Annotated in this window: 60 protein-coding genes and 3 pseudogenes (1 of these 63 cut by a window edge); 26 read left to right on the top strand and 37 right to left on the bottom strand. The window is 60.6% G+C overall.

Annotation, left to right across the window (positions count from 1 at the left end; all coding sequences use genetic code 11):
* Positions 1-99, bottom strand: the 5' end (the start) of a protein-coding gene (locus tag BM416_RS17755) for a MurR/RpiR family transcriptional regulator (RefSeq protein WP_169898656.1). The gene continues 762 nt to the left of window position 1, outside the view; the window shows 99 of its 861 coding nt (coding positions 1-99); its start codon is at positions 97-99; its stop codon lies off the left edge, out of view.
* A 219-nt stretch (positions 100-318) separates the two neighbouring features.
* Here BM416_RS17755 and zwf point away from each other — a divergent pair, with 219 nt between their 5' ends.
* From zwf to BM416_RS17740, 3 genes are read left to right on the top strand one after another with little or no spacing between them, the layout of a single operon-like run.
* Positions 319-1,785 carry a glucose-6-phosphate dehydrogenase gene (gene zwf / locus BM416_RS17750; protein ID WP_027605596.1) on the top strand — a complete coding sequence of 489 codons (1,467 nt, stop codon included), beginning with the start codon at positions 319-321 and terminating at the stop codon, positions 1,783-1,785.
* Entirely contained in the window at positions 1,772-2,485 is a 714-nt protein-coding gene (gene pgl / locus BM416_RS17745) for a 6-phosphogluconolactonase (protein WP_092488914.1), read from the top strand. The genes zwf and pgl overlap by 14 nt, the downstream gene beginning before the upstream one ends.
* Positions 2,486-2,502: 17 nt before the next feature.
* A complete protein-coding gene (locus BM416_RS17740; protein ID WP_026067364.1) occupies positions 2,503-3,168 on the top strand; it encodes a bifunctional 4-hydroxy-2-oxoglutarate aldolase/2-dehydro-3-deoxy-phosphogluconate aldolase in 666 nt (221 codons plus the stop codon).
* 101 nt (positions 3,169-3,269) lie between these two features.
* Here BM416_RS17740 and BM416_RS17735 read toward each other — a convergent pair whose 3' ends face one another.
* Both BM416_RS17735 and BM416_RS17730 read right to left on the bottom strand, forming a co-directional pair.
* Entirely contained in the window at positions 3,270-4,445 is a 1,176-nt protein-coding gene (locus BM416_RS17735) for an aminotransferase class V-fold PLP-dependent enzyme (protein ID WP_092488913.1), read from the bottom strand.
* A gap of 10 nt (positions 4,446-4,455) precedes the next feature.
* A complete protein-coding gene (locus BM416_RS17730) occupies positions 4,456-4,692 on the bottom strand; it encodes a DUF3820 family protein (protein WP_017139191.1) in 237 nt (78 codons plus the stop codon).
* 207 nt (positions 4,693-4,899) lie between these two features.
* Between BM416_RS17730 and BM416_RS17725 the strand changes: the two genes are divergently transcribed.
* Complete coding sequence (locus BM416_RS17725; RefSeq protein ID WP_010208206.1) at positions 4,900-5,367, top strand: ferritin-like domain-containing protein; 468 nt, start codon at positions 4,900-4,902, stop codon at positions 5,365-5,367.
* Between the two features lie 137 nt (positions 5,368-5,504).
* Here BM416_RS17725 and BM416_RS17720 read toward each other — a convergent pair whose 3' ends face one another.
* Positions 5,505-5,975 (bottom strand): MaoC family dehydratase, encoded by a 471-nt coding sequence (locus BM416_RS17720; RefSeq protein WP_024077080.1) that lies wholly within the window; start codon positions 5,973-5,975, stop codon positions 5,505-5,507.
* 57 nt (positions 5,976-6,032) lie between these two features.
* A complete protein-coding gene (locus BM416_RS17715; protein WP_092488912.1) occupies positions 6,033-6,977 on the bottom strand; it encodes an alpha/beta hydrolase in 945 nt (314 codons plus the stop codon).
* A 223-nt stretch (positions 6,978-7,200) separates the two neighbouring features.
* On the opposite strand from BM416_RS17715, the gene fadD2 reads away from it, so the two are divergent.
* Complete coding sequence (gene fadD2 / locus BM416_RS17710; protein ID WP_092488911.1) at positions 7,201-8,889, top strand: long-chain-fatty-acid--CoA ligase FadD2; 1,689 nt, start codon at positions 7,201-7,203, stop codon at positions 8,887-8,889.
* 385 nt (positions 8,890-9,274) lie between these two features.
* On the top strand, positions 9,275-10,966 hold the full coding sequence (fadD1, locus tag BM416_RS17705; RefSeq protein ID WP_092488910.1) for a long-chain-fatty-acid--CoA ligase FadD1: 1,692 nt from the start codon (positions 9,275-9,277) through the stop codon (positions 10,964-10,966).
* Positions 10,967-11,021: 55 nt separating this feature from the next.
* Here fadD1 and BM416_RS17700 read toward each other — a convergent pair whose 3' ends face one another.
* Complete coding sequence (locus BM416_RS17700; RefSeq protein ID WP_027605603.1) at positions 11,022-11,399, bottom strand: hypothetical protein; 378 nt, start codon at positions 11,397-11,399, stop codon at positions 11,022-11,024.
* 201 nt (positions 11,400-11,600) lie between these two features.
* Here BM416_RS17700 and BM416_RS17695 point away from each other — a divergent pair, with 201 nt between their 5' ends.
* The 3 genes from BM416_RS17695 (at position 11,601) to def (ending at position 13,447) form a co-directional block, all read left to right on the top strand.
* Positions 11,601-11,786: a CsbD family protein gene (locus tag BM416_RS17695; RefSeq protein ID WP_092488909.1), complete on the top strand. Its 186-nt coding sequence runs from the start codon at positions 11,601-11,603 to the stop codon at positions 11,784-11,786.
* A 167-nt stretch (positions 11,787-11,953) separates the two neighbouring features.
* Complete coding sequence (locus tag BM416_RS17690; protein ID WP_092488908.1) at positions 11,954-12,904, top strand: YihY/virulence factor BrkB family protein; 951 nt, start codon at positions 11,954-11,956, stop codon at positions 12,902-12,904.
* A gap of 3 nt (positions 12,905-12,907) precedes the next feature.
* The gene (gene def, locus BM416_RS17685; protein ID WP_027605605.1) at positions 12,908-13,447 is read left to right on the top strand and encodes a peptide deformylase; all 540 of its coding nucleotides are present in this window, start codon (positions 12,908-12,910) and stop codon (positions 13,445-13,447) included.
* 38 nt (positions 13,448-13,485) lie between these two features.
* On the opposite strand, the gene BM416_RS17680 is transcribed toward def, so the two are convergent.
* From BM416_RS17680 to BM416_RS17650, 7 genes are all read right to left on the bottom strand, one after another.
* Complete coding sequence (locus BM416_RS17680) at positions 13,486-14,304, bottom strand: class I SAM-dependent methyltransferase (protein ID WP_092488975.1); 819 nt, start codon at positions 14,302-14,304, stop codon at positions 13,486-13,488.
* A gap of 60 nt (positions 14,305-14,364) precedes the next feature.
* Positions 14,365-14,802: a GNAT family N-acetyltransferase gene (locus BM416_RS17675; protein WP_092488907.1), complete on the bottom strand. Its 438-nt coding sequence runs from the start codon at positions 14,800-14,802 to the stop codon at positions 14,365-14,367.
* A 287-nt stretch (positions 14,803-15,089) separates the two neighbouring features.
* Entirely contained in the window at positions 15,090-15,590 is a 501-nt protein-coding gene (locus BM416_RS17670; RefSeq protein ID WP_092488906.1) for a hypothetical protein, read from the bottom strand.
* A gap of 133 nt (positions 15,591-15,723) precedes the next feature.
* Positions 15,724-17,133, bottom strand: a complete 1,410-nt coding sequence (locus BM416_RS17665; RefSeq protein WP_092488905.1) for an MFS transporter — start codon at positions 17,131-17,133, stop codon at positions 15,724-15,726.
* Between the two features lie 12 nt (positions 17,134-17,145).
* Positions 17,146-17,883: an NAD-dependent epimerase/dehydratase family protein gene (locus tag BM416_RS17660; protein ID WP_092488904.1), complete on the bottom strand. Its 738-nt coding sequence runs from the start codon at positions 17,881-17,883 to the stop codon at positions 17,146-17,148.
* 10 nt (positions 17,884-17,893) lie between these two features.
* Positions 17,894-18,526, bottom strand: a complete 633-nt coding sequence (locus tag BM416_RS17655; RefSeq protein ID WP_027605611.1) for a glutathione S-transferase family protein — start codon at positions 18,524-18,526, stop codon at positions 17,894-17,896.
* Between the two features lie 89 nt (positions 18,527-18,615).
* Complete coding sequence (locus tag BM416_RS17650; protein ID WP_175539082.1) at positions 18,616-19,647, bottom strand: HTH-type transcriptional regulator GntR; 1,032 nt, start codon at positions 19,645-19,647, stop codon at positions 18,616-18,618.
* 212 nt (positions 19,648-19,859) lie between these two features.
* Here BM416_RS17650 and BM416_RS17645 point away from each other — a divergent pair, with 212 nt between their 5' ends.
* Both BM416_RS17645 and BM416_RS17640 read left to right on the top strand, forming a co-directional pair.
* Positions 19,860-20,393: a gluconokinase gene (locus BM416_RS17645; protein ID WP_027605613.1), complete on the top strand. Its 534-nt coding sequence runs from the start codon at positions 19,860-19,862 to the stop codon at positions 20,391-20,393.
* 84 nt (positions 20,394-20,477) lie between these two features.
* Positions 20,478-21,830, top strand: a complete 1,353-nt coding sequence (locus tag BM416_RS17640; protein ID WP_092488902.1) for a GntP family permease — start codon at positions 20,478-20,480, stop codon at positions 21,828-21,830.
* 95 nt (positions 21,831-21,925) lie between these two features.
* On the opposite strand, the gene alaC is transcribed toward BM416_RS17640, so the two are convergent.
* The gene (gene alaC, locus BM416_RS17635) at positions 21,926-23,137 is read right to left on the bottom strand and encodes an alanine transaminase (protein ID WP_092488901.1); all 1,212 of its coding nucleotides are present in this window, start codon (positions 23,135-23,137) and stop codon (positions 21,926-21,928) included.
* A 196-nt stretch (positions 23,138-23,333) separates the two neighbouring features.
* Between alaC and BM416_RS17630 the strand changes: the two genes are divergently transcribed.
* Complete coding sequence (locus tag BM416_RS17630) at positions 23,334-23,813, top strand: GyrI-like domain-containing protein (RefSeq protein WP_092488900.1); 480 nt, start codon at positions 23,334-23,336, stop codon at positions 23,811-23,813.
* Between the two features lie 41 nt (positions 23,814-23,854).
* Here the strand turns inward: BM416_RS17630 and BM416_RS17625 are convergent, their stop codons facing one another.
* The 3 genes from BM416_RS17625 to BM416_RS17615 are packed head-to-tail and all read right to left on the bottom strand — an operon-like array spanning position 23,855 to position 25,867.
* Positions 23,855-25,063, bottom strand: coding sequence for a type II toxin-antitoxin system HipA family toxin (locus BM416_RS17625; RefSeq protein WP_092488899.1), 1,209 nt, complete (start codon positions 25,061-25,063; stop codon positions 23,855-23,857).
* On the bottom strand, positions 25,056-25,310 hold the full coding sequence (locus BM416_RS17620) for a helix-turn-helix domain-containing protein (RefSeq protein WP_092488898.1): 255 nt from the start codon (positions 25,308-25,310) through the stop codon (positions 25,056-25,058). Before BM416_RS17620 ends, BM416_RS17625 begins: the two co-directional genes overlap by 8 nt.
* Positions 25,311-25,357: 47 nt before the next feature.
* Positions 25,358-25,867: a GNAT family N-acetyltransferase gene (locus BM416_RS17615; RefSeq protein WP_092488897.1), complete on the bottom strand. Its 510-nt coding sequence runs from the start codon at positions 25,865-25,867 to the stop codon at positions 25,358-25,360.
* 145 nt (positions 25,868-26,012) lie between these two features.
* On the opposite strand from BM416_RS17615, the gene BM416_RS17610 reads away from it, so the two are divergent.
* The 4 genes from BM416_RS17610 to BM416_RS17595 are packed head-to-tail and all read left to right on the top strand — an operon-like array spanning position 26,013 to position 28,553.
* A complete protein-coding gene (locus tag BM416_RS17610) occupies positions 26,013-26,432 on the top strand; it encodes a YybH family protein (RefSeq protein WP_065925269.1) in 420 nt (139 codons plus the stop codon).
* Positions 26,433-26,474: 42 nt separating this feature from the next.
* Positions 26,475-26,819 (top strand): YciI family protein, encoded by a 345-nt coding sequence (locus BM416_RS17605; RefSeq protein ID WP_092488896.1) that lies wholly within the window; start codon positions 26,475-26,477, stop codon positions 26,817-26,819.
* Between the two features lie 34 nt (positions 26,820-26,853).
* A complete protein-coding gene (locus BM416_RS17600; RefSeq protein WP_092488895.1) occupies positions 26,854-27,333 on the top strand; it encodes an SRPBCC family protein in 480 nt (159 codons plus the stop codon).
* Entirely contained in the window at positions 27,330-28,553 is a 1,224-nt protein-coding gene (locus tag BM416_RS17595; RefSeq protein ID WP_092488894.1) for an RNA polymerase sigma factor, read from the top strand. Before BM416_RS17600 ends, BM416_RS17595 begins: the two co-directional genes overlap by 4 nt.
* Before the next feature lie 124 nt (positions 28,554-28,677).
* Here BM416_RS17595 and BM416_RS17590 read toward each other — a convergent pair whose 3' ends face one another.
* Complete coding sequence (locus BM416_RS17590; RefSeq protein ID WP_065925265.1) at positions 28,678-29,532, bottom strand: LysR family transcriptional regulator; 855 nt, start codon at positions 29,530-29,532, stop codon at positions 28,678-28,680.
* Positions 29,533-29,620: 88 nt separating this feature from the next.
* On the opposite strand from BM416_RS17590, the gene BM416_RS17585 reads away from it, so the two are divergent.
* On the top strand, positions 29,621-30,133 hold the full coding sequence (locus BM416_RS17585) for a multidrug/biocide efflux PACE transporter (protein ID WP_092488893.1): 513 nt from the start codon (positions 29,621-29,623) through the stop codon (positions 30,131-30,133).
* On the opposite strand, the gene BM416_RS17580 is transcribed toward BM416_RS17585, so the two are convergent.
* A complete protein-coding gene (locus BM416_RS17580) occupies positions 30,032-30,790 on the bottom strand; it encodes an SDR family NAD(P)-dependent oxidoreductase (RefSeq protein ID WP_092488892.1) in 759 nt (252 codons plus the stop codon). The two genes, BM416_RS17585 and BM416_RS17580, sit on opposite strands and share 102 nt — an antisense overlap.
* Positions 30,791-30,897: 107 nt before the next feature.
* On the opposite strand from BM416_RS17580, the gene BM416_RS17575 reads away from it, so the two are divergent.
* Positions 30,898-31,794, top strand: coding sequence for a LysR family transcriptional regulator (locus BM416_RS17575; RefSeq protein ID WP_092488891.1), 897 nt, complete (start codon positions 30,898-30,900; stop codon positions 31,792-31,794).
* Here BM416_RS17575 and BM416_RS17570 read toward each other — a convergent pair.
* Positions 31,791-32,708: a LysR family transcriptional regulator gene (locus tag BM416_RS17570; RefSeq protein WP_092488890.1), complete on the bottom strand. Its 918-nt coding sequence runs from the start codon at positions 32,706-32,708 to the stop codon at positions 31,791-31,793. The two genes, BM416_RS17575 and BM416_RS17570, sit on opposite strands and share 4 nt — an antisense overlap.
* A gap of 105 nt (positions 32,709-32,813) precedes the next feature.
* Between BM416_RS17570 and BM416_RS17565 the strand changes: the two genes are divergently transcribed.
* From BM416_RS17565 to BM416_RS17555, 3 genes are read left to right on the top strand one after another with little or no spacing between them, the layout of a single operon-like run.
* A complete protein-coding gene (locus BM416_RS17565) occupies positions 32,814-33,569 on the top strand; it encodes a 5-oxoprolinase subunit PxpA (RefSeq protein WP_027605627.1) in 756 nt (251 codons plus the stop codon).
* A gap of 59 nt (positions 33,570-33,628) precedes the next feature.
* Positions 33,629-34,507, top strand: coding sequence for a 5-oxoprolinase subunit B family protein (locus BM416_RS17560; RefSeq protein ID WP_074847505.1), 879 nt, complete (start codon positions 33,629-33,631; stop codon positions 34,505-34,507).
* On the top strand, positions 34,504-35,478 hold the full coding sequence (locus BM416_RS17555; RefSeq protein ID WP_092488889.1) for a 5-oxoprolinase subunit C family protein: 975 nt from the start codon (positions 34,504-34,506) through the stop codon (positions 35,476-35,478). Before BM416_RS17560 ends, BM416_RS17555 begins: the two co-directional genes overlap by 4 nt.
* Positions 35,479-35,541: 63 nt before the next feature.
* On the opposite strand, the gene BM416_RS17550 is transcribed toward BM416_RS17555, so the two are convergent.
* The 4 genes from BM416_RS17550 to BM416_RS17535 all read right to left on the bottom strand — a co-directional run bounded on the left by BM416_RS17550 (position 35,542) and on the right by BM416_RS17535 (position 40,024).
* Positions 35,542-37,158: an inorganic phosphate transporter gene (locus BM416_RS17550; RefSeq protein ID WP_065925286.1), complete on the bottom strand. Its 1,617-nt coding sequence runs from the start codon at positions 37,156-37,158 to the stop codon at positions 35,542-35,544.
* Between the two features lie 164 nt (positions 37,159-37,322).
* Positions 37,323-38,342 (bottom strand): transporter, encoded by a 1,020-nt coding sequence (locus BM416_RS17545; protein ID WP_027605631.1) that lies wholly within the window; start codon positions 38,340-38,342, stop codon positions 37,323-37,325.
* A 148-nt stretch (positions 38,343-38,490) separates the two neighbouring features.
* On the bottom strand, positions 38,491-38,796 hold the full coding sequence (locus tag BM416_RS17540; RefSeq protein WP_027605632.1) for a PepSY domain-containing protein: 306 nt from the start codon (positions 38,794-38,796) through the stop codon (positions 38,491-38,493).
* A gap of 100 nt (positions 38,797-38,896) precedes the next feature.
* Positions 38,897-40,024 carry a glycerophosphodiester phosphodiesterase family protein gene (locus BM416_RS17535; RefSeq protein WP_092488888.1) on the bottom strand — a complete coding sequence of 376 codons (1,128 nt, stop codon included), beginning with the start codon at positions 40,022-40,024 and terminating at the stop codon, positions 38,897-38,899.
* Between the two features lie 232 nt (positions 40,025-40,256).
* Between BM416_RS17535 and BM416_RS17530 the strand changes: the two genes are divergently transcribed.
* Complete coding sequence (locus tag BM416_RS17530; RefSeq protein ID WP_065925256.1) at positions 40,257-40,580, top strand: DUF2025 family protein; 324 nt, start codon at positions 40,257-40,259, stop codon at positions 40,578-40,580.
* A gap of 271 nt (positions 40,581-40,851) precedes the next feature.
* On the opposite strand, the gene BM416_RS17525 is transcribed toward BM416_RS17530, so the two are convergent.
* A complete protein-coding gene (locus tag BM416_RS17525; RefSeq protein WP_027605635.1) occupies positions 40,852-41,175 on the bottom strand; it encodes an antibiotic biosynthesis monooxygenase family protein in 324 nt (107 codons plus the stop codon).
* Positions 41,172-41,879 carry a CTP synthase C-terminal region-related (seleno)protein gene (locus BM416_RS17520; RefSeq protein WP_175539080.1) on the bottom strand — a complete coding sequence of 236 codons (708 nt, stop codon included), beginning with the start codon at positions 41,877-41,879 and terminating at the stop codon, positions 41,172-41,174. Before BM416_RS17520 ends, BM416_RS17525 begins: the two co-directional genes overlap by 4 nt.
* Before the next feature lie 80 nt (positions 41,880-41,959).
* Between BM416_RS17520 and BM416_RS17515 the strand changes: the two genes are divergently transcribed.
* The gene (locus BM416_RS17515; RefSeq protein WP_092488886.1) at positions 41,960-42,841 is read left to right on the top strand and encodes a LysR family transcriptional regulator; all 882 of its coding nucleotides are present in this window, start codon (positions 41,960-41,962) and stop codon (positions 42,839-42,841) included.
* Between the two features lie 32 nt (positions 42,842-42,873).
* On the opposite strand, the gene BM416_RS17510 is transcribed toward BM416_RS17515, so the two are convergent.
* From BM416_RS17510 to BM416_RS17495, 5 genes and pseudogenes are all read right to left on the bottom strand, one after another.
* Positions 42,874-43,395, bottom strand: a complete 522-nt coding sequence (locus BM416_RS17510; protein ID WP_092488885.1) for a DUF1003 domain-containing protein — start codon at positions 43,393-43,395, stop codon at positions 42,874-42,876.
* 84 nt (positions 43,396-43,479) lie between these two features.
* Positions 43,480-43,917: pseudogene (locus BM416_RS31210) on the bottom strand (methyl-accepting chemotaxis protein); the annotation flags it as partial.
* 111 nt (positions 43,918-44,028) lie between these two features.
* Positions 44,029-44,799: pseudogene (locus tag BM416_RS31205) on the bottom strand (PAS domain-containing protein); the annotation flags it as partial.
* Positions 44,800-45,062: 263 nt separating this feature from the next.
* Complete coding sequence (locus BM416_RS17500) at positions 45,063-46,121, bottom strand: diguanylate cyclase (protein ID WP_092488883.1); 1,059 nt, start codon at positions 46,119-46,121, stop codon at positions 45,063-45,065.
* Between the two features lie 190 nt (positions 46,122-46,311).
* Positions 46,312-46,938, bottom strand: coding sequence for a TetR/AcrR family transcriptional regulator (locus tag BM416_RS17495; protein ID WP_092488882.1), 627 nt, complete (start codon positions 46,936-46,938; stop codon positions 46,312-46,314).
* 123 nt (positions 46,939-47,061) lie between these two features.
* Between BM416_RS17495 and BM416_RS17490 the strand changes: the two genes are divergently transcribed.
* The 3 genes from BM416_RS17490 to BM416_RS17480 all read left to right on the top strand — a co-directional run bounded on the left by BM416_RS17490 (position 47,062) and on the right by BM416_RS17480 (position 49,764).
* Positions 47,062-48,120: an MBL fold metallo-hydrolase gene (locus BM416_RS17490; RefSeq protein ID WP_092488881.1), complete on the top strand. Its 1,059-nt coding sequence runs from the start codon at positions 47,062-47,064 to the stop codon at positions 48,118-48,120.
* Positions 48,121-48,459: 339 nt separating this feature from the next.
* The gene (locus BM416_RS17485) at positions 48,460-48,975 is read left to right on the top strand and encodes a hypothetical protein (protein WP_092488880.1); all 516 of its coding nucleotides are present in this window, start codon (positions 48,460-48,462) and stop codon (positions 48,973-48,975) included.
* Positions 48,976-49,206: 231 nt separating this feature from the next.
* A complete protein-coding gene (locus BM416_RS17480) occupies positions 49,207-49,764 on the top strand; it encodes an AAA family ATPase (protein WP_092488879.1) in 558 nt (185 codons plus the stop codon).
* On the opposite strand, the gene BM416_RS17475 is transcribed toward BM416_RS17480, so the two are convergent.
* The 6 genes and pseudogenes from BM416_RS17475 to BM416_RS17445 all read right to left on the bottom strand — a co-directional run.
* Positions 49,694-50,074 (bottom strand): helix-turn-helix domain-containing protein, encoded by a 381-nt coding sequence (locus BM416_RS17475; protein ID WP_092488878.1) that lies wholly within the window; start codon positions 50,072-50,074, stop codon positions 49,694-49,696. The genes BM416_RS17480 and BM416_RS17475 overlap by 71 nt on opposite strands.
* Before the next feature lie 94 nt (positions 50,075-50,168).
* Positions 50,169-51,116: a hypothetical protein gene (locus tag BM416_RS17470; protein ID WP_092488877.1), complete on the bottom strand. Its 948-nt coding sequence runs from the start codon at positions 51,114-51,116 to the stop codon at positions 50,169-50,171.
* 486 nt (positions 51,117-51,602) lie between these two features.
* Complete coding sequence (locus BM416_RS17460; RefSeq protein WP_043293519.1) at positions 51,603-52,250, bottom strand: HAD-IB family hydrolase; 648 nt, start codon at positions 52,248-52,250, stop codon at positions 51,603-51,605.
* 73 nt (positions 52,251-52,323) lie between these two features.
* Positions 52,324-52,500: pseudogene (locus BM416_RS17455) on the bottom strand (HNH endonuclease); the annotation flags it as partial.
* Positions 52,501-53,010, bottom strand: coding sequence for a hypothetical protein (locus BM416_RS17450; RefSeq protein ID WP_092488876.1), 510 nt, complete (start codon positions 53,008-53,010; stop codon positions 52,501-52,503).
* A 76-nt stretch (positions 53,011-53,086) separates the two neighbouring features.
* Positions 53,087-53,974, bottom strand: an 888-nt coding sequence (locus tag BM416_RS17445; protein ID WP_092488875.1) for a ribonucleotide-diphosphate reductase subunit beta, incomplete at its 5' end; no start/stop codon positions are given.

Genomic DNA, 53,974 nt, shown 5'->3' with positions numbered 1-53,974 from the left:
CGCCTGCTGCGGGTTGAGCAGGATGACCTCGGCCACTTTTTTCTCAGCCTTGTTCAATTCTTCGAGGCGGTTCCGGATCTGTTCCAGAAGATTTCGCACGCGGTCCATTCAGTCTTTCCTTCGGGCGACGATGCAAATAAAGGGTGGCAACCAATCGACGAGTGGCCTTTTGCGGTGGCCTATCCTACTGAGGGTAGCTGAACACCACCACTCGGAATGCGTATTTCCGGAAAATGTTGTGGTTATTACTACATTTTTCCTTGAGTGATGCCTTGAAAAAAGGTATTTGTAGCTTAACTTGATAAAAGAACAAACATCATGCCTTCGATAACCGTAGAACCCTGCACCTTTGCCCTGTTTGGCGCCTTGGGTGATCTGGCGCTGCGCAAGTTATTTCCTGCTCTCTATCAACTCGATGGCGCCGGGCTGCTGCACGACGATACCCGTATCCTGGCCCTGGCCCGGGAAGCCGGTTCCGAGCAGCAACACCTGGCCCATATCGAAAAAGAATTGCGTAAATACGTCGGCAAGGAACTGGACGAGAGCATCGCCCAGCGCTTCCTGGCGCGCCTGACCTATGTCCACGTCGACTTCATGAAGGCCGATGACTACGTGGCCCTGGCGGAAAAGGCCGGCACCGAGCAACGCCTGATTGCCTACTTCGCCACGCCTGCGGCGGTGTACGGTGCGATCTGCGAGAACCTGTCCAAGGTCGGCCTGGCGGAAAACACCCGCGTCGTGCTGGAGAAACCCATCGGTTCGGACCTGGAATCCTCGCGCAAGGTCAACGACGCCGTGGCGCAGTTCTTCCCGGAAAACCGCACCTACCGTATCGACCACTACCTGGGCAAAGAGACCGTCCAGAACCTGATCGCCCTGCGTTTCGCCAACAGCCTGTTCGAAACCCAGTGGAACCAGAACTACATTTCCCATGTGGAAATCACCGTGGCCGAGCAGGTCGGCATCGAAGGCCGTTGGGGCTATTTCGACAAGGCCGGCCAGTTGCGCGACATGATCCAGAACCACCTGCTGCAACTGCTTTGCCTGATCGCCATGGACCCGCCGGCCGACCTGTCCGCCGACAGCATCCGTGACGAGAAGGTCAAGGTGCTCAAGGCCCTGGCGCCGATCAGCCCGGATGGCCTTACCACTCAGGTGGTGCGTGGCCAGTACATCGCCGGCTACAGCGCCGGCAAGCCGGTGCCCGGTTACCTGGAAGAAGAGAACTCCAACACCCAGAGCGACACCGAAACCTTCGTCGCCCTGCGCGCCGACATTCGTAACTGGCGTTGGGCCGGGGTGCCGTTCTACCTGCGTACCGGCAAGCGCATGCCGCAGAAGCTGTCGCAGATCGTCATCCACTTCAAGGAGCCGTCCCACTATATCTTCGCTCCCGAGCAGCGCCTGCAGATCAGCAACAAGCTGATCATCCGCCTGCAGCCGGACGAAGGTATTTCCTTGCGCGTGATGACCAAGGAGCAGGGCCTGGACAAGGGCATGCAACTGCGCAGCGGGCCATTGCAACTGAATTTTTCCGATACCTATCGCAGCGCGCGCATCCCCGATGCCTACGAGCGTTTGCTGTTGGAAGTGATGCGCGGCAATCAGAACCTGTTTGTTCGCAAAGATGAAATCGAAGCCGCGTGGAAGTGGTGTGACCAGTTGATCGCCGGGTGGAAAAAATCCGGTGATGCGCCCAAGCCGTATGCGGCGGGGTCCTGGGGGCCGATGAGCTCGATTGCACTGATCACGCGGGATGGGAGGTCTTGGTATGGCGATATCTGAATTGAAACTGCCTCGGGGCGTGACTGCCCACGAGTACCGCACGCCTGTGCTGCTGGCGGACGGCCTGGCCAACGACGTGGCCGAACAACTGCGCGCGGCCATCAGTGCCCGTGGCGAAGCGACCCTGGTGGTGTCCGGTGGCCGCAGCCCCGTGGCGTTTTTCCAGAACCTGGCCAGGCAAGGCCTGGACTGGTCCAAGGTCACCATCACCCTGGCCGATGAGCGCTGGGTGCCGGTGGAACACGCCGACAGCAATGCCGGCCTGTTGAAGCAGCACCTGTTGCAAGGCCCGGCGGCCAAGGCCAGGTTTCTCAGCCTGTACAGCGCCGCCGCCAACCTTGAAGACGCTGCCGAGCAGGCCGATCGCCTGCTGGCCGAGCTGCCGGCCATTGATGTGCTGGTGCTGGGCATGGGCGATGACGGCCACACCGCATCGCTGTTTCCCAACAGCCCGAACCTCGCCGCTGCACTGCAGGCCGACGGTACCCGCCGTTGCTGGCCGATGCTGGCGCCGACCGTGCCGCACCAACGCCTGACCATGAGTCGCGCATTGCTGGCCACCGCCCACTACACCGCGCTGTCGATTTCCGGCAGTTCGAAATTGACCACCTTGAGCGCCGCGCTGGCCAGTGACGACGTCGCTGCCATGCCGATTCGCGCGTTTTTGCAACCTACTTTAGAGATTTACTGGTGCCCATGAGCCAAGGATCAGCCGCTATGAAAAGCCCTCAACCGACCGTGTCCATGGCGGATAAAGTTGCCCTGATCGACAGCCTCTGCGCCAAGGCGCGGATCCTGCCGGTGATCACCATCGCCCGCGAACAGGACATCCTGCCGCTGGCCGATGCCCTGGCAGCCGGTGGTTTGACCGCATTGGAAGTGACCTTGCGTTCCGAGTTCGGCCTCAAGGCCATTCAGGTGCTGCGTGAGCAGCGGCCTGAACTGTGCACCGGCGCCGGCACCGTACTCGACCGCCACATGCTTGAAGCGGCGGAAGTCGCCGGTTCGCAATTTATCGTCACTCCCGGCATTACCCGTGACCTGCTGGAAGCCTCGGTACACAGCCCGATCCCGCTGCTGCCAGGCATCAGCAACGCCTCCGGCATCATGGAAGGCTACGGCCTGGGCTACCGTCGCTTCAAACTGTTCCCGGCCGAAGTCAGCGGCGGCGTTGCCGCGATCAAGGCCCTGGGCGGCCCGTTCGGCGAAGTGAAATTCTGCCCGACCGGCGGCGTCGGCCCGGCCAATATCAAAAGCTACATGGCGTTGAAAAACGTGATGTGCGTGGGCGGTAGCTGGATGCTTGACCCGGAGTGGGTCAAGAACGGCGACTGGGCCCGCATCCAGGAAGTCACCGCGCAGGCGCTGGCGCTGCTGGATTGATCTGATTCATCGAATCGTTGTTGCTGTGCTTAACGGCATTTTTGCGGTGCACTTGGTCGGTGTACCGCTTTTTTTTGCCGATAAAAACCTGAGGCCCACCTTTAGTCTCTGCTTAGCTCGGTAATGGCATTGACCAGGACATTGATGTCCTCCGCCGACGTCACCAACCCCGGTGTCACGCGGATACAGGTACCAAACGCCGCACCGGTGCGCGTAGTAGTGAACAGCCCATAGTCCTTGAGCATGCGATCCACCATCACCTGCTGATCCCGCCTGCTGAACTTGAACGCCGTAATCCCGCAATACAGCCGTGGATCATCCGGCGTCAGCACCTCGATCCCCGGCAACGGTCGTACCTGTCTCACCCATAAATCCCGCAGGTAATTGACCCGCGCACCCTTGGCCGCCGCGCCGCCCATGGCGCGATGTTCTTCAAACACCAGCGGCAACGTCATTAACGCGGGGAAATTCGGCGTGCTGTACGACGTACGGGCACGCACGTCGGTGGCGGGGTAGTGGAACTCGCCCATGTCCGGATCAATATCTGCCAGGCGTTCGGGGGCGATATAGAGGAACCCCAGGGTCAGCGGCGCGCCGATCCATTTGTGCAGGTTGAAGCCGGCGAACGCAATGCCCAGTTCGGCGAGGTTGAACTCGATCTGGCCCAGTGCATGGGCGCCGTCGAGGATCACGTCGATGGCATGCTCACGCGCAGCCTTGGCGATGGCCTCTACGGGCATCACCAGGCCGGTGCGGTGGGTCACATGGGTCAGTGCCATGAGCTTCAGGCGCGGGTATTGGGCGAACGCATCGCGATAGGTCTGCACCAGGCTGTCGAAACTGGCCGGGTGGGTGTGGGACAGCTCTATCACCTCCACACCGCGAACCCCCGCCAACCAGCGCATCGCACCTTTGACCGTGTCGTATTCCAGGTCGCTGATCAGCACCTGATCGCCGGGTTGCAGGCGGTTGTAGTTGCGGATCAGCGACTGCAAGGCTTCGGTGGCGTTGCGGGTAAAGGCGACTGCCTCGGGGTCGACGTCGATCAGGCCCGCCAGTTGGCGGCGGATCTCGACATTTTCACCTTGCTCGAAGCGCTGGCGCACATACAGCGAGTTGCTGCGGTTGATAAACGCCACGTGCTCCAGGTACTGCGCCTGCACGTCGCGGCTCATACGCCCGAAGTAGCCGTTCTCCAGGTTGATCGGGCCGGGCTCCAGCGCATAGCGCTGGGCGATGGCCTGCCAGTGAGGTTCGTTGTCAGCATTCCTTGGCATGGTGAGTCTCTCAATGGCGGGGGGCGGGTTTGCCGTGTTTAACGCGCAGCGGTTCCAACAATTCAGACAAGCCGTTGTGGTCGATTTCCTGCATCAATGCCAGCAACCCGCCCAGTTCGCCGTGGGGAAAGCCCTCGCGGGCGAACCAGTTCAGGTAGGGGCCCGGCAGGTCGGCGATGATCCGGCCCTTGTACTTGCCGAAGGGCATTTCGCGGGTGATCAGCAGTTCGAGTTTTTCGGGATTCATGGGCTTCGTGTTGAGTGAGGCGAGGTCTTCGAAAATACAGGCATTCTGCATGAAGGCCAAATGACAGATCATGCAAATAACGTACATACAGATGGTTCAAATATTTTTAAGTTATTGAAAATAAACACAAAAGTAATTTTTCAAAAACTGGCACGGGCGCTGCAATCATTAAGACAACCCTTCTTCACCTGCCTAAGGAATTGAAAAATGACTGATATCAACAAAGAATCGATCTCCGTACTGAACGACCTGATCGAGACCAGCATCGACGGCCAGAAAGGCTTCAAGGAATGCGCAGAAGACATCAAGCATCCGGAACTCAAGGCGCTGTTTGCCAAGCGCTCCGCTGACTGCGCTACCGCCGCTGCCGAATTGAAGACCGCCGTGCGTGCCCTGGGTGGTGATCCGGAAGACTCCGGCAGCGTAGCCGGCGCCCTGCACCGTGGCTGGGTCGACGTGAAGTCGATGCTGACCGGTAAGGACGAAGAGGCTGTGCTGAACGAAGCCGAGCGCGGCGAAGACCACGCACTGAAGGCTTACAAAGAAGCCATCGAAAAGATCAACAAGCACAACCTGCTGGGCATTCGTGACCTGGTTGAGCGTCAGTACCACGGCGTGCAACGCAATCACGACCAGGTAAAAGCCCTGCGTAACCAGGCTCGCGCTCAGTCCTAAGCGCTGCTGTGTAAGACATGTGGGAGGGGGCTTGCTCCCGATAGCGGTGGATCAGTCGATATTTCAATGACTGACACACCGCCATCGGGGGCAAGCCCCCTCCCACATTTGCAGGGTGTTGGCCTTGAAAACCGTACTCAGCCGATGCTGATCGGCGGCAACTCGGTCAAGGTCACGACCTGCTGCTTGCGCGGCGCAAGAATTTCCGCCTCGCCATCCACCACCAGCTCATCGCGCTGGTTGAACACACGGGTGGCAATGCGTACGCGAAACTTCGGCAGCTTCTCGAGGATTTCCAGGCGCACGGTCAGGGTATCGCCGATTTTCACCGGCTTCTGGAAGGTCATCTGCTGGCCGATATAGATAGTGCCCGGCCCGGGCAGTTCACACGCAACGGCTGCGCTGATCAGGGCGCCGCTGAACATACCGTGGGCGATACGCTCCTTGAACATGGTCGCCTTGGCGTATTCAGCATCCAGGTGCACCGGGTTGTGGTCGCCGGACATGGCGGCAAACAGCTGGATATCACGCTCTTCGACGGTCTTGCTGTAGCTGGCGGTCTGGCCGACTTCAAGGGCTTCGTACGGGGTGTTGGTTACCTGGGTCATCTAAAGGTGCATCCTGTGGCTAATCGGTAATTTAACTATCTGATTTTAAACGTAAATTTATTCGCAATGGGCCGGCCTGCGCAAGGTCAGGGCCTGGTCGAGCCACCTCAGCACATCGGCGGTGACTTCGTCGCGATTGGTTTCGTTGAACACTTCGTGACGTGCCTGCGGGTAGATATTCAGTTGCAGGTGCTGGCTGCCGGCCTCACGCAGGGCATGGGCCAGGCTTTTGAGACGCTTGCCCTCACTGACCGGATCACATTCGCCGCCCATCACCAGGATCGGCAGGCCCGGATCGATCTGGGCGAGATTGGACGCTTTGCTGATTTGCTGCAAGCCGCCGAGCAGATCGATCCATAGTTGGTTGGTACAGCGGAAGCCGCAGAGTGGATCGTTGATGTATTTGTCGACTTCGTTCGGGTCACGGCTGAGCCAGTCGAACGCGGTGCGATTGGGCTTGAATGCCTTGTTGAACGAGCCGAAGGACAGGAACTCGATCAATGCACTGCGCCCGCGCACACCCTGGCGCAGGCGTTCGGCGCGAGCGATCAGCCGTGCGGCGCGGTACAGCGCCACCGGCTGGAAATTCGAACCGCTGAGAATCGCTCCATGCAGGCTGGCGCTGTGGTGCAGCAGGTAGGCCTGGGCGATATAGCTGCCCATGCTGTGGCCGAGCAAAATGATCGGCAGCCCCGGATGCTGCTGGCCGATGTGCTGGTTGAGGCTGGCCAGGTCGCCCACCACTTTGTTCCAGCCGTCCTTTTCGGCATACAGGCCCAGCGTACCTTCGTCGGCGGTGCGGCCGTGGCCACGCTGGTCCGGCGCATACACGCCATAGCCGGCACTGCCCAGGGCTTCGGCCAGCCGCGCATAGCGCCCGCTGTGCTCCGCCATGCCGTGGGACAGCATGACCACCGCCTTGGCCGGCCCTTCGGGCATCCAATGATTGACGTACAGGCGGCTGCGGTCATTCGCGGTCAGCCAGAAGGTGCTGTGGTTCATGGGGTTCCCTTTCTCAAGGTCTGCTCAAGGTCTGATCGACGTTGTTGCAGTGTATAGCTCATCTGTCAGGCGACGGGGTATCTGCCTGCGCATCAGGGACAAGATTCATACAATCAATGACGCAATTTGCTGTATTTGCCTGTTTGGCCATAGCTGCTAACGTCCCCCAAGCTCCGCTTTCTATAAAAGCGGCCGGACACCTTCAGGTAAGGGGACAAGAATAATGCAACCTGATTTCTGGAATGACAAACGCGCGGCGGGCGTTCCCAATGACATCGACCTGTCGGCCTACAAGTCGGTAATCGAAGTCTTCGAGCGCTCGTGCAAGGCCTTTGCCGACCGTCCGGCATTCAGCAACATGGGCGTCACCCTGACCTACGCCGAGCTTGAGCGCCAGAGTGCGGCGTTCGCCGGCTACCTGCAGCAGCACACCGACCTCAAGCCCGGCGAGCGCATCGCCGTACAGATGCCCAACGTGCTGCACTACCCGATTGCCGTGTTCGGCGCACTGCGCGCCGGGCTGATCGTGGTCAACACCAACCCGCTCTACACCCCGCGCGAGATGCGCCACCAGTTCAAGGACGCCGGCGTGCGTGCCCTGGTCTACCTCAACCTGTTCGGTTCGCGGGTGCAGGACGTGTGCACCGACACCGAGATCGACTACCTGATCGAAGCCAGGATGGGCGACTTCATGCCCGCTGCCAGAGGCTGGCTGGTCAACACCGTGGTCGACAAGGTCAAGAAGATGGTCCCGGCCTACCACCTGCCGCGTGCGGTGTCGTTCAAGCGCGCCCTGCGCATGGGCGCGGGCCTCGGCGTGACGCGCCATCCGGTGAACCTAGACGATATTGCCGTGCTGCAATACACCGGCGGCACCACCGGCCTGGCCAAGGGCGCGATGCTCACCCATGGCAACTTGGTGGCGAACATGCAACAGGTGCGCGCCTGCATGTCCCAGACTGGGGAGGACGGCCACCCGCTGATCAAGGAAGGGCAGGAGGTCATGATCGCGCCGCTGCCGCTGTACCATATCTATGCCTTCACCGCGAACTGCATGTGCATGATGGTCTCGGGTAACCACAATGTACTGATCACCAACCCCAGGGACATCGGCGGGTTTATCAAGGAGCTGAAAAAGTGGCGCTTTACCGGGCTGCTGGGGCTCAACACGCTGTTTGTGGCGTTGATGGACCACCCGGAGTTCAAGAACCTGGATTTCTCCCACCTCAAGCTCACCAACTCTGGTGGCACGGCCCTGATCAAGGCCACGGCCGAACGCTGGGAGCAGATCACCGGCTGCTCGATCGGCGAGGGCTATGGCCTGACGGAAACCTCGCCGGTGGCCAGTACCAACCCCTACGGCAACAAATCACGCCTGGGTACCGTGGGCATCCCGGTGCCCGCCACGGCGATGAAGGTCATTGATGACGAAGGCGCCGAGCTGCCCCTGGGCGAGCGGGGCGAGTTGTGCATCAAGGGCCCGCAGGTGATGAAGGGCTATTGGCAGCAACCGGCCGCCACTGCTGAGGCCCTGGACGCCGAAGGCTGGCTGAAGACCGGTGACATCGCGGTGATCGACGAAGATGGGTTTGTGCGCATTGTCGACCGCAAGAAGGATTTGATCATCGTCTCGGGTTTCAATGTGTACCCCAACGAAATCGAGGACGTGGTGATGGCCCATCCGGCCGTGGCCAACTGCGCGGTGATCGGCGTGCCGGACGAGCGCACGGGGGAGGCGGTGAAACTGTTCGTGGTGGCGCGTGCAGAAGGGGTGAGCCTTGAGGAATTGAAGGCGTACTGCAAGACCAACTTCACGGGTTACAAGGTGCCCAAGCACATTGTCTTGCGCGACTCGTTACCGATGACGCCGGTAGGGAAGATCCTGCGCAGGGAACTACGCGACATCGCCTGATGTGAGGTGCGGTAAAAATGTGGGAGGGGGCTTGCCCCCGATAACGGTGGTTCAGTCTATATATCTGGTGACTGATTTCTCCGCTATCGGGGGCAAGCCCCCTCCCACATTTATCGTGTGTCGTCCTGAAAGCCTTATTCCAGAGCCTTTAATCAAGGAGTTTCACTTCTGTTTAAAGTGTGACCAAATATTGTAGGACAGTCGTGATTATGACTGCGGAGCCCTCTTTAGGCTCTAGTCGGCCCTTGGCAAAGCTGCTACTCTCGGCGCGCTTTGTGACGTCTAGGCCTGCTTTAAAGCGCCAGATTCACCAAAAAAAAACATACACCAATAATAATCGCATCAAATGCGATGATGAATTCGCGTCGCTGAGGAGTGGGCTTCCATGCACGAAGACTTTTGGAAGGATAAGTACCCCGCCGGGATTGCTGCAGAAATCAATCCAGACGAGTATCCGAATATTCAGGCGGTATTGAAGCAGTCCTGCCAGCGCTTCGCCAACAAACCGGCCTTCAGCAACCTGGGCAAGACGATCACCTACGGTGAATTGTACGAACTGTCCGGCGCCTTCGCCGCGTACCTGCAACAGCATACCGACTTGAAGCCCGGCGATCGCATTGCCGTGCAGTTGCCCAACGTCCTGCAATACCCGGTCGCCGTGTTCGGCGCCATCCGTGCCGGCCTGATCGTGGTCAACACCAACCCGCTGTACACCGCGCGGGAAATGGAACACCAATTCAATGATTCCGGTGCCAAGGCGCTGGTCTGCCTGGCCAACATGGCCCACCTGGCGGAAAAGGTCGTGCCCAAGACCGCCGTCAAGCATGTGATCGTCACCGAAGTCGCCGACCTGCTGCCGCCGCTCAAGCGCCTGCTGATCAACAGCGTCATCAAGTACGTGAAGAAAATGGTCCCGGCCTATCACTTGCCCAAGGCGATCAAGTTCAACGATGTACTCGCCAAGGGCCAGGGGCAAGCGGTCAATGAAGTCTGCCCGGCCAGCAGCGATGTGGCCGTATTGCAATACACCGGTGGCACCACCGGCGTGGCCAAGGGCGCGATGCTCACCCACCGCAACCTGGTCGCCAACATGTTGCAATGCAAGGCGCTGATGGGCTCCAACCTCAATGAAGGTTGCGAGATCCTGATCACGCCGCTGCCGCTGTACCACATCTATGCGTTCACCTTTCATTGCATGGCGATGATGCTGATCGGCAACCACAACATCCTGATCAGCAACCCGCGCGACCTGCCGGCGATGGTCAAGGAACTGTCGAAGTGGAAGTTCAGCGGCTTTGTCGGCCTGAACACTCTGTTCGTGGCGCTGTGCAACAACGAAGCCTTCCGCAAGCTGGATTTCTCCGCGCTGAAAGTCACCCTGTCGGGCGGCATGGCCCTGCAACTGGCGGCGGCCGAGCGTTGGAAAGCGGTGACCGGTTGCGGCATCTGCGAAGGCTATGGCATGACCGAAACCAGCCCGGTGGCCACGGTGAACCCGATCCAGCATATCCAGATCGGTACCATCGGCATTCCGGTGCCGTCGACCCTGTGCAAGGTCATCACCGACGACGGCGTCGAGCTGGCCCTGGGTGAAGTCGGCGAACTGTGCGTCAAGGGCCCGCAGGTGATGAAGGGCTACTGGCAGCGCGAAGACGCCACTGCCGAGATGCTCGACAGCGAAGGCTGGCTGAAGACCGGCGACATCGCGATCATCCAGCCGGATGGCTACATGCGCATCGTCGATCGCAAGAAGGACATGATCCTGGTCTCCGGTTTCAACGTGTACCCCAACGAGCTGGAGGACGTGCTGGCGGGCCTGCCGGGCGTACTGCAGTGCGCGGCCATCGGTGTGCCGGATGAAAAATCCGGCGAACACATCAAGCTCTTCATCGTGGTCAAGCCGGGCGCCACCCTGACCAAGGAGCAGGTCATGGAGCACATGCGCGCCAACGTCACCGGCTACAAGGTGCCCAAGGCCGTGGAGTTCCGCGATGCGTTGCCGACCACCAACGTGGGCAAGATCCTGCGCCGCGAATTGCGCGATGAAGAGTTGAAGAAACTCGGTCTTAAAAAGTAATCCGATCCAAATGTGGGAGGGGCTTGCCCCCTCCCACATTTTTTTGACCGCGTTCTTACACGGCGAACTGCGCGAAGCTCACACCCGCACCTGCCGGCCGCACATCCTTCAAGAACGAATCCTTATCCGCGCTCAGCTCCAGGGTAATCTCCGGCTTGCGCTTGCCTGCGTTGCGCACCACCAGCCCCTCGAGCTTTTCACGCAGGAACACGGTCGGCACCTTCAGGTGCAGCAGCTGGTCGGTCTCGGCGTTGTGCATCAACAGGTGAATCCACTCGTACTGGCCGACGGCAATACGCCCCACCGGCAGATCGAACCACCAGATGTTGCGTTTGCGGTCCAGGTCGGTGAAGTGGCAGTTGTTGACGCCGAGTACGGCACCGCCCAGTTCCTGGTTTCTGCGGGCGATGGCCTGTGCTTTATTGAGTTTCATAACCTTCCTACGGGATCTGTTATTCAGCGTTGGAGCCTGAATGTGCCGGGCATTCTCGTGGGTTGGCTGCAAAACATAAAGCCAAACCTGTCGTTGGCGATGAAATGTTCAGCGAAAAATAATTGAAACTCTGCCGAACGGCCTTGGGTCAATCTCTACGTAATGACCAAAACCCTTTGATTGTTCTTTCGGAGAAATACCATGGGCAGCACAGCGGATAAGGCAAAAGGTTTGAAAGACGAGGCCGTCGGTAACATCAAGCAAGGCGTCGGCAAAGTCACCGGCAACGACAAGCTGCGCGCTGAAGGTGTCGTGCAGGAAAAGAAAGGCCAGGTTGAAAAAGCCGTGGGCGACACCAAGGACGCGGTGAAAAAAGCGACCAGGTAAGACTGCCATCGTGCAGCCGGACGGCCATCCACGGATGGCCGTTTTTATGTCACATGCAGTGATTAAAGTTTCGAAATTGTTTCAAGGTCGCCAAATAGGCTACCTTGATGTAGAAAACGGCCCCTGAGTCGCCCATGACCCCCCTTTTTGCGGCGAAAGGAGACGCTATGATTTTTTCGGTTCTCGATGGTCTCAAGCTCCACACAGTGCTGGTGCGTACCGTCAAGGAATTCGTCGATGACGAGATGTCCACCTACGCCTCGGCACTGGCCTACCAGATGCTGTTCTCGTTGTTTCCCTTCCTGCTGTTCCTTATCGCCCTGATCGGTTTCCTGCACCTGCCGGACTTTTTCACCTGGCTGCGCCTGCAATCGGAACTGGTGTTGCCGCCCCAGGCCCTGGAGCAGGTCAACCCGGTGATCGACCAGTTGCAGCAATCCAAGGGCGGTCTGCTCTCGGTGGGTATCGTGATTGCCCTGTGGACCGCCTCTGCTGGCGTGCGCCTGATGATGAGCGCCATGAACGCCGCGTACGACGTCGTGGAAGGCCGGCCGATCTGGAAGCGTTTTCCGCTGTCGGTTTTCTACACCATTGGCATCGCCGGCATGCTGCTGGCCGCTGCCGCGTTGATGGTGCTCGGCCCGCAGGTGATGGAATGGCTGGCCGGCCAGATCGGCATGCAGGAATTCGTGGTGACCTTGTGGACCATCGTGCGATGGCCGCTGATCGTGATCCTGCTGATGTTTGCCGTGGCCCTCATGTATTACGTGATGCCGGACGTCGAGCAGAAATTTCGCTTTATTACCCCAGGTTCGGTGCTTGCGGTGGTGGTGTGGATCGTCGCCTCCCTCGGTTTTGGCTACTACGTCAAAACCTTCGCCGACTACAACGCCATGTATGGCAGCATCGGTGCGATCATCGTGTTGCTCCTGTACTTCTACATTTCCGCCGCCGTGCTGTTGCTGGGGGCGGAGATGAATGCCGTGATCGAGCACATGTCGGCCGAAGGCAAGGAGCCAGGCGCAAAGGATTTCGATGAGCCCGCGCCCGCGCACGAAAAACAACATGTTTCCGGCCTCGGCCGCGACCACTCCAAACCCACTACCGACGAAGTCTGATCGATGATCCGTGAAATCCTGAAAATGGGCGATGAGCGCCTGCTGCGTATCGCCCCGCCGGTACCGCCGGAAATGTTCGACAGCCCCGAGCTGTGGCAATTGATCGACGACATGTTCCAGACCATGGAGCACGTGGGCGGCGTCGGCCTGGCCGCGCCGCAGATAGGCGTCGACCTGCAACTGGTGATCTTTGGGTTCGAAGCCAGCGAGCGCTACCCGGATGCGCCGCCGGTGCCGCAGACCATCCTGATCAACCCATTGATCACGCCGCTCAGCCCGGTGCTGGAAGAAGGCTATGAAGGCTGCCTGTCGGTGCCTGGACTGCGAGGTGCGGTGGACCGTTACCAGCAGATTCGCTACGAGGGGTTTGATCCGAAGGGCGAGCCGATCGTACGTTTTGCCGATGGCTTCCACGCGCGGGTGGTGCAGCATGAATGCGATCACCTGATCGGCCGGCTGTACCCCTCGCGCATTACCGACTTCAGCAAGTTCGGCTTTATTGAAGTGATGTTTCCCGACATGGACCCAACCGCTGACGAGTAATCCCGACCCGTTGAGAACAAAATGTGGGAGGGACCAGGTTATTTGGCCGGTTTGACGAACCGCAACGTCATCCGGTCCGACTCGCCAATCGCCACATACTTCGCCTTATCCTGTTCCCCCAGCTTCAACGTCGGCGGCAACGTCCATACGCCGGCGGGATAATCCTTGGTGTCCTTCGGGTTGGCGTTGACCTCGCTCTGGCCTGCCAGCTTGAACCCCGCGTCGGTGGCCAGTTTCACCACCTGGGCGGTGGTCAGGTAACCGCTGTCCTTGATCGCCTCCAGCTCGGCCCCGTCCTTGGCCCGGTGATCTTCCACACCCAGCACGCCACCCGGTTTCAACACCGTGTAGAACGCGCGGAACGTGGCCTCGGCGGTATCGGCCAGCACCCAGTTATGCACATTGCGGAACGTCAGCACGGCATCCGCCGAAGCAGGTTTGCCGAACACCGGTGCCTTGGGGTCGAACTCGACCACGTCTGCCTTGGCATAGCGCGTCGGGTCGGCGGCGAATTTGTTTTTCAGGTTCTCTTCGGACGTGCGCGCATAGGCGCTGCTGCTTGGCGCTTGCACGGCGGCGATGTAATGCCCGTGCTCCTTGAGCAACGGTGCCAGCAGTTCGCTGTACCAGCCGCCCCCTGGGGTAATTTCGATCACGGTCTGCCTGGCGCCCAGGCCAAAGAATTCCAAGGTCTGCTGCGGGTGGCGATAGCCGTCGCGGGCGCTGTTGGCCGGGTCGCGCCAATTGCCGGCCAACACACTGGCGTATTGCTGGGCGCTGATCGGTGCGTCGGCGGCCTGGCTGAACGTGGGAACGAGGAGGGCGGTAAGGGACAGAGCTGCAAAGGTCGCTTTCATGATCATCCGAAAAGTGGGCCACTGTGTCGCCGAGGCTAGCATGGGGCCCATACGGGGCGATCACACATTATCCGAGGACGACCTCACTAAACGATCTAAGCCCATGGCGATCATCGGTTTGTTGCGCTTGTAGCGCACCAGCCGCTCGCTGAGGGATTGCGGCAATAGCGTGTCCTGAGTGAAACCCATGCGCTGATACAAACCCTCCAGGTCCGGATGGCACAACAACCACAGCGTGCCTTGCACCTCGGCCGCCGCCGCCGCTATCAATCGCCCCGCCAACCCCTGGCCGCGATACGCCGGGTCGACAAACACGCCGGTCAACCACTGTCCGCCGACCACGGGTGTCAGGCACAGACCGGCGACAATCTCGCTGTCGCGCGCTACCCACAAACGCCCGCCCTTGAGCGCCTTCATCGGTGAGTCATGACGGCGATAAAACTTGTTCAGCAGCGGCCACAGCGGCTCAGCCAGCGGGGAGATGTGCAGTTCGGGCATGGTGTTTGGGCAACATAATCAAGGGCCGGGGATTATAAGCGCCTTCTGTGCGGCAATAGGTGGTATACCCAGTGTTACATCCCCTGTAAGTGGAGCATGCATCATGGCCAAAGGTATGGATTCAAAGAAAGCCGCGAAGAAGAAACCGGCAAAGACCGCCGACGAAAAACGCGCCGACAAGAAAGCCAAGAAAACCGAGACCGGCCTGTTCGGTCACTGAGTTAATGATCATTCCCACGCACCCGCGTGGGAATGCCGCCAGGGACGCTCGGCGTCCCACCTGTGACTTAGATCGCCGCCAGGGTTTCCTTCACTGCCTGCGCCTGCGGGTCAGTGGTCTTCGCCGCTACCTGCTGCTCTTGCTGCTGCTTCAAACGCTCGGCCACTTGCTTGGAAATGGCGTCCTGCTTTTCCTGCGACATGTTCTGCACATCCGCCTCGGTCAACCCTTGTTCCTTGAGCAATTGCTCACGGATACGCTCGGCCGGGGTTTTGCTCATGTAATCGGTGAAGTCTGCGCGTGCGGAGCTGGTGGCGGGGACATCCGTCGTCGCCGTGGTGGCCGCTGTGCTGGCCTGCAACTGCACGCGGGTCTTGGCGAAAGCTTCGTCGATGCGATCGCCGGCCTTGTCCAGATCCTTCTGCGCGGCCGGCAGGGTCACGCTTTGCTGCGCCGCTTGCAGGGCACCGCTGTACAGCGTGCTGGCGGCGGCGTTGGCCGGGTCCATGTCGGGACGCGTGATCTTTTGAAGGGTCGACACGGCTTGGGTGTTGTTGTTAACCAGCATGATCGGTCACCTGGGAAAATGTTCGGTGCCATAGCGGGAGCAAATAACATGCCGGGTCCGATAACCCCGGTTTGACTGGATTTGGCCTGGCCGCCGCGGCAAACATTGTCCCGCAGGCGGCCAACCGTTGCCGTCAATGGGCGATATTTTCCAAGGCCAGGTTGCGCGTACGCGGGCCGAACCAACTGATGGTGATCATCACGATCAGCATGCTGCTGGCAATAAACGCCAACACACCGGGTGTGCCCAGGTGTTCGAGGATAAAACCGATCAACAGGCTGCTGAACACCGTCGACAAGCGGCTGAACGAATAGCAGAACCCCACCGCCCGCGCGCGGATATTGGTCGGGAACAGCTCGCTCTGGTAGGAGTGGTAACTGAAGCTCAGCCAGGCGTTGCAGAAGGTGATCATCACCCCGCAGATCACCAGCCCCACCGCCGTGGTCTGCAACGCGAACAGGCTGCCGAAGATCACCGCACCCATGGCGGAGCCGACGATCTGCCATTTGTTTTCAAAGCGATTGGCCACCTTCACAAACAGCAACGGCCCCAGCGGGTAGGCGAGGGTAATGATAAAGGCGTACAGCAAGCTGTGGGTCACGCTGACACCCTGGCCCGAAAGCAGCGCCGGCAACCAGTTGCCGAAACCAAAGAAGCCGATGGCCTGGAACACATGGAACACAATCAGCATCAACGCACGGCGGCGGTACGGCGGTTGCCAGATGTCGGCAAAACGGCCGCTGCCTTGCACGCTGACGGTTTCGGGTTCGGGGTCGTCCAGCGGTTTGCCATGGTCTTTCCGGCAGCGCGCCTCCAGGGTGTCCATGATCCTGTCGGCTTCTTCGAAGCGGCCTTTCTGCGCCAGCCAGCGCGGTGATTCCGGCAGGCGCTTGCGCAGCTGCCAGATAAACAGCGCAAACACCGCACTGCTCAGCACCACCCAGCGCCAGCCAGACACCCCGAACGGCGCCTGGGGCACCAGCCACCATGACATCAATGCCACGGCCGGCACCGACAGGAACTGGATGAAAAACGCAAAGGCGAACGCCGAACTGCGCATGCGCTTGGGCACCAGTTCAGACAGATAGGCGTCGATGGTCACCAGCTCGATGCCCAGGCCGATGCCCACCAGGAAACGCATGCCGATGATGCCCAGCGCGGACGTCTGAATGCCCATCAACACCGTGGCGACGGTGTACCAGATCAGCGCGAAGGTGAAGATCGCCCGGCGCCCGAAGCGGTCGGCGATGGGGCTGAGCAGGCTGGCGCCGAGGAACAGGCCGAGGAAGGTCGCCGAGGCGAAAGCCGCCTGGTCGGAGAAGCCGAACACGCCCTCGCTGCCGGTGTGGAAAATCCCGTCACTGATCAGGCCGGGGCTGATGTAGGCGGTCTGGAACAAGTCATACAGCTCGAAAAAACCGCCGATCGACAGCAGCGCCACCAGGCGCCAGACCGTGGCGACGGCGGGCAGGCGGTCGATACGCGCGCTGATATGGGCGGCGCGGATCGGGTCGATGCCGTCTGTAGCAGGGAGTGCAGGCATGGCGGGAAAAACTCAGTCAGTGATAGGGATATCGAAGGTCTGAAATGCGTCGTCCAGCGGATGGTAACCCAACACCCGCGTGGTTTCGCTCAGGTCCAGGCGCTTGAAGCGGTTATTGGAAATGCCATGGGCGATCAGGTGTTTCACGCCCTCGGCCTCCACTGCACGTTGCAGCAGCTGCACGGCGTCCCGCGGGCTGAGCCAGGCGCTGAGGTCGCGGGCGTTGTTCAGGTCGTGGGTTTCAACGAATTCGAACGCGCCGATGCGCAGGGCAATCGTCGACAGCGGGGTTTTCGCCGCGTAGTAGCCACACAGCGCTTCGCCGTAGCATTTGCTCACGCCATACAGGTTGGCCGGCATCACCTGCATGCCTGGGGTGATCTGCCGGTCTACCGGGTAGCCTTCGATGGTTTGCGCGCTGCTGGCGAACACCAGGCGCTGTACACCCGCCGCCACGGCGGCTTCGAACAGGTAGGTGGTGGCGAGGATATTGTTCGGCAGCAATTCGTCGAACGTGGCGCTGGCGTGGGGGATGCCCGACAGGTGCACGATCACATCGATGCCTTCGAGCAGGCTGGCGAGGCTGGCTTTGTCGCTGAGGTCTGTGTGCACGAAGCGGTGTTCGCCCGGGTCGAAATCAGGCGCGACGCGGTCGGTGAGGGTGAAACGGTAGCGGTCTCTCGAGGCTTCGAAAAACGTCTTGCCGATTCTGCCGCAGGCGCCGGTGAGCAGTACGTTGAGTCCTTTCACGTGCGTCTCCTCAGTTGTGACCGTCGAGGGCGAAGAGCTGGAAGCCGTGGTGCTGGCCGAGGCGCTGGTAGTAGGCGGCAATGGCGGGGTAGGCCGGGCGCGCCATGGGCGTCATCTGCCAGCGGTGCACCGAGAGGCCGATGAGGATGTCGGCGAGGGTGAATTCATCGCCGGCAACAAAGGCCCCGGTTTTGCTCAGTTGTTGCTCGAGGATGCCCATCTTGTCGTTCCATCGTTGCACGGCGGCTTCAATCTGCGCCGCGTCCAGGCCGTCCGGGTTATTGCGTACCAGGGCGGTGAAAGCATCGCCCCAGGCACGGTTGAGCTCGACGGCCTGCCAGTCGATCCACTGCTCGACCCGGGCCCGTGGGGCGGGCTCGATGGGCAGCAGGTCGTGGCGCTGGTAAAGCCCCACCAGGTAGCGGCAGATGGTATTGGACTCCCACAGCACGCCGTGGTCGTCGATCAGCACGGGTATCTGCGCGTTGGGGTTCAGGGCGAGGAATTCGGCGGACTGGGTGGGCTGGAAGCCGATGCCCCAGTCTTCGCGCACGTAGTCGATGCCCAGTTCCTGGCAGGTCCAGAGCACTTTGCGCACGTTGATGGAGGACGTGCGACCCAGGATTTTCAGTGAATGTGCCATGGTGCTTTCCTTGCGATGGAGAACAGCCAATCTAGCAGGAGGGAGAAGCTACGGCGATGCCTCCGAGCGGGCGAGGTCAAAATGTGGGACTACGTGCTCTCGCGAACCTGCAACTCAAACCCCATGTCCACCACCGGCTTGGCGATCCTGTTGCCTGCCATGATCGTCAACAAATGCTCCGCCGCCCGCCGCCCGATCGCTTCCCTGGGCGTGCTGATGCTGCTCAGGCGCGGCACCATGAAGGACGACGCCGGCAAGTCGTTGAAGCCCAGCACCGCGACACGTTCTGGGACTTTGATGCCGTGGCGCATGGCTTCCAGCAGCGCGCCCTGGGCCAGGTCGTCGTTGCCGAAGAAGATCGCATCCACATCCGGATGGGCGGCCAGCAGTTGCAGGAACAACTCGCCGCCCAGGCCCACCGAGGAAGGGCGTGGTGTCAGCAGTTCCAGCGCCGGGTCGTACAGGCCCGCCTGTTGCAGCGCGCGGCGGAAGCCTTCGCCACGCAGCAGGGTGCGTTGGTCCAGTTGCGCGCCGATGTACGCCAGGCGCTTGCGCCCACGGGAGATCAAATGTGCGGCCGCGGTTTCACCCGCCGCCAACTGCGAGAAGCCCACGCAGTTCACGCCGGCATTGGGGTCCAGGTCCATCATGTACACACACGGCACATTGCTGGCCTCGACCATCCGTCGGGCGCTTTCGGTGCGATCGAAGCCGGTCAGCAGCAACCCCCGTGGCTGATAGGCCATGTAGTTGCGCAGCAGGTTTTCCTCTTCGTCGCGTGAATAGTGGGAGTTGCCGATCAGTACTTCAAAGCCCTTGGGCCGCAGCACCTGGTGGATGGCTTCGAGGGTTTCGATAAACAGCAGGTTGGACAACGACGGCACCAGGACTACCACCGAATGGCTCTGGGCCGAAGCCAGGGCACGGGCGGCGGGATTGACCACGTAGTTGAGTTCGGCAGCGGCGTGCTGGACTTTTTCCACCAACTCGGTGGCCACGGTGCTGATGCCGCGCAACGCGCGGGAGGCGGTAATCGGGCTGACGCCGGCCAGGCGGGCAACTTCGTTAAGGGTAGGGCGACCGGTGGTGCGGGTATTTTTATCGTTCTTGGAGGTCATCAGGCGGCTTGCCAAACAAAAATCGAGGCACTAAGGTAGCGCTGTCTCCAAAAGGCTGCAAATTATTGAACTATGGGTTGCCTGATCCGGTTCAAATGATTGGAGCGGATGCACGCGTCACTCCATAAAAATGACAAGACGGCGCGGGAAAAGCCTGTTTTTGCACTTGCCTCACCGCGTGCAAAGGTAGCGCTATCTGCGTCTTGAGGTGTTTCATGAGTCAACCTGTTACCGCCCTGGTCATCATGGGTGTTGCCGGCTGTGGCAAAACCAGCGTCAGCGAGGCCCTGTGCCGCCTGAACGGTGCCACCGCCATTGAAGGCGACAGCTTTCACCCCGCCGCGAACATCGAAAAGATGAGCGCCGGCCACCCCCTCAACGACGACGACCGCGCCGGTTGGCTCGACATCCTGTGCGATGAACTGCGCCGTTCGCTCAAGGCCGGTGAACATCCGGTGCTCACCTGCTCCGCGCTGAAAAAGAAATACCGCGACCACCTGCGAGAAGCCGCCCCGGGCCTGGGCTTTGTATTCCTGGAACTGACCCGCGAAGTCGCCGCCGACCGCGTGTCCCATCGCCCCGGCCATTTCATGCCGGCCAGCCTCATCGACAGCCAGTTCGCCACCCTTGAATCGCCCAAGGGCGAGCCGTTGACCCTGGCCCTCAACGCCAGCGAAGACAGCGTCGAGGAGTTGGCCAGGCAGACCAACGCCTGGTGGCTGACACACGGTTTTGAACCATCCAACTGATTTTTTGCCGGAAAAGATAGCGCTATCCCCGGCAGGAAATTCAACACCCGCTTTAATAACAACAACAAACAGGAGAGACCCCCCATGTTTGGCATGTCCCACGAGTCGTACCTGCTGTTAGATGCAGTCGTTACCATCATCGGGCTGATCGTCTTGATCACCCGCTTCAAGGTTCACCCATTTATTGCGCTGATCATCGCGGCCGGCTTCCTTGGCCTGACCTCGGGCATGCCGGTGGACAAGATCATCAAGGCGTTCCAGGACGGTTTCGGCGGGGTGCTCGGCTTTGTCGGCATCATCCTCGCGCTGGGCACCATGCTCGGCAAGATGATGGCCGAATCCGGCGGTGCCGATCAGATCGCCCAGACCCTGATCCGCGCCTTTGGCAAGGACAAGGTCCAGTGGGCCATGATGTTCGCCGCGTTCCTGGTGGGCATTCCGCTGTTCTTCGAGATCGGCTTTGTACTGCTGATCCCGCTGGTGTTTATCGTTGCGCGCCGCACCGGCGTGTCGCTGATCAAGATCGGCATCCCGCTGCTCGCCGGCCTGTCGGCAGTCCACGGCCTGGTGCCGCCGCACCCGGGCCCGCTGCTGGCCATCGGCGTTTTTGGTGCCGACATCGGCAAGACCATCCTGTACGGCCTGATCGTCGCGCTGCCGACGGCCATTATCGCCGGCCCGATCTTCGGTACGTTTATCGCCAAGTACATCCCGGGCAACCCGTCCCAGGAACTGGTCGACCAACTGGCCCGCGAGCCTGAGAACAAAAACCTGCCGAGCTTCGGTATCACCCTGGTCACCGTGCTGCTGCCGGTGTTCCTGATGCTGCTCAAAACCTTCGCCGACATCGCCTTTGCCGAAGGCAATGTGGTGCGCAACTGGATGGACATGATCGGTCACCCGATCACCGCCTTGCTGCTGGCGTTGCTGCTGTCGCTGTACACCTTTGGCAGTCGCCAGGGCATCCATTCCAAGCAGATCCTCAAGCTGCTCGACGCCAGCCTTGCGCCGACCGCCGCGATCATCCTGATCATCGGTGCCGGTGGTGGCTTCAAGCAGATGCTGGTGACCAGCGGCGTGGGTGACGTGATCGGCCACATGGCGGTGAACGCACAGATCAACCCGATCCTGCTGGCGTGGCTGGTAGCGGCGGTAATTCGTGTGGCGACCGGTTCGGCCACCGTGGCGACCATTACCGGCGCGGGCATCGTGGTGCCGGTGGTGGGGATGATTCCGGGGGTTAACCGTGAGTTGCTGGTGTTGGCGACGGGGGCGGGTTCGTTGATCCTGTCGCACGTCAACGATGCGGGGTTCTGGCTGGTGAAGCAGTACTTCAACATGACCGTGGCCGAGACCTTCAAGACCTGGACTGCGATGGAGACCATCCTGTCCATTGTGGCGTTGATCTTTATCATGCTGCTGTCGTTGGTGGTCTAACCGACACACCGGCAGCAAGGGTGAAAACCCAATGCAACTGTGGGAGGGGGCAAGCCCCTCCCACATTTTGACCACATTTGTTCAGGTGGATCGGGTCAGGCTTTAGTGACCAACCCATCCGCCCGGAACATCCCGCGAATCCCGCGCACCGCCTGGCGAATCCGGTCCTGGTTCTCGATCAGCGCAAAGCGCACGTGATCGTCGCCATACTCACCAAAACCAATCCCCGGCGACACACAGACCTTCGCTTCCAGCAGCAGCTTCTTGGCAAACTCCAGCGAACCCATGGCGGCATACGCCTCGGGAATCTTCGCCCAGACGTACATCGACGCCTTGGGGTTCTCCACCATCCAGCCCAGCTCATGCAGGCCCTTGACCAGCACATTGCGGCGCTGGCGGTACTGCTCGGCGATGTCCTTCACACACTGTTGGTCGCCTTCCAGTGCGGCAATCGCGGCGACTTGCAGCGGGGTGAAGGTGCCATAGTCGTGGTAGCTCTTGATCCGCGCCAGGGCGTTGACCAGTTCCGGGTTGCCCACCATGAAACCGATGCGCCAGCCGGCCATGTTGTAGCTCTTGGACAGGGTGAAAAACTCCACCGCAATGTCCTTGGCGCCCGGCACCTGCATGATCGACGGGGCTTTCCAGCCGTCGTAGACGATGTCGGCGTAGGCCAGGTCATGCACCACCAGCACATCGTACTGCTTGGCCAGGGCGATCACCCGTTCGAAGAAATCCAGCTCCACGCACTGCGCGGTGGGATTGGACGGGAAGCCGAGGATCATCATCTTCGGCTTGGGGATCGAGCCGCGGATCGCCCGTTCCAGCTCGGCGAAGAAGTCCACGCCTGGAATCAGTGGCACCGAACGCACCTGGGCGCCGGCAATCACGGCACCGTAGATATGAATCGGGTAGCTCGGGTTGGGCACCAGCACCGTATCGCCCTGGTCCAGGGTGGCCAGCATCAGATGCGCCAGGCCTTCCTTGGAACCGATGGTCACGATGGCTTCGGTCTCGGGGTCGATGTCCACTGCGTAGCGATCCTTGTACCAGCGCGAAATTGCCCGGCGCAGACGCGGAATGCCTTTGGAGGTGGAATAGCCGTGGGTGTCTTCACGCTGGGCGACGGTAACCATCTTCTCCACGATATGGGGAGGCGTGGCGCCGTCGGGGTTACCCATGCTCAAGTCGATGATGTCTTCGCCGCGCCGACGCGCAGCCATCTTCAGCTCGGCAGTGATATTGAAAACGTAAGGGGGGAGTCGATCTATGCGCGCAAAGCGGCGCGGCGAACCAAGGTCTGCCATTGTTGCCTCGAGAGTACGTAAGCGCCCGGAACCGTCCGAGCGACGTCGGCCACTGCGGTGGCCTGCGGAGCAGACAATACGGTCGATGATGGCCAGTTGTCCAGATACGTAGGAAAATTTTCTGCATGGAGTACTGCAAGGATATGCCCCTATACTCGATACGGGTTTGTTCCCTCATAAGAAGGAGACTGTTCGTATGGATCAGCAGACAAAACAACCGTTAGAGCCACGCATGGAAGAGGGCAAGGCCCTGGTGATCGCCGGGGTGCAAGGGCGTTATTCGAAGGCTACCGTGGGGGATATCCCCAAGTTGTGGAGCGTGTTCGACGAAAGCGTAAAACACATCAAGAAACGCGTCGGCGGGGTGACCTACGGCGTTTGCCATAACCCCAGCCACGGTGAGTTCGATTACATGGCCGGGGTGGAAGTACCGTCCAAAAGCGATGTGCCGAGCAACTTCGAGTCCGTCGAACTGCCTGCGCACCACTACGCCGTGTTCCCGCACTATGGCCCGGTGCAGGCACTGGAGCAGACCTATGAGCGCATCATGTTCGAGTGGTTGCCGCACTCGGGCTACAAGGTGGCGGGGGCGGATTTCGAGCGGTACAGCGCGGACTTTGATGGGCGCAAGGGCACGGGGACGGTGGAGATCTGGTTGCCCGTGGAACACAAGTAACCCACTGGCTGAACGCTTGTCTCGCCGCAACCACAGGACGTTCAGCCACCAAAGCTGAGGTGATAGCCCTGCGCAGATTGACGTATGGCTTTCGCTACATCAGGGGCCAGCCGGCAGTAATCGTCTTCGCGCTTGAGCACGGCTTCCAGGGTTTGAAGGAGTGCCTGAATGCGCGCTTCGGGATTTTCAATTTCGCAGGTTCTTGCAAATTCCAGGATGCCCAGGCGTGCGGCAAACAATGATTTGTTGCCGGACAGGTCAAGTGCCAGTGAGTCCTCAGGGAGATAGGCGGTGGTGTTCACAATGTCGTATACCGGTGCCAGCCGGGTATCCGATTTCAGCGGGTCGCTATAGAGCACGCCGAAGTTCTTCAAGTGAGCGTCGCCATTACCCACTATGCAGCTCAGTGCCACGCTGTCGAACAATTGATCGAGCGAGCTGCGTTGATGTTCTGGGGCGCAGAACACGCGTACGGCCTTGGCGATCGCTGCGTAACTCTTGGTGTACTTCTGCTCCGCAGACAGGCCCATCAAGGTGGTCATGTCTTCGAAACCCAGCGGGTTGAGCTGCTCGTCCCGATCAAAGCGCCGCATGATGAACAGCTTATTATTCTGCGACAGGTAAAACGGTGGCACCGGCAAGCCTGCATCCCGGGCGATGGACATGCACAGGTACTCATTGATGGCCAACCCCGGAAACTCATCGCGCCCGCTTTTGATAATCAGGTCGTTGGTTTTCGACGTGAATTTCTGCGCGGATGCCTGCGGTTTTTCCGGCACCAGTACTTTGGGCTGCACGCCAGAAATACCTGCTCGCAGGATGTAGCGATCCACCAGTTCGAGGAACAGATCCTCCGCGCCGTCCCAGGCGAGAATTTCGTTGAGGTTTTCTCCGTTGGAGGGAGGGCTGTTGCGCAGGATCAGGTCGTTTACTTGATCCGAAGACACAAACACCCTACCAATCGGTGCACTGCTGCCCGAGAGTGCCAGCAACAACATCGGATCGACCTTGACCGTCTTGGCGAGGCGATTGCGCAATTGCTCCAGAACGTAGCCTTCCGGCAGGTTCATCTGGAAGATGGGGTGAAGTTCTCGGCGGCGATATTCTTCGGCGCGAACGGGCATCGTCAGGCTGACTGCGGTTTGTGCCCGCGGGTTATCGCCGTAGCGGAACAAATAGTCGTTGGCACTCATCAACACGCTGCCGCTTTTACCTTGAGGGGTATGAACGCGCAAATGGGGGCTAATCATTGAACAAGTCCTCCAGTTCCTCCAGGGTCGGCAGGGTCACAGGCACTAATTTGAATTCGCTGCCCAAGGCGGCAATCACTCGGGCATAGGCATTCATTGAGACCGAGAGGCTGCCTTGTTCGACTTCTATCAGCTTCTGCCGGGTAACCCCTGCAAGTTTCGCCAGATCCGCTTGTTTATAGCCACGGTTAAGTCGCATGGCGCGAATTTGGCTGCCCAGTCGCTGAGTGATAACCGAAGTATCCATGTCATGTATTCATTACTTTTTAATCAAAAGTTATGTATACGTTACATTTAAAGGAAGTCAAGACCGCTTCGACCGAACACCCACCTCAACCTCCGCTCATACCCAATCCGGCCCTTATACGCCTCCCCGCTGTCCACCCATCCTGCGCCCAGATACAGCCTCATCGCCGCCACATTGTCCGTGTCCACCGACAACTCCAGCGCCTTGATCTGCGGCCACGCCTGCAAGGCCGCCGCCGGCAAGGCTTGCAGACAGGCCTTGCCGAATCCACGCCCTTGCTGCTGCCGATCCACCTGCAACGCATGCAGCGTTGCGCTGTGTTCATCGGCCCAGTGGGGCAGGCAGGGTGGGCGTTTGAGCAGGAGGAAGGCTACCGGACTGTCGTCGGCCAGCAGGGCAAAGCCTTTGACGCCGGGGCTGGGCTTGGCCAGGAGCGAATTGAGGGCGCAATACATGTCGCCGCAAAACGGCAACTGTTCAGGGTGAACTTCGATGGCGCTGACGTGCTGTTGTTGCACGGCATTCAGCGCCTCGTAGGAGACAAGGCGGGTTTGCATCGGCGTGTCCGAACAGCGGCAAGGAAGGGCGCAGTCTATCGGGTTTGTGCTGGACGACATTATTTTTCAACGGGCTGTCGATTTGCCCGAGGGCCGTTCGACTAAGGGTGTCTTCCGTGATTTTCCAACCCTAAGGAGTATCGCCATGAGTACCGCAATCAACACCCTGATCGAGCAATGGAAGCAAGCCGTACTTTCCCGGAATATCGACAAGATTGTCAGCTATTACGCCGACGATATCGTCTCGTTCGACGCCGTGACCGCCCTGCAATTCAAAGGTAAGGCGGCCTACCGTGCGCACTGGGAAGCCTGCATGGAGCACTGCCCCGGCCCGGGCATTTTCGAGTTCCACGAACTGCGTATCGTCGAGTCCCAGGACAGCGCATTCGCCCACTGGCTCGCCCACTGCGGCGGCGCCGGGCCGGACGGTGAAGTGAAGGCCTGCTGGATGCGCGTGACCGCCGGTTATCAACGCTTCAACGGCGACTGGAAGGTGGTGCATGAGCATTGGTCGGCGCCGTTCGACATGGCAAGCGGAACGGCATTGTTCGACCTGAAACCTTGAGTGCCGCGAACTATAGTCAATAGTCCGAAAACGGAGACGCACATGAAATACCTCTGCCTGATCTACAGCAACGAGCAGGTGCTGCACACCTCGCCGGACAGCCCCGCAGACCCGGAGTGTCTTGCCTATGCGCAGTCCATCCAAAAAAGTGGCCGTATGCTCGCCGCCGAGCCGCTGGAGTCGGTAACCACCGCCACCACGGTGCGCATGCGCAATGGCAAGGTGTCGATCACCGACGGGCCGTTTGCCGAAACCAAGGAACAGCTCGCCGGCTTCTACCTGATCGAAGCCAAGGATTTGAACGACGCGATCCAGGTGGCCGGTGGGATTCCGGCCGCCCGGGTCGGCAGTGTGGAAGTGCGCCCTGTGCGCCAATTGAATCTCTGAACACAACAACCATAAGACTTGAGGAGGTTTAGCCATGCCTACGCAACCTGCCGAATTTGAACTGTCCATCAGCCGCGTGATCGATGCGCCGCGCAGCCGGGTGTTCCGCGCCTGGACCGAACCCGCGTTGTTGCAACAATGGTGGGGCCCCCACGGCATGACCACCCCCGAGTGCGAAATGAACCTGTGGGTCGGCGGGCTGTTTCGCACCCTGATGCGTGCGCCGGATGGCAGTGAGTACCCGACCCAGGGCGTGTTCCTGGAAATCGTTGCCCCTCGGCGCCTGGTGTTTACCGACGCCTATACGCCGGGCTGGATCCCTTCGGGCAAACCGTTCATGACCGCCGAAGTGACGCTGCAGGAAGTCGAGGGTAGCAAGACCCTCTATACCGCCCGCGCCATGCACTGGAGCGTCGAAGACAAGCAGGCCCACGAAGCCATGGGCTTTCACGACGGCTGGGGCCAGAGCCTGGACCGCCTGGTGACGCTGGTGACCCAGGGCATGCGCGATTGACGCCTCCCATCGAGGCGATCTACCGCAGTGAGTCCCGGCGCGTCCTCGCCACCCTGATCCGCCTGCTGGGGGATTTCGACCTCGCCGAAGAAGCCTTGCACGAGGCGTTCTTCGTCGCGGTCGAGCGCTGGCCGCAAGAGGGCGTGCCGGACAACCCACGGGCCTGGCTGGTGTCGACCGGACGCTTCAAGGCCATCGACCGCCTGCGCCGCCAAGCCCGTTTTGCGCCCTTGTTGCAGGCGCAGGCCGACACACTGGAAGCCGCCGACTGGAGCGTTGAGGACGTGGAGGACGACCGCCTGCGCCTGATCTTCACCTGCTGCCACCCAGCGTTGGCGGCCGACGCCCAGGCGGCGCTGACCTTGCGTGAGATCTGCGATCTCACCACCGAGGAAATCGCCCGCGCCTTTCTGGCCACCCCCGCCACCATCGCGCAGCGCATCGTGCGCGCCAAGGGCAAGATTCGCGAGGCCAAAATCCCTTATCAGGTGCCGTCGCTGGCCGAGCTGCCCGAACGCCTCGACAGCGTACTGCGCGTGATTTACCTGGTGTTCAATGAAGGCTATTCGGCGTCCATGGGCGCGGACCTCACGCGCGAGGAACTGACCCGCGAAGCCATTCGCCTCGGCCGCCTGCTGCTGGAATTGCTGCCGGAGCCGGAAGTGATGGGCCTGCTGGCGCTGATGCTGTTGCACGAGTCCCGCCGCGCGGCGCGCACCTCGGCCAGCGGCGAGCTGGTGTTGTTGGATGAACAGGATCGTTCGCGGTGGGACACGTCGCTGATGGCTGAAGGTTGTGGGCTGGTGGAGCAGGCATTGAGCCGTCGCGGCTTTGGCCCGTACTGCCTGCAAGCGGCGATTGCAGCGGTGCATGCCGAAGCGCCCAGCGCCGGGGAAACGGATTGGCTGCAGATTATCGGGCTCTACGATGTGTTGCTCAGTGCCGCGCCGTCGCCGGTGATCGAGTTGAACCGCGCCGTGGCGGTGGCCATGGGCGAAGGGCCGTTGGCGGGGTTGCAGTTGGTGGAAGGTATTCTGGCGCGCGGGGAGTTGCTGGATTACCACCTGGCACATTCGGCGCGGGGCGAGTTTTGCCGGCAATTGGGGCGGGTGGAAGAGGCCCGGACAGCCTACGAAAAAGCCCTGTCACTGACCCGGCAAATTCCGGAAAAGCAATTCCTGGTGCACCGCCTGGCCGAACTCAATCTCCCCAAGCAATGAAGATCAAAAATGTGGGAGGGGGCTTGCCCCCGATAGCAGGGTGTCAGTCGCTGCATTGGGTGACTGACCCACCGTCATCGGGGGCAAGCCCCCTCCCACATTAATCTCAATTGTCTGAAAAAAATCACTCCAGCATCTTCCCCAACAACCAACTCCCTGCCGGCCCCGGCGGATGGTGCCGGGACCACAGTGCATCCACGGCTACCGAGCGCGGCCAACCCCGGGCCTTGAGTTCGACCAGTTGCCCGCCACCAAAGCGCTCCACCAGCCAGCGCGGAATCGGTGCCCAGCCAAACCCCAACTGGGCCATCTCCAACAGCATCAGGTAACTGGGGGCCGACCAGACACGGCCGTTGGCGCGGGTTTCGTTCGGGTTGATGATGCTGGCCAGGCGCAATTCGCGGTGCTGTTGCAGGGTGTGCGCGGTGAGGGTACCGACGCCCGCCAGCGGATGTCTGGGTGACACGAACAGGGCAATTTCCGTGCGCTCGTCCACGGGGGCGCGGGTCAGGTCCGGGGGATACTCTTCCTGGTGTTCAATAAACGCAATCTGCGCGCGGCCGCTTTGGACCAGGGCGATCAGGTCTTCGCATTCGGCGATCAGGCATTCCAGCTCCAGGTCCGGGTAGCGCTGTTCAAAGGCGCTGAGGGCGACCTCGAAACGGTCGGACTGGTAGGTATCGGACATGGCGATACTCAGCTTCGGCTCCAACCCCTGGGCCAACTGGCTCGCCGCCAATTCCAGCCGGCTGCTGGCCTCCAGCACCTGCTCGGCGCGTTGCAGCAACACATGGCCCGCCGGCGTCAGCGTCGGCTTGCGGCTGCTGCGATCGAACAGCACCACATCCAGGTCAATCTCCAGGCTCGCCACGGCCGCGCTGACGGTGGACTGGCTCTTGCCGAGCTTGCGCGCCGCCGCCGAAAACGAGCCTTGGGTGGCCGCCTGCACAAACGCCTGCAGCACTTCGTTAGAGGCCATGACTATCGCCTTGATCGATGGTTATTGGTTATGAAGTATCGAGTCAAAGGCTAATGATGACAACCATCGTCACTCACGGAGCCGGGTCATGAACCCTACCAAGTCGGTTACTGAACGTGTTTGCCAGGCCATTGGTTTCGAAGCCCTGGCGTTGTTGATCTGCACCCCGTTGCTGGCGTGGATCATGGACAAGCCTGCCCTGGAGATGGGCATGGTCACCCTGGCGATCAGCCTGTTGGCGCTGGCCTGGAACGTGATTTTCAACGGCCTGTTCGACCGCCTCAAGGCGCGCCTGCAACTGGCCAGCAACGGCTGGACCCGCGTGCTGCACGCCTTGATGTTTGAAGGTGGGTTGATCCTGGTGTGTGTACCGCTGATTGCCGCCTGGCTGAACATCAGCCTGGTGCAGGCGTTTATCCTCGACATAGGCGTACTGCTGTTTTTCCTGCCGTACACCTATGTGTATCACTGGGGGTATGACGTGCTGCGCGACAAGCTCCTACAGAAACATGCCGCCCGACGCCTCGATACGTTGGCCGGTGATCCAGGCACTACCGTCGGCGAGCAGGCTGGCAATGGCGCCGCCGATATCGTCCGGTAACCCGGCGCGGCCCAAGGCGGTATTGCTGGCGACCATGGCGTTGAGGTTGGCGTTGTCGCGCACGGCACCGCCACCGAAGTCGGTTTCAATGGCGCCGGGGGCCAGGATGTTGACGCTGATGCCACGCCCGCCGAGCTCTTTGGCCTGGTAGCGGGTCAGCACTTCCATCGCGCCTTTCATGGCGGCGTAAGCGGCGTAGCCGGGCAGGCTGAAACGCGCCAGGCCACTGGAAATATTGACGATGCGCCCACCGTCGCGGATCAATGGCAACAGCTGCTGGGTCAGGAAAAACGGACCCTTGAACTGGATCGCCACCAATTGATCGAACTGCGCTTCGGTGGTCTCGGCGAAGCTGGCGTGAATGCCGATACCGGCATTGTTGATCAGAAAATCGAAGCGGTCCTGTGCGAAAACGTCCTTGAGTACGCCAGCAACCTCACCGACGAAATCAGCGAACGTCGCGCTCTGGCTCACGTCCAGTTTCAGCATCGCGGCACGGCCGCCCAGTTGTTCGATCTGTGCGACCAAGGCCTGCGCTTCATCGGCCTTGCTGTGGTAAGTGCCAATGATGTCGACGCCTTGTGCCGCCAGGTGCAGGGCGGTGTTTTTGCCCAGGCCACGGCTGGCCCCGGTGATCAATGCGATTTTACGGTTCATGGTGATGTCCTCGATGATTGAGTGTGGGAAGCAGTGTATTTGTCCGGTCGTAACGTGATAAATAGCGCTATTCCGGAATCACTGGCCGAATAAGACGAACAATCCCCATGAATAAACTGGAGCTGTTGCGCACCTTCGTGCGCGTTACCGAGCTGTCGAGTTTCACCGGCGCCGGCGAGAGCCTGGGCCTGCCGCGCTCGACGGTGTCGGAACATGTGCAGGCGCTGGAAGAGCTGCTCGGCGCCCGCCTGTTGCAGCGCACCACGCGCAAGGTGCAGGCCACCCAGGATGGCCGCGTGCTGTATGAGCGCAGCAAGGATTTGCTCGCGCACATGGAGGAGTTGGAAGGGCTGTTTCGCCAGGACGAAGCGCAACTGGCCGGGCGGATTCGGGTGGACATGCCCAACATGATGGCGCGGGACTTGATCCTGCCGCGTCTGCCGCAATTCATGGACGCGCATCCGCTGATCGAACTGGAGATCAGCACCACCGACCGCCAGGTCGACCTGCTCGCCGAAGGCTTCGATTGCGTGCTGCGCGTGGGCGCGCAGCCGGACCAGAGCGTGGTGGCGCGGCTGCTGTGCAGCATGCCGATGATCAACTGCGCGAGCGCCACCTACCTGCAACGCTACGGCGTGCCCCGGACACTGGCCGACCTCGCCGACCATCACCTGGTGCATTACGTGCGGCCGTTGGGTGCACGCTCGGCGGGGTTTGAGTACGTGCAGGGCAACAAGGTGCTGCGCATCCCCATGGGCGGGCGGGTCACGGTCAACAGCACCGATGGCTACAAGTCTGCCTGCCTGGGCGGTTTCGGGATTATTCAGGTGCCGGCCCTGGGCATGAGTGACGAATTGGCCAGCGGTGAACTGGTGGCGGTCCTGCCGGACTATCCGGCCCCGCCGCTGGATGTGTCCCTGCTCTACGCAGGTCAGCGGCATTTACCGCTGCGGGTGCGGGTGTTCATGGACTGGTTGGCGGCCATTCTGCATTCGCAGCTTTAACGCCGCGCCGACAGCTGTTGCGGCGCCAGGAAGGCGTCGTGGAAGTAATCGCGAAACGCCTGCATTGCCGGGGTAAAGGCGCGTTCGCGGTGCCAGGCCAGGCCGACGCTCATGGGCGTGACGGGGTCGGTGACGGTCAGGGTTTCGATGCGCTTGCCTTCCAGCGACCAGGGCCGGTGCACCAGGTCCGACAGGATCGCCACGCCGCTGCCATTGGCAACCATGCTGCGCACCGCCTCCACCGAACTGGTGCGCAGCCGCACCTTGGGCGCTTGCCCGGCCTGTTCCCAGTACCGCATGGCGCTGTGTTCGGCCTCATCGACGGTGAGCAGGATGTACGGCTCCTGCGCCACATCCGCCAGGCTCACCGCACCGCGTTCGCATAATGGGTGATGGCTGGGCAGCCATAAACGACGTTCCGAGTTGAACAGGATTTCCGAGACGATCGCCGGGTGGGTGAGGTTCGCGGTGAGGACCACGGCCATGTCGAACTGGCCATCGAGCAGGCCCTGTTCGATGGCCTGGCGCTCCTGCTCGAACACCTCCAGGGTCACATCCGGGTGCCAGTGCTCCATGCGCTGCAAGTGGTGCGGCAGGAAGTAACCCAGCACCGTGTAGCTGGCCGCCAGCCGCAGCACGCCGCTGGCGCGGTAGTCGGGCAACGGGCTGTTCAGCGCGTCGTCGACACTGCGCACAATCACGTAGGCGCGGTTGAGAAAGTGCCGCCCGGCATCGGTGAGGTTCATGCCCTGGGCCGAGCGCACAAACAGCTGCACGCCGAGCAGGGCTTCCAGCTCCTTGATCGCCGTGGTCACTGCAGACTGGGAGATGTTCAGGTGAATCGCCGCCTGGGAAATCTGGCCGATTTCGGCGGTGGCGACGAAGTAGCGGATTTGGCGCAAGGTCAGGGACATGGCTTTATCTGATTTTCAGAAGATAGGCCATCTGATAATAGATCTTCCCAAGGGGTCAAGGCGCAGCCTACTTTCGAGCATCACCTTTTGGCGGAGCGTCCCCCGATGCAGGCAGTGGATTTCAATTCAGACATGGGCGAAGGCTTCGGTCCCTGGACCATCGGCGACGGCGTCGACGCGGAGCTGATGGCCTATATCAGCTCGGCCAATATTGCCACCGGCTTCCATGCCGGCGACCCCGGCACCATGCGCCGCACCGTCGCGCGTGCCAAGCAATTGGGCGTGGCCATCGGCGCGCATCCGGGCTTTCGCGACCTGGTGGGCTTCGGTCGTCGGCATATCCATGCGCCGGCCCAGGAACTGGTGGACGACATGCTCTATCAACTGGGCGCCCTGCGTGAAATCGCCCGCGCCCAGGGCATGACCCTGCAACACATCAAGCCTCACGGCGCGCTCTACATGCACCTGGCCCGCGACGAAGAAGCCGCGCGCCTGCTGGTACAGAACCTGCAAATCATCGAGCCGACGCTGTTGCTGTACTGCATGCCCAACTCGGTGATCTGGCGCGTGGCCAAGGAACTCGGGCAGCCGGTGGTGCGCGAATTCTATGCCGACCGTGAGTACGATCTGACCGGCTCCATTGTGTTTACCCGCAACGTACGTGCACTGGACCCGGCCACGGTCGCGGCCCGCGTCCTGCGCGCATGTCAGACGGGGCTGGTGCGTACCGTAGAAGGCGAAGACCTGTTTATTGAATTCGACTCCATCTGCCTGCACAGCGACACCCCCGGCGCGCTGGAGTTGGTGGAGGCCACCCGTGAAGCGTTGGACCAGGCCGGTATCACAGTCAAAACCCCCTAATAAGATCGCACATTTACTTTTTTGCCTGCCTTTCTATAACGATTCCAAGAGGAACAGACATGGCTGAAACGTCCCCCATCCGCTACAGCTTCGGCGGTGATGAACACCTGTTCGCCGAAGTCAGCGAGAGCATGTCCCTTGAAGCTTTTTTCAAGGGCATGGCCGTGACCCGTGCCGTGGAGCGCCTGGCGCTGGAAGGTGTGCTGGATGTGTGCCTGGCCAATGCCTCGTTCCAGATTCGCTTCGACCCCGACCGCATCGCCCCCCATGTGCTGCTCGACGCCGTGCAGAGCGCCGAAGCCCAGGCCGTGGCCGAACGCACCCTGCACACACGCATCATCGAAATCCCGGTGCTCTATAACGACCCCTGGACCCATGAAACCCTGATGCGGTTTCGCGACCGCCATCAAGACCCCGGCGCCACCGACCTGGAATACGCCGCGCGCATCAATGGCCTGGCCGATGTCGAAGCGTTTATCGCCGCCCACAGTGGTGCGCCGTGGTTTGTCTCGATGGTGGGTTTTGTCGCGGGCTTGCCGTTCATGTTCCAGATGGTCGAGCGCGAGCGGCAGTTGCAGGTGCCCAAGTACCTGCGCCCGCGCACCGACACGCCGAAACTGACCCTCGGCCATGGCGGTTGCTTCGGTTGCATCTACTCGGTGCGCGGCGCCGGCGGCTACCAGATGTTTGGCGTGACCCCGGCGCCGATCTACGACCCCGCGCAGCAGTTGGCCTACCTCAAGGCGCATATGGTGTTCTTCCGGCCGGGTGACATCGTGCAATTCAAACCCATCGACCGGGACGCCTACGACCTGGCGGTTGCCGAGGTGGAGGCAGGACGTTTCGACCTGCGCATTCGCCCGGTGGAATTTTCCCTCGATGCGTTTCTCGCCGACCCCATCGGCTATCCGAAAACCCTGCAGGAGGCGCTGGCATGATCAAGGTCCTCAAACCCGGCCTCGCTACCTCTGTGCAGGACCTGGGCCGCGAAGGTTATTACCACCTGGGCATTCCGCCATCGGGTGCATTGGACCAATACGCCCTGAGTGCGGCCAACCATCTGGTGGGTAACCCGGTGGGCGCTGCCGGCCTGGAATGCACCTTGATCGGGCCGGAACTGGCGTTTCAACGCGATACCCTGGTCGCACTCAGTGGTGCGTTAATGTCGCCGCGCCTGGACGGCGAGGTGGTGCATCAGGACACCGCCTTTGAGGTGCGCGCCGGGCAGGTGCTGCGTTTCGAATTTCCCAGAGCCGGCGCCCGCACTTACCTCGCCGTTGCCGGTGGCATTGACGTGCCGTTGGTGCTTGGCAGCCGTTCCACCTACACCCTCGGCGCCCTTGGTGGTTTCCACGGGCGACGCTTACAGGAGGGCGATGAGCTGCCCATCGGCGAAGCCAGCGGTCTTGGGCGTGCGGGCAACAGTTTGCCGATGGCATTGCGCCGCTCGGTGGGCGGCGATGTCACCTTGCGCGTGGTGCCGGGGCTGTATTACGAGCGCCTGACCTCGGGTGCCAAGCGCAGTTTTTTTGCCGAACCGTGGACGGTCGGCTCCGAGGCGGACCGCATCGGTTATCGCTTCAAGGGCGGCAGTGCGCTGAGCTTTGAACCGCGTGAGCAGCCGTTCGGCGCGGGGTCGGATCCGTCGAATATCGTCGACAGTTGCTACCCCATCGGTTCGATCCAGGTACCGGCGGGGCTGGAGCCGATTGTGCTGCATCGCGATGCGGTATCCGGCGGTGGCTACGCGATGATTGGCACGGTGATCAGTGCCGACCTGGACTTGATCGGGCAGATGCAGCCCAACCAGCGGGCGGGGTTTGTGGCGGTGACGTTGGAGCAGGCGCTGGAGGCGCGGCGGGTGTACAAGAAACGGCTCAAGGCCATGGCGGGACTCTTCAACAACTGACACGACACACATCCAAATGTGGGAGGGGGCTTGCTCCCTCTCACATTTTCAATCTGAGGTTGGTCAGAAGAGTTTGGTGAACAGCCAGTAGAGGCTGCCGGACAGCAGAATCGCCGCCGGCAAGGTGAGCACCCACGCCATCAGCAAATTGCGGATGGTCCGCATCTGCAACCCACCCCCATTGGCCACCATGGTCCCCGCCACACCCGACGACAACACATGGGTGGTCGACACCGGCAGCCCGAACATATCCGCTGCGCCAATGGTCAGCATCGCCACGGTCTCGGCCGAGGCGCCCTGGGCGTAAGTCAGGTGGGTCTTGCCGATCTTCTCGCCCACGGTGACCACGATGCGCTTCCAACCGACCATGGTGCCAAGCCCCAGGGCGATGGCCACGACAATCTTCACCCACAGCGGAATAAAGCGCGTGGCATCGTCGATCTGTTGCTTAAACAGTTGCAGCTTGCCTTGGGTGTCGGCGTCGAAATTGCCGACCTTGCCTTTGTCCATCAGGCGAATGGTTTCGCTACTCAGGTACATGTCGTTACGCACGTTGCCCACGGCTTCGGCGGGGACTTTGGCCAGGGAACCGTAGCCTTTGACCTGGTCACCGATCTGGCCGGCGAGGGCGGCGAGGGCCGGAATCAACTCGGGCGTGGCTTCCTTGGTGCGCATGTAGGTCGACAGCACCGGCCGAGGGTCACCCGCCAACGCCAGCGGCGCTGTTTTCATCAGCGCCACCTGGGTCACTTCGGCGACTGCGGCGAACTGCAACGACTGTTCGGCCGGCATGGCGCGGTTCAGCGCATAGGCCATCGGCAGGGTACCCACCAGGATCAGCATGATCAGGCCCATGCCTTTTTGCCCATCGTTGGAACCGTGGGCAAAGGACACGCCGGTGCAGGTGGCGATCAGCATGCCACGGATCCACCAGGGCGGCGGGGTGTCGCCCTTGGGGGCCTTGTACAACGCACGGTTTTTCACAAAGGCGCGCAGGGCCAGCAACAGCAAGGCGGCAAAGGCGAAGCCGATCAGTGGCGAAAGCAGCAGCGCATAACCGATCTTGATCGCCTGGCTCCAATCCACACCGCTGGTGCCATCACGCCCGTGCATCAAGGCATTGGCCACGCCGACGCCGATGATCGAACCTATCAGGGTATGGGACGACGAGGCCGGCAAACCCAGCCACCAGGTGCCGAGGTTCCACAGGATCGCGGCGATCAGCAACGCGAAGATCATCGCGAAGCCGGCCGATGAACCCACCTGCAGAATCAGCTCCACCGGCAGCAAGGCAATGATGCCGAACGCCACCGCGCCGCTGGACAGCAGCACACCGAGGAAATTGAAGAAGCCCGACCACACCACGGCAAACTGCGGCGGCAGCGAGTTGGTGTAGATCACCGTGGCCACCGCGTTGGCGGTGTCGTGGAAACCGTTGACGAACTCGAAACCCAGGGCAATCAACAGCGCCACCCCCAGCAGCAGGAACGGCGTCCATGTGGTGAGCTGGGCGCCCATTTCGTGCATGTCGTGCATGAGGCTGTAGGCGGTAAACAACAGGCCCATGGCAAGCACGGCGAAGAAAACGATCACCGTCACCAGGCCGGGCTTCTTGTCCAGGCGTGGTTTTGAGTCGACGGAGGATGAGTGCGTGGAGGCAGTCAGGGAAGGGGTGGCCATGCCGGGCATCCGTGTGGGGAGGATGCCGTTCATATTCATTGCAGAATGTTACAGCGATGCTGCCGTAGGTCATTGTTTAGGTAATTGGATCTGCCACCGGTCTACAAAACACCGGAGTACTCATGTGGGAGGGGCGGTGCGACGATTCGACCGTTGATTTCATTTCAATTTGAAAACTTGCGAAACGCCCAGCGCCCGGCGATCAGCGTGAAGGTCGCGACCAACGCCACCAGGATCCAGAACCCCTCCGGGTCCTGTGAAAGCGGCACACCGCCCACGTTCATGCCGAAAAAACCGGCGATGATGTTGATCGGCAACGCCAGCACCGTCACCACGGTAAGGGTGAACAGCGTGCGGCTGCTCTGCTCGTTGAGGTTGGCGGCGATCTCTTCCTGCAGCAGCTTGATCCGTTCGCCCAGCGCCGTCAGGTCGTTGATGATCAGCGCAAACTCCTCGGTGGATTTGCGCAACTCTTTCACGTCTTCCTTTTGCAGCCATTGCGGCGGGCGGTTGAGCAGGCGCAGCAGCGAACCCGGCTCCAACGCGAGCAGGCGTTGCAGGCGCACCAGCACCCGGCGCGCCGCCCCCAGTTCCGCGCGGTTGGTGGACAGGCGCGAGGACAGCAACTGGTCCTCGATATGGTCGACGCTGATGCTGGTCTTGCGCACGATCTGGGTCAGCACTTCCCCCTGGTCGCGCAGCAGGTGCACCAGCAACTCCAGCGGCGAGCGAAAGCGTTCGCCGGCCTTCACCGACGAGCGCAACTTGTCCACCGAGTGCAAGGGTTGCAGGCGTGCGCTGATCAACAGCCGGCTGCGGGCGCAGACCCACAGCGTGGAAATATCCGACGAAACCATGCTGCTGAAGTTGAACACCACGTCGTTGACCACCGCCAGCAAGGCTGAGTCGACGTGTTCGATACGGGTGGAGCGCGAGCCTTCGTGCAGGGCCTCGAAGAATTCTTCGGGCAAGTCCAGGTTGGCCTGCATCCAGCGTTCGCAGGCGGCGTGGGCCAGGTTCAGGTGCAGCCACAGGAACTCTTCCGGGTCTGCGGGTTGCTGCAAGGCCGCGAGGGCCGCGGCCGAATCAATCTGTTCGCCCTTTTCACCGGGACGAAAACGAAAACCGTAAAGCAAGCCAAACAGGTCGGAGTCCTGGTGGCTGTGGTCGAGGCTGTGGTTCATGGAGACTCGCAGAGAAAGCGCCTGTAGGACGTTTCACAGGTTCGCGTGGGCGAATCATTGCAAGGAGGTATGACAGTTATATGACGTTTTAACGCTGCGCATAAAAAAACGCGCCACCCGGAGGTGGCGCGTTTTTTCGAGGTTCAACTCAAGTGTCTTGCTTGTTTTCCAGCACCGCGCCGGTCTTGGCGTCGAGCTTCACTTCAAAACGCTTGCCGGCGGTGTCAGTCAGGTCGACTTCGTAGACCAATACCCCGTTTTTGTGGTCCAGCTCGGTGTCGGTGATGCTGCTACCGGCGTGGGTCGCTACGGCGGCGGCGTTGAGTTTCTCGAACGGCATCACGGCGCCGGACTTGAGCAGGCCTTCAATCTGGTCCGGGCGAACATCGGCCTGGGCCAGGCCGGCGGTCAGGGTCAGGGCGGTGGCGGCGAACAGGGCAGTCAGGGTTTTCATGGTGTGTGTCCTTCTCTGGTGAGCTGTTTAAGTGGCGCCAGATTAACCGGCGCAACTTAACTCATCCTTAATGGCGCACTGACACCAATGCCCGACTCACTCAGTACTTATAGTCGTTCAGCAGGTCTTGCACGCTGGACGACGGCCAGCGCTTGTAGAACTTCAGCAGCTCGGCGGCGCGGTTGGTGAAGATGCCGTCGACGCCGGCCTTCATCACTTTGTCGAAGTCGACTGGCTCATCCACGGTGTAGACGTGTACCAGCAGGCCCTTGTCGTGGGTCAGCTTGTTCATTTCAGGTTTCACCAGGTCGGTGTAGCTCTGGTCGCCGTGGTCGGTCAGCTCAGCCGATGGGCCGGTACCGATAGCGCCGAGGCGCTTGGCTTCGTCGACCCACTTTTCGAACTCGGCGGCGTCTTTCGGCTCTTGCTTGGCGTAGTAGGCGGCCTTGGTGGTTTCGCCGGATTCGGCGAAGGTCTGCGTGGATTTCGGCTCGATGCTGCCCGGGCCAACCCACAACAGCAGGATTTTCGGGGTGTTCGGCATCTCTTTCTGCAGCTCTTTCAAGCTGTCTTTTTCAAACGTCTGCAGCACCACACGGCCCTTGCCCTGGCCGACGCCGGTGTTGCTCTTGCCCAGCTTGGAGCCGGCGGAGCTCAACCAGCCTTTATCCAACAGCTTGTTTTTCAGGTCGGCTTCGATGCCCGGGAATTGCTTGGGCTCCTTGGTTTCGATGTACAGGCCGGGTTTGTGCTGGGGGTTGCCTTCGGCGATCTTGATGATGTCGTCCAGGCTCAGGATCTTCAGGCCAACGAAACCTGGACGCGCACGGTCCGGGTAGGCAGCGTTGAACCAGCTGCCGGCGTCGAGGGTTTGCAGTTCTTTCCAGGTGAACTCGTTGGCCGGAGCGTCCTTGCGCTCAGGGAACTTGGTGGCCACGTCGGTGGTGCGCTGCAGGTTGTTGTCGTGCAGGGCGAACAGCACGCCGTCCTTGCTGCGCTGCAGGTCCAGTTCCAGGTAGTCGGCACCCAGGTCACGCGCGACTTTGTAGGCGGCGGCGGTGGATTCCGGCGCGTCGTAGGACGCGCCACGGTGAGCGATCACGGCGGGGTAGGGAATGCCTTCGTTTGTCGCCAGTTCAGCCGGGCTGATCGGTTCGGCAGCCTGTGCCTGGCCGAGGCCAAGCGCCAGTGCGAGCAGCAGGGCGCTCTTGGAAAACGTGACAGGCATATGCGAAGTCCTTTCGTGGAGGTAGCTTTGAGAAGGCCTCCTTTTTAACAATTGATTGCGAAAGGCGCTATCACCAAACTGACATTAACGTGCGCACGTGCCAATTTTCTCGGTTTTTTTGCGCGGCATTGCAGTACTCTTGCTCGCAGCCGCCCCGTCAGAGGACGGTATTTTCTGCCACGCGTGTAAACCATCTTTCCAGTCCCTGTGGGACTTTTCAGTGAGGTTTACCATGCGCATCACCTCCGAGCTTATCTGCCAGGCCGCCGACCAACTCCGCGGTTTTGTTGGCCTCAACCGCAAGACCGGCCAGTACATCGTGCGTTTCAGCGAAGACTCCTTCGGCATGGACGTGGCCGACGACGGCATTATCCCCACCGCTGAATTTGTCTGGCTGCCGGCCCCCGAGCAGACCATGACCTTGTCCCGCGAGCGTATCCAGTTGCTGCTCGACCAGAATATCGACGATCGCATCAACATCAGCGAGCCGTTGCGCGTGTATATGAAACGGGTGGAAATTCCACAGATCAGTGCGCTGCGCAGTCTGGTGAGCTAGACGGCATAGGCGGTGAGCGAGGGTTCTGTGGCAGGCCGGTTTGTTGTGGTGAGCTGGCCTGTTGTGGTGAGCGGGCTTGCCCCGCGCTGGGGCGCGAAGCGGCCCCTGAGCCAGACGCTGCGGTTAGTCAGGAGAACCGCGTCAACTGAATTGGGGCTGCTTCGCAGCCCAGCGCGGGGCAAGCCCGCTCACCACAACGGGTCCACTCACCACAACCGGCCCATTCACCACAACGGGCCTGCTCACCACAGAGGGCCAGGCGATACGACGGTTACTGGCCTTGGAATGTGTAGGCCCGTTCCACCTTGCACACCCGTGTCTGAAACGCCGAGTACCAGGTGGCGCGTCCTTGTTCGCGCACCGCCCGGTGCTCGGCCTGCTGCTTCCAGGCCAGGATCGCCGCCTCGCTGCTCCAGTAGGACACGGTAATCCCCAGGCCATCCTCCCGCGCCGATTCCACCCCGAGAAACCCCGGTTGATCGCGAGCCAGCTCCAGCATGCGGGCGGCAGCCTGGCCGTAGCCTTGATCGCCGTCGGTGCGCAATGAGCTGAAAATCACTGCGTAGTAGGGTGGGGCGGGGGTCTTGGCGATCATGCGTATTGCTCCTGGCAGGCCTTGAGCAAGGCAATCGCCAAAGGCGGCGTGATGCCCTTGAGGGCGGCGCGTTCAGGCTGGAACAGGGTGGCGACGAAAAATGGATGGTCGAGCAACTCCACCGCGCGCAGATCGCCGGCTGCATCATGCCCGCTGGGAATCATCTCGCGCTCGAGCAGGGCATCGGCGAGTTCGGGGTTGATGCCGTAGCGGCAGCGGTAACCTTCCTCGATGTCAAGACGACCGTAGGCCTCGGCGATGCGCGTGTAGGGTGTCAGGCGCAGGCTGTCGGTGGCGTCTACCAGGGTGCAGCTCAAGGGGGTGATCACTGCGCGTTCGGCGCCCGGCGCCAGCTCGCCATGTTCGGCATCGGCCCAGCCCAGCACGTTGCGGGCGTACTCCAGCACCGCGTGTTGAAAACCACCGCAAGTGCCGAGGAAAGGTCGCCGCTGTTCGCGGGCAAAACGGATCGCTCGCAACGCGCCGTCGGTGTCGCGGTAGGGGCTGGCGGGCACGCACCAGAAACCGTCGAAGCCGTGCAATGCTGTGGTGGGCGTGAGGGTGTCGGTGTCGAGCCATTGCGGGTGAACCTTCAGGCCCAGCGCGTCGGCAGCCAATTGCAATGCAACGGGAATGGCCTGGTGCGCAATGACATCGGGGTTGTAATCGCCGATCAGGGCAAGGTGCAAGGTGGTGGCTTTCATCGTGTGCATCCCATGGCTTGTAGTGTCCTGATGCACATAATAGATTGGCGCCCACGCAATCAATATTGGCGTTTACCCACATGCTCAATGCAGCCACGCACTATCAAATCGATTACCCCGACCTGTCGTTGATCCTCGCCCTGGTGCGTGGCGGCACCCTGGCGCGGGCGGCGGCATTGTTGCGGGTGGATGTGTCCACGGTGTTCCGCGCAGTGCGACGGCTGGAGGCCGCATTGGGCCAGACGCTGTTTGAAAAATGCCGCGCCGGCTACCTGCCCACCAACCTGGCGAGCAACCTGGCACAGCAGGCCGAACGTGCCGAACAAGCGCTGGAGGCGGCGCGCATCGGCGTGGAGCAAGGTGGCGAGGTGATCAGCGGCACGGTGCGCCTGACCTGTACCGACTCGGTGCTGCAAGGGTTGTTGCTGCCGGCGCTGGTGCAGTTCATGCCGGACTACCCGGCGCTGACCCTGGAGCTGAGCACGTCGAATGATTTCGCCAACCTCAGCCGCCGCGATGCCGACATCGCCCTGCGCCTGACCAGGACTCCGCCGGCGCATCTGGTCGGCCGTTGCCTGGGGGCCGTGGCGTATCAGGTGTGTGCCAGCCCCACGTATGCCCATCAACACGCCGCACGCTCACTGGCGGACCTGGCGTGGATCGCGCCGGACGACTTCCTGCCCGACCACCCCACGGTGAGCTGGCGTCGCGAACACCTGCCCGGCGTACGTCCCAGCTATCGCTGCAACAGCATGTTGTCGGTGACCGAACTGGTGCGGGCGGGGTTGGGGGTGGCGGCGCTGCCGGACTTTCTGCTGGATGACGGCCTGCAACCCCTGGGCCCCGCGTTGGCCGGGCACGACACCGCGTTATGGCTGCTGACGCGCCCCGATTGCCGCGCATTGCGCTCGGTGGTGACGCTGTTTGATGAGTTGGGCCGGCATGTGCAGATGAAACCCTGACACACCCTCCCTCCCACATGGAATTGGCGTTGTTATTGAGGTTTTCGCACGTAGTGCTCATGCATTTCGCACGTCAGGGTTTCGATGTGTTCGGTCAGTTGCTTGGTCATTTCCGTCAGCCGGGTGTTTTGCTCCAGCAATTCCAGCAGCTGTCTGGTGGTTTGCGCGGCCTGGGCCTGGCGTTCGGAATTGGCGATGGCCAGGGCTTCACGGTGTTGCGCGTCGGCGTCGGACTGGGCTTTGTCACGGGCCGCCTGGCGCGTCTGGGCCAGCAGGATCAGCGGCGCGGCATAGGCGGATTGCAGGCTGAAGGCCAGGTTCAGGAGGATGAACGGGTACACGTCGAAGTGGGTGATGCCGGTTACGTTCAGCACCACCCACAAGATCACGATCGCGGTTTGCGCACCGAGGAAGGTCGGTGTACCAAAGAAGCGCGCAAAGGCCTCGGCCTTGAGGGCAAAGGTATCGTTGCCGAAGGTCGGCGCCAGGTGGGCGTGGCGGCGGTGAAAACGCAGGTGATCGACGGGGGCGGTTTCGGGCTTGTCGGGGGTCATGGTGGGCTCGGGTCATCAACGTTAAGACAGTGAATCACTATAGTCCTGGCGACCTGTCTTACACATGAATAACCCGTGGCCTACTTAGTGGACACCCCGCTCATTGGCAAACGCACTCACCGCGTGCACCGCCTCGCTGGTGCCTTCGCGAATCTCCAGCATCACCGTACCGGCCTGGTCGGCCAGCTCCACGCCCTGGGCGGCGCGGTCTCGGGTCGCGTCCATGCTGTCGATGGCTTGGCGGGTTTCAGCCTGGATCACCGCGATCATGCTGGAAATCTCCGTGGTGGACCCGCTGGTGCGTGCCGCCAACTGCCGCACTTCATCGGCCACTACGGCAAAACCACGGCCTTGTTCACCCGCGCGCGCCGCTTCGATAGCGGCATTGAGTGCCAGCAGGTTGGTTTGTTCGGCAATGCCGCGAATGGTGTTGACGATGGTGGTGATCTGCTGCGAACGCTCGCCCAGCTTGGCGATCAGCTGCGAGGAGTTGTCGATGTCTGAGGAGATTTCACGCATGCCGCTGGCTGTTTTCTGGATCACGTCGGCGCCTTTTTCCGCCATGTCCTGGGTGTGCAGCGACAGGTGATAGGCCTGGGCGGCGCTCTGTGCGTCGGCGGCGTGTTGTTGCACGCGAGCGGTGATATCCGAGGCGAATTTCACCACTTTGCACAGGCGTCCGCTGGCATCGTACACCGGGTTGTAGCTGGCTTCGAGCCAAACGGGCCGGCCGTTTTTATCCACGCGCTCGAACTGGCCGCTGAACAATTCACCCTGGTTCAGGCGTCGCCAGAACTCGCTGTAGGCTGAGCTCGCGGCGGTCTCTGGGGTGCAGAACAGACGATGATGCTGACCCTGGATCTGCGCCAGGCTGTAGCCCATGCGCTGCAGGAAGTTGGCGTTGGCGGTGATGATCGTGCCGTCGAGGTTGAACTCGATGACGGCCATGGCCCGGCCGATGGCTTCCAACTTGGCGTTGGCCTCGCTTTCGGCCTGCAGGCGCGGGGTAACGTCCAGGGCGTACTTCACCACTTTGATCACGCGGCCCGCGTTATCACGTACCGGGGTGTAGCTGGCTTCCAGCCACACCGACTGACCATTGCCGCCCACCCGTTCAAAGGTACCTGATTGGAACTGACCCTTTTGCAGGTTGGCCCAGAGTTGCTGGTACTCGGCGCTGCGGGCGAAGGCGGGCGTGCAGAACATCCGGTGGGATTGGCCTTCGATCTGCTCGGCGCGGTAGCCCAGGGTACTGAGGAAGTTGTCATTGGCCCGCAGCACGAGGCCTTGCGGATCGAATTCGATCACCGCCATGGAACGTTCGATGGCGTCCAGCAGGCTGGCCTGGTGAGCCACGGTGTGTTGCAGGGTATCGATGGTTTTCTTATGGGCGTTGAATAGCATGTTCGGGGGCTCGGGCAAGCACGCGTCTGGGAGTATCCATGTATGGGCGCCTGCCTCCGTAAGGCATTTGCCTACGGTTGACCTGCTCATTGTCAGCTCCCTTGTGCTGACAGCGGGGGGTGGAACAACGGGTTAAGAGTCATCAGCCTGACAAGAAGTTCGCCCCATGGGCAGGACCATTTTTGGGTAGGCGACCAATGGAAGCATTGTGCTATCTCGTGCGGGGCTGCACGGAGTATTCAGACCGGTGTCGTAGGACAACGTCAGGCGGAACAGGCTATCCGGTCGTCGTTGACACTGACTCGATTACGCCCGGTGTCCTTGGCGGCATAAAGTGCCCGGTCCGCCGCGTTCAGCCACATGGCTGCGTCGGTGAAGCGCGGCTGGAAGTCCGCCAGGCCGATGCTCAGGCTGACGCGCAATTCCGGTATGTGCGGGGTGCGGTAGTTGCCGAATGTTTCGCGCATCTGCTCCATGATCTGCGCCGCTTGCTCCAGAGGCATTTGCGGAAGAATCACACAGAACTCATCGCCACCGTAACGTCCGGCCAGGTCGTTTTCCCGCAGGTTGCGCCGCAGTTCCAGGCTCAGCTGCCGCAGCACCGTGTCGCCGACGATATGGCCATGGGTATCGTTGATCCGCTTGAAGTGGTCAATATCGATCAATGCGATGGTGGCGTGGCTTTGCTGCTGCTGGCACTTGTGGAACTTGAGGTGCAGCAGGTCTTTCCATGAGCCGTGGTTGAGCAGGCCGGTGAGGCTGTCGGTGCGGCTCAGGGCACTGAGGGCGCGTTTATGTTCCGAGAGCTTGATCGCCAGTTGATAACAGACCATGCCGATGGCCATGGGGTAGAGGGTCAGCATCGGCAGGCAGGAGTAGACCTGCAGCAGGCTGACGTCGGGGTTGAACTGGATGCCGAACAGCGCCCATGCCACGCCGATCCCCAGCCCCTGGGCGAGCAGGCCACGCAGGAACAGGCGCCGGCCGCCGGCGGCGACGTTATTCATGGTCATCATCGACAGGATGGTCACCGCTGTCAGCGGCGTGAACTGCGTGGCCGCCGCCCAGAACCCGCCGAGTACCGAGTCATACAGGAAGTTGCGCTGTTCAGCCTGATAAGGGAACGGCGAGCGGGTGGACAGCTGGTACGCCAGGTGCGCCCAGGCAAACCCATTGAACAGCAGTAATGCCCAGACCCAGCCCGGCATGGCGAGCGGGTACAGGGCGCCGGTGACGCTGATGCTGCCGACACCCAGGCCGATGATCCTTGGCTGGTAGATACGCCGGGCAAATGAGAGCCCTTTGCCTCGTCTGTTTTCCATAAATTCCTGGTTCAGCTGTTTTTCACATTTACCGCGGCGCGCGGTCACCGGATCGACCGTTGATCGGATAAGGCCTGTGAATATTGTCAGTTATTCCCATGGGAATAATCAGTGGCCTTCCAGGCCATTTGCGCAAAACAGAGGGCGAATGCGTCAAAAGCGACCAGGAATGTCGCTCCTGCAACGGTTTTTACTCGGGGCAGGGGGCGCTGACTTCGTAGCCGGCCAGGAACAGGTCGATGGCCGAGTCAATGACGCGCGCCTGATGGGCGGCATCCAGGGTCGGCTGGCCCAACGTGATCTGCGGCCAGAACGCGAAGGCCTTGAGCAGGCTTTGGATCTGGTGGGCGGCAAACGCCGGGTCGGTGCAGGAGAGGCGGCCGTCTTCCTGGGCGGCGCGTACCCACTGGGTAAAGCCTTCTTCGCGCTGGCTCAGGCGGGTGACCATGTCTTGCGCACGTTCCGGCGAGTGGATGGTGGCGGCGATGGCTACCCGGGCCAGATCGAGAAAATTGGTGTCCGACATCATCTTCATCTTGGCTTCCAGCAACCCGCGCAATTGTTCGCGCAGCGGACGCTCGCTGGTGTAGCTGACGTCGAGTTGGGCGACGCTGCTGGCCCAGAGCTGGTGAAGGATTTCGGCGAACAGTTCTTCCTTGCTGGGGAAATGGTTATACACCGTGCGCTTGGAAACCCCAGCGGTGGCGGCGACCTTGTCCATGCTGGTGACCTCGAAGCCGTTATCGCGAAACTCAGCGATGGCCGCTGCCACGATGGCTTGGCGTTTGCGGTCGGTGAGGCGTTGAGGGGCAGTCATGGGTGGCGTTCGGCTCTTGAGGGTAAATTACACTGGGCAGTTTACTTGCTGCGGATTTTGTTGCAATCTTGAAACTACACTGTGCAGTGTAACTTATGAGCGGACCGTAGGAGTCACTCTGTAATGGCCACCATCTCAACCCGCCTCAAGTCTCCACCTGCGGCGCCCAAGCCTGCCGAGCAGGACTTGGGGCGCTTCAGCAACGAGGCCCCCGTGCAGCACGGTGGCTTTGGCAAGACCTTGCGTATCTTCTGGAACATGCTGTTTAACAAGCCACGCAGTACGCGGCCGGTGGGGCAGATCCCGGTGCAACCGCTGACCCGCGAGCAATTGTTGGCGGCGCCTGATCACAGCGTGTTCCGCCTGGGGCATTCCACTGTGTTGCTGAAAATGCGCGGCAAGTTCTGGCTGACCGACCCGGTGTTCGCCGAGCGTGCCTCGCCATTCAGTTGGGCTGGCCCCAAGCGTTTTCATCAGCCGCCTATCCGTCTTGAAGAGCTGCCGCCCCTGGAGGCGGTGATTCTTTCCCACAACCACTACGACCATCTTGACCATAAGGCTGTGGTCCAATTGGCCGACAAGACCCGTTACTTTCTCGCGCCGCTGGGCGTGGGCGACATCCTGGTCAAGTGGGGTGTCGACGCCAGCAAAGTGCGGCAGCTGGATTGGTGGCAAGGCACCGAGGTGGATGGCATTCGCTTTGTCGCCACGCCGGCGCAGCACTTTTCCGGGCGCGGCCTGTTTGATGCCAACCAGACCCTCTGGTGTTCCTGGGTGATGATCGACGGCACGCGCCGTATCTTTTTCAGCGGTGACACCGGCTACTTCGACGGCTTTAAACGCATCGGCGAACAGTACGGCCCGTTCGATCTGACGTTGATGGAAACCGGTGCTTACAACGTTGACTGGCCCCATGTACACATGCAGCCGGAGCAAACCCTGCAAGCGCATATCGACCTCAGGGGCCGCTGGCTGCTGCCGATCCACAACGGCACTTTCGACCTGGCGTTCCATGCCTGGCACGAACCTTTCGACCGCATCATGGCGCTGGCGTGGGAGCGCAATGTGTCGATTACCACACCGCCGATGGGCCAGGCGTTCAGCTTGAACCAGCCGGAGCGTGGATATGCATGGTGGCTGGAAGTGGAAACCCAGGGTGCACAAGAGCACCTTGTGGGCTGAGGGCGCAGAGGTAATGGAAAAGGAGTTTTCAAGCTGTTTCGGGTCTGCGACAGGCGCCGGCGAAGGATGCGATGATCCCTGGAAAGTGTTTTCAGGGGAGGCGTACCGATGGACAGCATATGCAGATGGTTTTTGCGAGCAGATGCGGTTTGCCAGGTTGGCCAGCCGTTGTCTGCGCTCTTGGGCATGGCCGATTCGGCATCTCCAGGCCGCCGTCCTTCCCCCGATCAAGTGCCCCCCCGCAGTATCGAGTTTGATGTCGATCTCCCCCCTCAAACCCACCCCAAGGGTGGCGTCCTGATCCCCGGGTATAACGTACCGGCAATTCCCATCAGACCCATGCCTGATCCCTCGTTGACGCTGATTGCCCTGAGCGGTATCGACCCAGAGGGCCCGGTGATGGTGGAGGTACCCCTGGTGCAGAACAACAGCCGCTTTGCCGCCATGCAAGCGTTGGCCGGCAGGCGCGTGGGGTATGCCGAACGATATGGACATGGCGAGGCTCATGAGCCGATTCAACACCGTGCGTCCTTCATGCGGGCACTGGACGTTCTGCGCCGGGCCGGGGCGCAACTGATACCAGTGCCGTCGCAACGTGCCGACAGTGCCTTCATATTCAACCTGCATACGCATAATGAAATCGATGAACTGGTGAATGAGTACCGCCTGGATGCCCTGGTGTCTGACAATGAAAGTGCTGCGTTCCATGCTGCCTGCTGGAGTGGTTACCCGAAGTTCGCCGAGGCTCTCGATGACGGCGGGGCGTTGTGGTTCTACGGTGCGCGATGGTCGAAGGAATCGTTGGCGGCCCTGGCGCAGGGTTATCGCAATGCTAGTTGCCTGGAAAGTGCATAGCATGGGCTGCCTGGGGCGGTAGCCTCCGGCAAGGATGAAATGGGCATGCCGACCCGCGCGCACTTTATTATTTATTATCGGCTGCCCACCGGGCCGAACCGCCACCGACGACCGTGACCCATGGTTTTGAGCAGGCTGCTCATGTAGCCTCCAGGCCGGCGCTCCCAGGCGCCAGCGGTTCTCGATACCTGGCGTTGCCGGGGTTTACACTCTGCACCATGGAGGAACGCCATGGCTTATCGCATTCATATTCTCGGCGCCGCAGGAGCAGGCACCTCGACCTTGGGCAGGGCCCTGGCCGAACGCCTGCAGATTGCCTACTTCGACACCGACTATTTCTACTGGCAGCAAACCGACGCCCCCTTCACCGTTGCCCGGCCCAAGGATGAACGCATCCGCCTGCTGCAGGAGCAGACTGCGGGCCTGGAAGGCTGGGTGGTGTCCGGTTCACTGTGCGGCTGGGGCGACGCGATGATCGCGCGGTTCACCCATGTGGTGTTCCTGCGTCTTGACCCGCACGTGCGCCTGCACCGCCTGCGCCTGAGGGAAGTGCAACGCTACGGTGATGAAATCCTGGAAGGTGGCAGTCGCCACGAGAACAGCGTCGCCTTCCTGGCCTGGGCCGCTCGTTACGACAACGGCAACCACAGCCTACGCAGCCTGCGTCGGCATGAAACCTGGTTGGCGGCACTGACCTGTCCGGTGATCCGCTTGGACTCTACGCACCATTCGGCTGGGGAGTTGGTGAATCAATTGATGCCGCTGTTGAGCCCATCAACCGCGACATAATGTTTTGTGCTGCGGGTTCGGCAGGGGCGGTGTCAAACCGCCGTACACTCATGCCCCACCCCGGCGCAAACCCCGGGAAAAACACCAGCCCTTGCGCCTCCAACCGAAACGCCAATGCCAGGCGGGTTTCATCAGCCACGTCGCCCTGGCTTTCGAACTGTTGGATGACATCCACCGTCACACCCGCCTGGCGGGCCAGCTCCTCGCGGCTCCAGCCCAGCATCGCGCGGGCCTGTACGCTGTGTTTGGCGGTGAATTGATGCAGGACGATCTGCTGTTCTACGAAAGAGCTCATTGCCAGGGAGGACATGGGGTTTCTCCAGGGTTCGACGGGGGAGGGGAAACTATACTGTGTTTTTGTACAGTTGTTTTGACCGCTCATCAACTGGATGCTTATCGACCCACTATTCCAACCCCGGCGCCTCACGAATGATCAGGTGATCGAGATTCTCGATATTCGCGCTGAACACCCCGAACGTCTGCTCGGGGTTTTTCTTGCTGGGCACTTGTTTCAGCTCCGGTGTCACCCCGTAGAAGAAACAATACAACGCCCGCTCACTGTCCGCCGCCGCCCTGATCTGCTCCAGGAACGCCTTGCGCTTGCGGTAGTTCTCGATGAGCTTTTTGCTCAGGTAGACGTTGACCGAGTAGGGCTTTTTGTCGAGCCACACCTTCTTTTCGAAGTCGATGCGAAAGCTGCTGGTGTAGTCCTTGATCGCTTTGATCTTGCCCCAGTAGATCAGGCCCTTGTTGTCTTGCAGGTATTCGATCTTCTTGAAAAACGCCGCGTAAGTCGCGGTGTGCTCGCCGATCTTCAACGGCATGCTTTTCAGCTTTTCCTTGTCGTCGATGTTCGACACATAACATTCCACCGGGTGGGCGAACACGCTGGTTTTTTCCGGGGTGGTGTCGCTGGCACTGACAGATTCGTCGCTGCGGGGTGAAGGTGTTTTCGCTGAATCTTGTGGGACCAGCCCCTCGGTGCCGCCCATCGCGGTTTTACGCTCGTACGTACGACGGGTCAGGACAAATTCAGATGGGAAATTATCCTCACGCTCATCGTCGCTTTCGCCTGCTGCACCCTTGTGGAGACTGGCATAGCGGCAGCCGTCGATATGCCGGGTGCTCGGCGTGTTTTTGAAGTGCGGGGTGCGTTGGTAGTTGACGTTCCTGGCGTTGAACGTGCTCAGCACATTGCCTGCTTCGAAGGCGGCACGACAGGCATCGTTGGGGCACAGGAAACTGTCCTGGTCGGAATCGTAGGCGGCGGTTTCGTCGAAATTCAGGTCTCGTACGTCGTAGATCGACAGCTTGTCATCGAGACTCAGGCTGTAGGCCGTGTCGAATTTCATGGGGCTCGGGTCCGTGAGATGAATAGCGGGATACTACGCAAATATCAGCCGTTACGGAGGGCAAAATGTAGCCGGCTTGATCGACGATAACCGGTGTTCAATCCCCGTTATGAGCTCTAAGCGTGGCGTTCGTCGGGTGGTTGCCATAGAACTATGCAATAGAGCATCCTCGGCCTGTCATTTCTCCCAGCCATTCCCTACCCCGTGGGGCGCGAGTTGATCATCCCGCCGAGTTGATGCACGGGGCTGAAATAAGCCAATTCGTAGATAAAAATACTCGAGCCGTGGAAGACTTTACTTCCCGGTTCGATGTCGTTCATTACGACGACAAGGCTGCATTTCACTACGGTTCGATACGTTCAGAACTGGAAAAGAAGGGCACGCCAATCGGCGTTAATGATCTTCATATCAAACCGTAGGAGCTGTCGAGCCTCAGCGAGGCTGCGAGGGGATCACTCGGTCCCCTCGCCAACCCCGCCCCCCGCATCACCGCTGCAACCGAGCCCGCTTTTTCTTCTTCGCATGAAAATGCCGAAAATGCGCATCCTGTGCCGCCGCCAACAACTCCCGATCCCCACGCGTATCGCCCCAGGCCCGCAGCCGATACTCGCCCAAATCGCCATACACCGCTTCCAGCCGCAGCACTTTATTCTCACACCGGCAGTTATTCCCGGTGAGCTTGCCGGTCAACACCCCGTCGACCACCTCAAGCTCGGTGCCAATCAACTTGATCCCGAGCCGATCGGCAAACGGCTGCAACACCAACGCCGGCGACGCCGAACACAGCGTCACCACCGCCCCCGAGCCCAACTCCTGCTCCACCGACAACACCCCGGCCGGGCGCATCAACCGTGCCCAATTGCGCTGGCAATACTCCTCGGCCTTCTGCTGCACCCACGTCTTCTCCACCCCGGTCATAAAGGTGCGGATCAACTGCGCCTTCAACTCATCCCGGCTGATCTGCCGCACCAAAAAGCGCAGCCCGGGCACGGCCAGCTTGACCATCCGGCCATAAAACTCGCCGGTGCCAAAGGCGAACTTGAGGAAGGGCACGAAACTGTCGTGGTGGGTCAGGGTGCCGTCGAAGTCAAAGACGGAAAGTACTTTGGCATCCACAGGGCCGGCTTCGAGCATGTCTGGGTTCACGGGTTGGCCTCGGTCCTATCTAGTATTTTTTTGAGCGTGCATCAGGTGTGACAGCAGGAGTCTACTCCCGTGCCAATCTTCCGACCTTGGCGTAAAGCCCTTCGGTGAAAGCCTCCCGGTCACTCGACCGGTGACAACGCTGATGGCAATTGGGGCACAAGGCTACAGCATTGGTGATGCGATCCGAACCCTTCTGGGCCAGGTGCTTGACGTGATGTACTTCAAGAAATGGCAATCCTCACGGGTAGTCCATTTGTTCCAGTCGCTCAAGGGCCTTGTCCAGAGCTGTTCGTTGTTCGTATAACCTCAAGCGCAGGTCGAGACGCTGTTCTTCTTGCTTTGCGATTGTCAGCGCCGTGGGATTATCCCGTAGCTGTAGCGCCTGCTGATGGATCATTTCAATGTTGTTGGCGACGATGTTTACTGCTCTCTTCGCAGAAATTTTGTCTGCTTTGGCCATATGTTGGGCTTTCAACAAAATACCGCTTGCAATCAAACTACCGCCGGCTGCGGCGATGGTGTAGCTGACAAGTGCGGCGGCTAGTTTAAGGTCAGTAAAGTATTTAGCCGCTTCGCCATTAGCAGCGATCTCTTGCAAGCTATAGGAAAGATATCCACCCACGAGTGCTAGAACAAAACCTGTGATGTAGAGGACGAACGGATTTCTGAAGACAAATCCACCTAGAAACATCCAGGCAGCCATTCCGAGTATCGTGATAATTAATAGTGTGGCGTAGAGCAGTTCCATTTGCTGATGTGACCTTCTAAATGCTATTTGCAAAAAAAGAGCTGCCCTTGGGCAGCTCTTTTTGGTGGTATTGACTTCAATCCCAGCTCAGCGCACCGCCGGTCTGATACTCGATCACACGGGTTTCGAAAAAGTTTTTCTCTTTCTTCAAATCCATGATTTCACTCATCCACGGGAACGGGTTGGTCGTCCCCGGATACTCTTCCTTCAACCCAATCTGCGACAGGCGACGGTTAGCGATGAACTTCAGATAGTCTTCCATCATCGCAGCGTTCATACCGAGCACACCGCGCGGCATGGTGTCGCGCGCATATTCAATCTCCAGCTGAGTCCCCTGCAGGATCATCTGGGTCGCTTCTTCCTTCATCTCGGCATCCCACAGGTGTGGGTTTTCGATCTTGATCTGGTTGATCACGTCGATACCGAAGTTCAAGTGCATCGACTCATCGCGCAGGATGTACTGGAACTGTTCCGCCACGCCGGTCATTTTGTTGCGGCGGCCCATGGACAGGATCTGGGTGAAGCCGCAGTAGAAGAAGATGCCTTCCAGTACGCAGTAGTAGGCGACCAGGTTGCGCAGCAGTTCCTTGTCGGTGTCGACGGTGCCGGTTTCGAACTTCGGATCGGAGATCGAGCGGGTGTATTTCAGGCCCCAGGCTGCCTTTTTGGCGACCGATGGAATCTCGTGGTACATGTTGAAGATCTCGCCTTCATCCATGGCCAACGATTCGATGCAGTACTGGTAGGCGTGGGTGTGGATCGCTTCTTCGAAGGCCTGGCGCAGGATGTACTGGCGGCATTCCGGGTTGGTGATCAGGCGGTAGACGGCCAGGACCAGGTTGTTCGCGACCAACGAATCCGCAGTGGAGAAGAAGCCGAGGTTGCGCATGACGATGCGGCGTTCGTCGTCGGTCAGGCCTTCGGGGTTTTTCCACAGGGCGATGTCGGCGGTCATGTTGACCTC

This window comes from Pseudomonas sp. NFACC42-2 (assembly GCF_900116055.1).
Classification (GTDB): Bacteria; Pseudomonadota; Gammaproteobacteria; order Pseudomonadales; family Pseudomonadaceae; genus Aquipseudomonas; species Aquipseudomonas marginalis.
Note: the sequence above shows the minus strand (reverse complement) of the source record. Positions and strands in the feature narration are given on the sequence as shown.

What these genes read in the sequence shown, in the direction of transcription:
- BM416_RS17630 (WP_092488900.1), top strand. Translation starts at nt 23,334, where the DNA reads ATGGATCAGCAGACAAAACAACCGTTAGAGCCACGCATGGAAGAGGGC.
- BM416_RS17620 (WP_092488898.1), bottom strand. Translation starts at nt 25,310, where the DNA reads ATGGATACTTCGGTTATCACTCAGCGACTGGGCAGCCAAATTCGCGCC.
- pgl (WP_092488914.1), top strand. Translation starts at nt 1,772, where the DNA reads ATGGCGATATCTGAATTGAAACTGCCTCGGGGCGTGACTGCCCACGAG.
- BM416_RS17610 (WP_065925269.1), top strand. Translation starts at nt 26,013, where the DNA reads ATGAGTACCGCAATCAACACCCTGATCGAGCAATGGAAGCAAGCCGTA.
- BM416_RS17575 (WP_092488891.1), top strand. Translation starts at nt 30,898, where the DNA reads ATGAATAAACTGGAGCTGTTGCGCACCTTCGTGCGCGTTACCGAGCTG.
- BM416_RS17675 (WP_092488907.1), bottom strand. Translation starts at nt 14,802, where the DNA reads ATGCCCGAACTGCACATCTCCCCGCTGGCTGAGCCGCTGTGGCCGCTG.
- BM416_RS17550 (WP_065925286.1), bottom strand. Translation starts at nt 37,158, where the DNA reads ATGGCCACCCCTTCCCTGACTGCCTCCACGCACTCATCCTCCGTCGAC.
- BM416_RS17655 (WP_027605611.1), bottom strand. Translation starts at nt 18,526, where the DNA reads ATGGCACATTCACTGAAAATCCTGGGTCGCACGTCCTCCATCAACGTG.
- BM416_RS17645 (WP_027605613.1), top strand. Translation starts at nt 19,860, where the DNA reads ATGAGTCAACCTGTTACCGCCCTGGTCATCATGGGTGTTGCCGGCTGT.
- BM416_RS17615 (WP_092488897.1), bottom strand. Translation starts at nt 25,867, where the DNA reads ATGCAAACCCGCCTTGTCTCCTACGAGGCGCTGAATGCCGTGCAACAA.
- BM416_RS17735 (WP_092488913.1), bottom strand. Translation starts at nt 4,445, where the DNA reads ATGCCAAGGAATGCTGACAACGAACCTCACTGGCAGGCCATCGCCCAG.
- BM416_RS17530 (WP_065925256.1), top strand. Translation starts at nt 40,257, where the DNA reads ATGCGCATCACCTCCGAGCTTATCTGCCAGGCCGCCGACCAACTCCGC.
- BM416_RS17590 (WP_065925265.1), bottom strand. Translation starts at nt 29,532, where the DNA reads ATGGCCTCTAACGAAGTGCTGCAGGCGTTTGTGCAGGCGGCCACCCAA.
- BM416_RS17680 (WP_092488975.1), bottom strand. Translation starts at nt 14,304, where the DNA reads ATGAAAGCGACCTTTGCAGCTCTGTCCCTTACCGCCCTCCTCGTTCCC.
- def (WP_027605605.1), top strand. Translation starts at nt 12,908, where the DNA reads ATGATCCGTGAAATCCTGAAAATGGGCGATGAGCGCCTGCTGCGTATC.
- BM416_RS17670 (WP_092488906.1), bottom strand. Translation starts at nt 15,590, where the DNA reads ATGCTGGTTAACAACAACACCCAAGCCGTGTCGACCCTTCAAAAGATC.
- BM416_RS17730 (WP_017139191.1), bottom strand. Translation starts at nt 4,692, where the DNA reads ATGAATCCCGAAAAACTCGAACTGCTGATCACCCGCGAAATGCCCTTC.
- BM416_RS17665 (WP_092488905.1), bottom strand. Translation starts at nt 17,133, where the DNA reads ATGCCTGCACTCCCTGCTACAGACGGCATCGACCCGATCCGCGCCGCC.
- BM416_RS17625 (WP_092488899.1), bottom strand. Translation starts at nt 25,063, where the DNA reads ATGATTAGCCCCCATTTGCGCGTTCATACCCCTCAAGGTAAAAGCGGC.
- alaC (WP_092488901.1), bottom strand. Translation starts at nt 23,137, where the DNA reads ATGGCAGACCTTGGTTCGCCGCGCCGCTTTGCGCGCATAGATCGACTC.
- fadD2 (WP_092488911.1), top strand. Translation starts at nt 7,201, where the DNA reads ATGCAACCTGATTTCTGGAATGACAAACGCGCGGCGGGCGTTCCCAAT.
- BM416_RS17540 (WP_027605632.1), bottom strand. Translation starts at nt 38,796, where the DNA reads ATGAAAACCCTGACTGCCCTGTTCGCCGCCACCGCCCTGACCCTGACC.
- BM416_RS17450 (WP_092488876.1), bottom strand. Translation starts at nt 53,010, where the DNA reads ATGGAACTGCTCTACGCCACACTATTAATTATCACGATACTCGGAATG.
- BM416_RS17480 (WP_092488879.1), top strand. Translation starts at nt 49,207, where the DNA reads ATGGCTTATCGCATTCATATTCTCGGCGCCGCAGGAGCAGGCACCTCG.
- BM416_RS17475 (WP_092488878.1), bottom strand. Translation starts at nt 50,074, where the DNA reads ATGTCCTCCCTGGCAATGAGCTCTTTCGTAGAACAGCAGATCGTCCTG.
- BM416_RS17545 (WP_027605631.1), bottom strand. Translation starts at nt 38,342, where the DNA reads ATGAACCACAGCCTCGACCACAGCCACCAGGACTCCGACCTGTTTGGC.
- BM416_RS17470 (WP_092488877.1), bottom strand. Translation starts at nt 51,116, where the DNA reads ATGAAATTCGACACGGCCTACAGCCTGAGTCTCGATGACAAGCTGTCG.
- BM416_RS17585 (WP_092488893.1), top strand. Translation starts at nt 29,621, where the DNA reads ATGAACCCTACCAAGTCGGTTACTGAACGTGTTTGCCAGGCCATTGGT.
- BM416_RS17500 (WP_092488883.1), bottom strand. Translation starts at nt 46,121, where the DNA reads ATGGAAAACAGACGAGGCAAAGGGCTCTCATTTGCCCGGCGTATCTAC.
- fadD1 (WP_092488910.1), top strand. Translation starts at nt 9,275, where the DNA reads ATGCACGAAGACTTTTGGAAGGATAAGTACCCCGCCGGGATTGCTGCA.
- BM416_RS17490 (WP_092488881.1), top strand. Translation starts at nt 47,062, where the DNA reads ATGGCCACCATCTCAACCCGCCTCAAGTCTCCACCTGCGGCGCCCAAG.
- BM416_RS17515 (WP_092488886.1), top strand. Translation starts at nt 41,960, where the DNA reads ATGCTCAATGCAGCCACGCACTATCAAATCGATTACCCCGACCTGTCG.
- BM416_RS17495 (WP_092488882.1), bottom strand. Translation starts at nt 46,938, where the DNA reads ATGACTGCCCCTCAACGCCTCACCGACCGCAAACGCCAAGCCATCGTG.
- BM416_RS17535 (WP_092488888.1), bottom strand. Translation starts at nt 40,024, where the DNA reads ATGCCTGTCACGTTTTCCAAGAGCGCCCTGCTGCTCGCACTGGCGCTT.
- BM416_RS17700 (WP_027605603.1), bottom strand. Translation starts at nt 11,399, where the DNA reads ATGAAACTCAATAAAGCACAGGCCATCGCCCGCAGAAACCAGGAACTG.
- BM416_RS17460 (WP_043293519.1), bottom strand. Translation starts at nt 52,250, where the DNA reads ATGCTCGAAGCCGGCCCTGTGGATGCCAAAGTACTTTCCGTCTTTGAC.
- BM416_RS17720 (WP_024077080.1), bottom strand. Translation starts at nt 5,975, where the DNA reads ATGACCCAGGTAACCAACACCCCGTACGAAGCCCTTGAAGTCGGCCAG.
- BM416_RS17565 (WP_027605627.1), top strand. Translation starts at nt 32,814, where the DNA reads ATGCAGGCAGTGGATTTCAATTCAGACATGGGCGAAGGCTTCGGTCCC.
- BM416_RS17605 (WP_092488896.1), top strand. Translation starts at nt 26,475, where the DNA reads ATGAAATACCTCTGCCTGATCTACAGCAACGAGCAGGTGCTGCACACC.
- BM416_RS17580 (WP_092488892.1), bottom strand. Translation starts at nt 30,790, where the DNA reads ATGAACCGTAAAATCGCATTGATCACCGGGGCCAGCCGTGGCCTGGGC.
- BM416_RS17640 (WP_092488902.1), top strand. Translation starts at nt 20,478, where the DNA reads ATGTTTGGCATGTCCCACGAGTCGTACCTGCTGTTAGATGCAGTCGTT.
- BM416_RS17695 (WP_092488909.1), top strand. Translation starts at nt 11,601, where the DNA reads ATGGGCAGCACAGCGGATAAGGCAAAAGGTTTGAAAGACGAGGCCGTC.
- BM416_RS17740 (WP_026067364.1), top strand. Translation starts at nt 2,503, where the DNA reads ATGAAAAGCCCTCAACCGACCGTGTCCATGGCGGATAAAGTTGCCCTG.
- zwf (WP_027605596.1), top strand. Translation starts at nt 319, where the DNA reads ATGCCTTCGATAACCGTAGAACCCTGCACCTTTGCCCTGTTTGGCGCC.
- BM416_RS17485 (WP_092488880.1), top strand. Translation starts at nt 48,460, where the DNA reads ATGCCTGATCCCTCGTTGACGCTGATTGCCCTGAGCGGTATCGACCCA.
- BM416_RS17520 (WP_175539080.1), bottom strand. Translation starts at nt 41,879, where the DNA reads ATGAAAGCCACCACCTTGCACCTTGCCCTGATCGGCGATTACAACCCC.
- BM416_RS17600 (WP_092488895.1), top strand. Translation starts at nt 26,854, where the DNA reads ATGCCTACGCAACCTGCCGAATTTGAACTGTCCATCAGCCGCGTGATC.
- BM416_RS17715 (WP_092488912.1), bottom strand. Translation starts at nt 6,977, where the DNA reads ATGAACCACAGCACCTTCTGGCTGACCGCGAATGACCGCAGCCGCCTG.
- BM416_RS17555 (WP_092488889.1), top strand. Translation starts at nt 34,504, where the DNA reads ATGATCAAGGTCCTCAAACCCGGCCTCGCTACCTCTGTGCAGGACCTG.
- BM416_RS17725 (WP_010208206.1), top strand. Translation starts at nt 4,900, where the DNA reads ATGACTGATATCAACAAAGAATCGATCTCCGTACTGAACGACCTGATC.
- BM416_RS17570 (WP_092488890.1), bottom strand. Translation starts at nt 32,708, where the DNA reads ATGTCCCTGACCTTGCGCCAAATCCGCTACTTCGTCGCCACCGCCGAA.
- BM416_RS17690 (WP_092488908.1), top strand. Translation starts at nt 11,954, where the DNA reads ATGATTTTTTCGGTTCTCGATGGTCTCAAGCTCCACACAGTGCTGGTG.
- BM416_RS17525 (WP_027605635.1), bottom strand. Translation starts at nt 41,175, where the DNA reads ATGATCGCCAAGACCCCCGCCCCACCCTACTACGCAGTGATTTTCAGC.
- BM416_RS17510 (WP_092488885.1), bottom strand. Translation starts at nt 43,395, where the DNA reads ATGACCCCCGACAAGCCCGAAACCGCCCCCGTCGATCACCTGCGTTTT.
- BM416_RS17560 (WP_074847505.1), top strand. Translation starts at nt 33,629, where the DNA reads ATGGCTGAAACGTCCCCCATCCGCTACAGCTTCGGCGGTGATGAACAC.